54 protein-coding genes and 1 riboswitch (2 of these 55 only partly in view) are annotated in these 56486 nt (G+C 74.7%); of the genes, 23 read left to right on the plus strand and 31 right to left on the minus strand.

Going from position 1 to position 56486, the window contains the following annotated elements; genetic code table 11:
- The 4 genes from HLA93_RS11895 to HLA93_RS11910 all read right to left on the minus strand — a co-directional run.
- Window positions 1-214 carry the 5' end (the start) of a DsbA family oxidoreductase gene (locus HLA93_RS11895; RefSeq protein ID WP_308128082.1) on the minus strand. Its footprint begins 524 nt before the window's first position, so 214 of the gene's 738 nt are visible here — the first part of the coding sequence; the start codon lies at window positions 212-214; its stop codon lies off the left edge, out of view.
- Entirely contained in the window at window positions 211-1227 is a 1017-nt protein-coding gene (locus tag HLA93_RS11900) for a cation diffusion facilitator family transporter (protein WP_222194584.1), read from the minus strand. Before HLA93_RS11900 ends, HLA93_RS11895 begins: the two co-directional genes overlap by 4 nt.
- Before the next feature lie 76 nt (window positions 1228-1303).
- A complete protein-coding gene (locus tag HLA93_RS11905; protein WP_222194585.1) occupies window positions 1304-1597 on the minus strand; it encodes a DUF1905 domain-containing protein in 294 nt (97 codons plus the stop codon).
- Between the two features lie 40 nt (window positions 1598-1637).
- Window positions 1638-2003 (minus strand): MerR family transcriptional regulator, encoded by a 366-nt coding sequence (locus HLA93_RS11910; protein ID WP_222194586.1) that lies wholly within the window; start codon window positions 2001-2003, stop codon window positions 1638-1640.
- A gap of 94 nt (window positions 2004-2097) precedes the next feature.
- Between HLA93_RS11910 and HLA93_RS11915 the strand changes: the two genes are divergently transcribed.
- Window positions 2098-2802, plus strand: coding sequence for an SDR family oxidoreductase (locus HLA93_RS11915; RefSeq protein WP_222194587.1), 705 nt, complete (start codon window positions 2098-2100; stop codon window positions 2800-2802).
- A gap of 61 nt (window positions 2803-2863) precedes the next feature.
- Here the strand turns inward: HLA93_RS11915 and HLA93_RS11920 are convergent, their stop codons facing one another.
- Window positions 2864-3241 carry an FKBP-type peptidyl-prolyl cis-trans isomerase gene (locus HLA93_RS11920; protein ID WP_299953032.1) on the minus strand — a complete coding sequence of 126 codons (378 nt, stop codon included), beginning with the start codon at window positions 3239-3241 and terminating at the stop codon, window positions 2864-2866.
- A 188-nt stretch (window positions 3242-3429) separates the two neighbouring features.
- Here HLA93_RS11920 and HLA93_RS11925 point away from each other — a divergent pair, with 188 nt between their 5' ends.
- Window positions 3430-6195, plus strand: coding sequence for an ATP-binding protein (locus HLA93_RS11925; RefSeq protein WP_308128083.1), 2766 nt, complete (start codon window positions 3430-3432; stop codon window positions 6193-6195).
- Between the two features lie 12 nt (window positions 6196-6207).
- Here HLA93_RS11925 and HLA93_RS11930 read toward each other — a convergent pair whose 3' ends face one another.
- Entirely contained in the window at window positions 6208-7266 is a 1059-nt protein-coding gene (locus HLA93_RS11930; protein ID WP_222194588.1) for a heparan-alpha-glucosaminide N-acetyltransferase domain-containing protein, read from the minus strand.
- 193 nt (window positions 7267-7459) lie between these two features.
- Between HLA93_RS11930 and HLA93_RS11935 the strand changes: the two genes are divergently transcribed.
- The gene (locus HLA93_RS11935) at window positions 7460-8383 is read left to right on the plus strand and encodes a polysaccharide deacetylase family protein (RefSeq protein WP_222194589.1); all 924 of its coding nucleotides are present in this window, start codon (window positions 7460-7462) and stop codon (window positions 8381-8383) included.
- A gap of 6 nt (window positions 8384-8389) precedes the next feature.
- Here the strand turns inward: HLA93_RS11935 and HLA93_RS11940 are convergent, their stop codons facing one another.
- The 4 genes from HLA93_RS11940 to HLA93_RS11955 all read right to left on the minus strand — a co-directional run bounded on the left by HLA93_RS11940 (window position 8390) and on the right by HLA93_RS11955 (window position 12781).
- Entirely contained in the window at window positions 8390-9652 is a 1263-nt protein-coding gene (locus HLA93_RS11940) for an acyl-CoA dehydrogenase family protein (protein WP_222194590.1), read from the minus strand.
- A 95-nt stretch (window positions 9653-9747) separates the two neighbouring features.
- Window positions 9748-10980, minus strand: coding sequence for an amidase (locus HLA93_RS11945; RefSeq protein WP_308128084.1), 1233 nt, complete (start codon window positions 10978-10980; stop codon window positions 9748-9750).
- A 95-nt stretch (window positions 10981-11075) separates the two neighbouring features.
- Entirely contained in the window at window positions 11076-11870 is a 795-nt protein-coding gene (locus HLA93_RS11950) for a CPBP family intramembrane glutamic endopeptidase (RefSeq protein WP_222194592.1), read from the minus strand.
- Complete coding sequence (locus HLA93_RS11955; protein ID WP_222194593.1) at window positions 11867-12781, minus strand: NAD(P)H-binding protein; 915 nt, start codon at window positions 12779-12781, stop codon at window positions 11867-11869. Before HLA93_RS11955 ends, HLA93_RS11950 begins: the two co-directional genes overlap by 4 nt.
- A 99-nt stretch (window positions 12782-12880) precedes the next feature.
- Between HLA93_RS11955 and HLA93_RS11960 the strand changes: the two genes are divergently transcribed.
- Window positions 12881-13279 carry a DUF2237 family protein gene (locus HLA93_RS11960; protein ID WP_222194594.1) on the plus strand — a complete coding sequence of 133 codons (399 nt, stop codon included), beginning with the start codon at window positions 12881-12883 and terminating at the stop codon, window positions 13277-13279.
- A 28-nt stretch (window positions 13280-13307) separates the two neighbouring features.
- Window positions 13308-13760, plus strand: coding sequence for a nuclear transport factor 2 family protein (locus HLA93_RS11965; RefSeq protein ID WP_222194595.1), 453 nt, complete (start codon window positions 13308-13310; stop codon window positions 13758-13760).
- 2 nt (window positions 13761-13762) lie between these two features.
- Here HLA93_RS11965 and HLA93_RS11970 read toward each other — a convergent pair whose 3' ends face one another.
- The 4 genes from HLA93_RS11970 to HLA93_RS11985 all read right to left on the minus strand — a co-directional run bounded on the left by HLA93_RS11970 (window position 13763) and on the right by HLA93_RS11985 (window position 16819).
- On the minus strand, window positions 13763-14716 hold the full coding sequence (locus tag HLA93_RS11970) for an EamA family transporter (RefSeq protein ID WP_222194596.1): 954 nt from the start codon (window positions 14714-14716) through the stop codon (window positions 13763-13765).
- A 123-nt stretch (window positions 14717-14839) separates the two neighbouring features.
- Entirely contained in the window at window positions 14840-15235 is a 396-nt protein-coding gene (locus HLA93_RS11975) for a VOC family protein (RefSeq protein ID WP_246626550.1), read from the minus strand.
- Window positions 15236-15313: 78 nt separating this feature from the next.
- Window positions 15314-16102 carry an alpha/beta fold hydrolase gene (locus HLA93_RS11980; protein ID WP_222194598.1) on the minus strand — a complete coding sequence of 263 codons (789 nt, stop codon included), beginning with the start codon at window positions 16100-16102 and terminating at the stop codon, window positions 15314-15316.
- Between the two features lie 42 nt (window positions 16103-16144).
- Window positions 16145-16819, minus strand: coding sequence for a hypothetical protein (locus HLA93_RS11985; protein WP_222194599.1), 675 nt, complete (start codon window positions 16817-16819; stop codon window positions 16145-16147).
- A gap of 186 nt (window positions 16820-17005) precedes the next feature.
- On the opposite strand from HLA93_RS11985, the gene HLA93_RS11990 reads away from it, so the two are divergent.
- Together HLA93_RS11990 and HLA93_RS11995 are read left to right on the plus strand one after the other, a co-directional pair.
- Complete coding sequence (locus HLA93_RS11990; protein ID WP_222194600.1) at window positions 17006-17434, plus strand: hypothetical protein; 429 nt, start codon at window positions 17006-17008, stop codon at window positions 17432-17434.
- Entirely contained in the window at window positions 17431-18693 is a 1263-nt protein-coding gene (locus tag HLA93_RS11995; protein ID WP_222194601.1) for a glutathionylspermidine synthase family protein, read from the plus strand. The genes HLA93_RS11990 and HLA93_RS11995 overlap by 4 nt, the downstream gene beginning before the upstream one ends.
- A 66-nt stretch (window positions 18694-18759) precedes the next feature.
- On the opposite strand, the gene HLA93_RS12000 is transcribed toward HLA93_RS11995, so the two are convergent.
- The 3 genes from HLA93_RS12000 to HLA93_RS22035 are packed head-to-tail and all read right to left on the minus strand — an operon-like array spanning window position 18760 to window position 23500.
- Window positions 18760-19773 carry a DUF2332 domain-containing protein gene (locus HLA93_RS12000; protein WP_308128085.1) on the minus strand — a complete coding sequence of 338 codons (1014 nt, stop codon included), beginning with the start codon at window positions 19771-19773 and terminating at the stop codon, window positions 18760-18762.
- Window positions 19774-19786: 13 nt separating this feature from the next.
- Window positions 19787-22441, minus strand: a complete 2655-nt coding sequence (nhaA, locus tag HLA93_RS12005; protein ID WP_222194602.1) for a Na+/H+ antiporter NhaA — start codon at window positions 22439-22441, stop codon at window positions 19787-19789.
- Window positions 22442-22450: 9 nt separating this feature from the next.
- Window positions 22451-23500, minus strand: coding sequence for a GlxA family transcriptional regulator (locus HLA93_RS22035; RefSeq protein WP_222194603.1), 1050 nt, complete (start codon window positions 23498-23500; stop codon window positions 22451-22453).
- A 112-nt stretch (window positions 23501-23612) separates the two neighbouring features.
- On the opposite strand from HLA93_RS22035, the gene HLA93_RS12015 reads away from it, so the two are divergent.
- Window positions 23613-24305 (plus strand): maleylpyruvate isomerase family mycothiol-dependent enzyme, encoded by a 693-nt coding sequence (locus HLA93_RS12015; protein WP_222194604.1) that lies wholly within the window; start codon window positions 23613-23615, stop codon window positions 24303-24305.
- Window positions 24306-24312: 7 nt separating this feature from the next.
- Here HLA93_RS12015 and HLA93_RS12020 read toward each other — a convergent pair whose 3' ends face one another.
- The gene (locus tag HLA93_RS12020; protein WP_222194605.1) at window positions 24313-27687 is read right to left on the minus strand and encodes a pyruvate carboxylase; all 3375 of its coding nucleotides are present in this window, start codon (window positions 27685-27687) and stop codon (window positions 24313-24315) included.
- A gap of 147 nt (window positions 27688-27834) precedes the next feature.
- On the opposite strand from HLA93_RS12020, the gene HLA93_RS12025 reads away from it, so the two are divergent.
- From HLA93_RS12025 to ilvA, 4 genes are all read left to right on the plus strand, one after another.
- Window positions 27835-28755 carry an SDR family NAD(P)-dependent oxidoreductase gene (locus tag HLA93_RS12025; RefSeq protein ID WP_222194606.1) on the plus strand — a complete coding sequence of 307 codons (921 nt, stop codon included), beginning with the start codon at window positions 27835-27837 and terminating at the stop codon, window positions 28753-28755.
- A 195-nt stretch (window positions 28756-28950) separates the two neighbouring features.
- A complete protein-coding gene (locus HLA93_RS21555) occupies window positions 28951-29079 on the plus strand; it encodes a hypothetical protein (RefSeq protein WP_281425279.1) in 129 nt (42 codons plus the stop codon).
- The gene (locus HLA93_RS12030; RefSeq protein ID WP_222194607.1) at window positions 29079-29282 is read left to right on the plus strand and encodes a hypothetical protein; all 204 of its coding nucleotides are present in this window, start codon (window positions 29079-29081) and stop codon (window positions 29280-29282) included. Before HLA93_RS21555 ends, HLA93_RS12030 begins: the two co-directional genes overlap by 1 nt.
- A gap of 57 nt (window positions 29283-29339) precedes the next feature.
- Window positions 29340-30599 (plus strand): threonine ammonia-lyase IlvA, encoded by a 1260-nt coding sequence (ilvA, locus tag HLA93_RS12035; protein ID WP_222194608.1) that lies wholly within the window; start codon window positions 29340-29342, stop codon window positions 30597-30599.
- 40 nt (window positions 30600-30639) lie between these two features.
- Here ilvA and HLA93_RS12040 read toward each other — a convergent pair whose 3' ends face one another.
- Window positions 30640-31698: a zinc-dependent dehydrogenase gene (locus tag HLA93_RS12040; RefSeq protein WP_222194609.1), complete on the minus strand. Its 1059-nt coding sequence runs from the start codon at window positions 31696-31698 to the stop codon at window positions 30640-30642.
- A gap of 377 nt (window positions 31699-32075) precedes the next feature.
- Between HLA93_RS12040 and HLA93_RS12045 the strand changes: the two genes are divergently transcribed.
- The gene (locus HLA93_RS12045; protein WP_222194610.1) at window positions 32076-34139 is read left to right on the plus strand and encodes a PTS mannitol transporter subunit IICBA; all 2064 of its coding nucleotides are present in this window, start codon (window positions 32076-32078) and stop codon (window positions 34137-34139) included.
- A gap of 75 nt (window positions 34140-34214) precedes the next feature.
- Here the strand turns inward: HLA93_RS12045 and HLA93_RS12050 are convergent, their stop codons facing one another.
- A complete protein-coding gene (locus tag HLA93_RS12050; protein ID WP_222194611.1) occupies window positions 34215-34484 on the minus strand; it encodes a DUF2277 domain-containing protein in 270 nt (89 codons plus the stop codon).
- A 64-nt stretch (window positions 34485-34548) separates the two neighbouring features.
- Window positions 34549-35718, minus strand: a complete 1170-nt coding sequence (locus HLA93_RS12055; RefSeq protein ID WP_222194612.1) for an acyl-CoA dehydrogenase family protein — start codon at window positions 35716-35718, stop codon at window positions 34549-34551.
- 129 nt (window positions 35719-35847) lie between these two features.
- Here HLA93_RS12055 and HLA93_RS12060 point away from each other — a divergent pair, with 129 nt between their 5' ends.
- Window positions 35848-36441 (plus strand): TetR/AcrR family transcriptional regulator, encoded by a 594-nt coding sequence (locus tag HLA93_RS12060; protein WP_222194613.1) that lies wholly within the window; start codon window positions 35848-35850, stop codon window positions 36439-36441.
- A gap of 7 nt (window positions 36442-36448) precedes the next feature.
- Here the strand turns inward: HLA93_RS12060 and HLA93_RS12065 are convergent, their stop codons facing one another.
- Window positions 36449-37468 (minus strand): endonuclease/exonuclease/phosphatase family protein, encoded by a 1020-nt coding sequence (locus tag HLA93_RS12065; RefSeq protein WP_222194614.1) that lies wholly within the window; start codon window positions 37466-37468, stop codon window positions 36449-36451.
- A gap of 154 nt (window positions 37469-37622) precedes the next feature.
- On the opposite strand from HLA93_RS12065, the gene HLA93_RS12070 reads away from it, so the two are divergent.
- Genes HLA93_RS12070 through HLA93_RS12080 form a run of 3 tightly spaced genes read left to right on the plus strand, consistent with a single transcriptional unit; the run spans window position 37623 to window position 40602 of the window.
- Window positions 37623-38690 carry a FecCD family ABC transporter permease gene (locus HLA93_RS12070; RefSeq protein WP_222194615.1) on the plus strand — a complete coding sequence of 356 codons (1068 nt, stop codon included), beginning with the start codon at window positions 37623-37625 and terminating at the stop codon, window positions 38688-38690.
- Window positions 38687-39781 carry a FecCD family ABC transporter permease gene (locus HLA93_RS12075; protein WP_222194616.1) on the plus strand — a complete coding sequence of 365 codons (1095 nt, stop codon included), beginning with the start codon at window positions 38687-38689 and terminating at the stop codon, window positions 39779-39781. Before HLA93_RS12070 ends, HLA93_RS12075 begins: the two co-directional genes overlap by 4 nt.
- Window positions 39778-40602: an ABC transporter ATP-binding protein gene (locus HLA93_RS12080; protein WP_222194617.1), complete on the plus strand. Its 825-nt coding sequence runs from the start codon at window positions 39778-39780 to the stop codon at window positions 40600-40602. The genes HLA93_RS12075 and HLA93_RS12080 overlap by 4 nt, the downstream gene beginning before the upstream one ends.
- Here HLA93_RS12080 and HLA93_RS12085 read toward each other — a convergent pair.
- The gene (locus HLA93_RS12085; RefSeq protein WP_222194618.1) at window positions 40599-42239 is read right to left on the minus strand and encodes a methyl-accepting chemotaxis protein; all 1641 of its coding nucleotides are present in this window, start codon (window positions 42237-42239) and stop codon (window positions 40599-40601) included. The two genes, HLA93_RS12080 and HLA93_RS12085, sit on opposite strands and share 4 nt — an antisense overlap.
- A gap of 189 nt (window positions 42240-42428) precedes the next feature.
- A complete protein-coding gene (locus tag HLA93_RS12090; RefSeq protein ID WP_308128086.1) occupies window positions 42429-44282 on the minus strand; it encodes a BCCT family transporter in 1854 nt (617 codons plus the stop codon).
- Window positions 44283-44493: 211 nt separating this feature from the next.
- On the opposite strand from HLA93_RS12090, the gene HLA93_RS12095 reads away from it, so the two are divergent.
- Both HLA93_RS12095 and HLA93_RS12100 read left to right on the plus strand, forming a co-directional pair.
- Window positions 44494-45423, plus strand: a complete 930-nt coding sequence (locus HLA93_RS12095; RefSeq protein ID WP_222194619.1) for a mechanosensitive ion channel family protein — start codon at window positions 44494-44496, stop codon at window positions 45421-45423.
- Complete coding sequence (locus HLA93_RS12100) at window positions 45420-45980, plus strand: hypothetical protein (protein ID WP_222194620.1); 561 nt, start codon at window positions 45420-45422, stop codon at window positions 45978-45980. The genes HLA93_RS12095 and HLA93_RS12100 overlap by 4 nt, the downstream gene beginning before the upstream one ends.
- Before the next feature lie 5 nt (window positions 45981-45985).
- Here HLA93_RS12100 and HLA93_RS12105 read toward each other — a convergent pair whose 3' ends face one another.
- Window positions 45986-47017 carry a zinc-binding dehydrogenase gene (locus HLA93_RS12105; protein ID WP_222194621.1) on the minus strand — a complete coding sequence of 344 codons (1032 nt, stop codon included), beginning with the start codon at window positions 47015-47017 and terminating at the stop codon, window positions 45986-45988.
- A 62-nt stretch (window positions 47018-47079) separates the two neighbouring features.
- On the opposite strand from HLA93_RS12105, the gene HLA93_RS12110 reads away from it, so the two are divergent.
- The gene (locus tag HLA93_RS12110) at window positions 47080-48141 is read left to right on the plus strand and encodes a threonine aldolase family protein (protein ID WP_222194622.1); all 1062 of its coding nucleotides are present in this window, start codon (window positions 47080-47082) and stop codon (window positions 48139-48141) included.
- A gap of 34 nt (window positions 48142-48175) precedes the next feature.
- Here HLA93_RS12110 and HLA93_RS12115 read toward each other — a convergent pair whose 3' ends face one another.
- The gene (locus HLA93_RS12115; protein WP_222194623.1) at window positions 48176-48493 is read right to left on the minus strand and encodes a hypothetical protein; all 318 of its coding nucleotides are present in this window, start codon (window positions 48491-48493) and stop codon (window positions 48176-48178) included.
- Between the two features lie 13 nt (window positions 48494-48506).
- Complete coding sequence (locus HLA93_RS12120) at window positions 48507-48758, minus strand: DUF167 domain-containing protein (RefSeq protein ID WP_222194624.1); 252 nt, start codon at window positions 48756-48758, stop codon at window positions 48507-48509.
- A gap of 53 nt (window positions 48759-48811) precedes the next feature.
- Window positions 48812-48928, plus strand: a riboswitch (SAM riboswitch).
- Window positions 48929-48971: 43 nt separating this feature from the next.
- On the opposite strand from HLA93_RS12120, the gene HLA93_RS12125 reads away from it, so the two are divergent.
- The 3 genes from HLA93_RS12125 (at window position 48972) to HLA93_RS12135 (ending at window position 52649) form a co-directional block, all read left to right on the plus strand.
- Window positions 48972-50264 carry a bifunctional o-acetylhomoserine/o-acetylserine sulfhydrylase gene (locus tag HLA93_RS12125; protein ID WP_222194625.1) on the plus strand — a complete coding sequence of 431 codons (1293 nt, stop codon included), beginning with the start codon at window positions 48972-48974 and terminating at the stop codon, window positions 50262-50264.
- 1 nt (window position 50265) lies between these two features.
- Entirely contained in the window at window positions 50266-51375 is a 1110-nt protein-coding gene (gene metX / locus HLA93_RS12130; protein WP_222194626.1) for a homoserine O-acetyltransferase MetX, read from the plus strand.
- A 167-nt stretch (window positions 51376-51542) separates the two neighbouring features.
- Window positions 51543-52649, plus strand: a complete 1107-nt coding sequence (locus HLA93_RS12135; RefSeq protein ID WP_222194627.1) for a fatty acid desaturase family protein — start codon at window positions 51543-51545, stop codon at window positions 52647-52649.
- 123 nt (window positions 52650-52772) lie between these two features.
- Here HLA93_RS12135 and HLA93_RS12140 read toward each other — a convergent pair whose 3' ends face one another.
- The 4 genes in view from HLA93_RS12140 to HLA93_RS12155 are tightly spaced (at most 25 nt apart) and all read right to left on the minus strand, a layout consistent with a single transcriptional unit that may run on beyond the window.
- Entirely contained in the window at window positions 52773-53318 is a 546-nt protein-coding gene (locus tag HLA93_RS12140; protein WP_222194628.1) for a hypothetical protein, read from the minus strand.
- 25 nt (window positions 53319-53343) lie between these two features.
- Entirely contained in the window at window positions 53344-54546 is a 1203-nt protein-coding gene (locus HLA93_RS12145; RefSeq protein ID WP_222194629.1) for an ABC transporter permease, read from the minus strand.
- The gene (locus HLA93_RS12150; protein WP_222194630.1) at window positions 54543-55304 is read right to left on the minus strand and encodes an ABC transporter ATP-binding protein; all 762 of its coding nucleotides are present in this window, start codon (window positions 55302-55304) and stop codon (window positions 54543-54545) included. Before HLA93_RS12150 ends, HLA93_RS12145 begins: the two co-directional genes overlap by 4 nt.
- Window positions 55304-56486 carry the 3' portion of an efflux RND transporter periplasmic adaptor subunit gene (locus tag HLA93_RS12155; protein WP_222194631.1) on the minus strand. 41 nt of this gene lie beyond the right edge of the window, so the window shows 1183 of its 1224 coding nt (coding positions 42-1224); its start codon lies off the right edge, out of view; it ends in the stop codon at window positions 55304-55306. The genes HLA93_RS12150 and HLA93_RS12155 overlap by 1 nt, the downstream gene beginning before the upstream one ends.

Genomic DNA, 56486 nt, shown 5'->3' on the forward strand with positions numbered 1-56486 from the left:
GAAGGGTCGGCTCGGTGTGCCCCTCGGGGACGGTGGGGTCCAGCTGGAAGGACCGCCAGACCACCTCGACCTGGTCGGCGTGCGGGAAGCGGGAGAGCGCCGTCTCCAGCTTGCGCTTGCCGATGTAGCACCACGGGCACACGACGTCGGACCACACCTCGACCTGCATGACCGGCGACAACCCGCGGGCCTCGCGGGCCATTCCGGGGGTCACCCGGCCGGAGGAGACGCCGCCTGCGCCCGGCCGTTCCCGGGCGTGGGGTCGAGGAACACGTACCGGACGCCGCCGTGCCGGGCCACCAGCCGCCGCTCCGCCTCGTCGGAGGCCCGCTCGATGTCCGCGACGGTCGCGGTGTCGGCGAAGTCGACCTTCGCCGAGACAATCAGCTGCCCCGGCCCGATCACCGAGGTCAGCAGGAACGGGACGGCGTCGACCTGGTCGAGGCCGGCGATCTCCGCGCGCAACTGCTCCCGGACCGCGTCGGGCACCGACTGGCCGATCAGCAGCGAGACGTTGGCGCGGGCCAGCGACCAGGCGACCGCGATCAGCACGACGCCGATCAGGATCGCCGAGAGGCCGTCCCACAGCGGGTCGCCGGTCACCTGCTCCAGGAACAGGCCCAGCCCGGCGAGCACGAGGCCGACCAGGGCGGCGCTGTCCTCGAAGGTGACCGCCTTGAGCGTGGTGTCCGTGGTGCCCCGCAGGTAGCGACGGGGGCTGATCCCACGCGATCGGGCCTCGCGGCGCACCTGCCGCACCGCCTTGAGCAGCGAGCCGGCCTCCAGCACGAAGGAGACGGCGAGCACGACGTAGGAGATGGTCGGTGAGCCCTGCTCCTCGCCCTCCCGGATCGTCTCGACGCCCTGGTACACCGAGAAGCCGGCGCCGACGGCGAAGGTGCACAGCGAGGCGAGGAAGGCCCAGAAGTAGGTCTCCCGCCCGTACCCGAAGGGGTGCCGGGCGTCCGCGGCCTTGTTGCCGCGCTTGAGCGCGACGAACAGCAGCACCTCGGTCACCGTGTCGGCCAGCGAGTGCGCGGCCTCGGACAGCATCGCCGAGGAGTGGCTGACCAGGCCACCGGCCAGCTTGGCGGCGGCGATCGCCAGGTTCACCGCCCCGGCCAGGACGACGGTGCCGGTCGACTCGCCACCGGAGCCCCCGCCGGACCCGCCGCCCTCGGCCTCCTGGACGAGGGCGTGCTCGGTGCCGGGGGTCGGTTGCGTCATGCACCGGCCGTTTCCCCGGGCCGCTGATCGGCAACCGCGCCGGGCGGGTGTCCTGGGTGACAGCCCGCCGGCCCGCTCAGCTGAGGCGCTGCTCCAGGTGCACCAGCACCGGCGTCCCGGCCTCGCTCTTGCCGATCCCCACGCACAGCGCCTTCTTCAGCGGCAGCCAGTGCGGGCCCTGCCCCGAGGGCATCAGGGTCGCGGCGAACGGGTGGCCGTCCAGCGTGCCGGCGACCTTGACCGCCCGCCGGGTGCCGAGCACCTCGGCCGAGCCGGGCAGCTCCAGGTAGGTGGGGAACGCGCCGTCCTTCTCGATGACACAGCTGAAGACGGCGTCGAGCGGCTGGGCAGGGGTCTCGGTGGTGGTCATGCCGGGAGGACTCCCGGCGCGGCGGGAACTCATCGCCGGGTCAGGAGGCGGCGACCGCCGGCACGTGCTCCTGGCCGATCCGGATGATCTCGTCCAGCCGCGCGCGGGCCTGGGTCAGCTCCGCGATCTGCCGGTCGATGCCGTCCCGCTGGTCGACCAACCGGGCGAGCATGGCCGGGGTGGCGACGCCGGTGTGCACGCACGGCAACACCTCCAGGACGTCCTTGCTGTTCAGCCCGGCGGCGTACAGCTGCTGGATGAACTGCACCCGGCCCACGGCGCTCTCGGCGTACCGGCGCTGCCCGCTGGCGCTGCGCTCGGCCTCCAGCAGGCCCTGCTCCTCGTAGTAGCGCAGCGCCCGCACGCTCACGCCGGCGCGGGCGGCGACCTCACCGATGCGCAGCACCGGGCCTCCTCGTGTTCGGGCTCACAGTTGCCTCTGACGTCAACGTGAGGTCCTAGCGTCCCGGACAGCCCATCCCGAGCGCAAGGAGAACACCATGGACATCACCGGATCGGTCGCCCTCGTCACCGGCGCCAACCGCGGCCTCGGCCGCCACTTCGCCCAGCAGCTGCTCGAACGCGGCGCGTCCAGGGTCTACGCCACCTCCCGCCGTCCCGAGCTGGTCGACGTCCCGGGCGTCGAGGTGCTGCGGGTCGACGTGACCGACCCGGAGTCGGTCGCGGCGGCAGCCGCGGCCGCCGGGGACGTGACCCTGCTGGTCAACAACGCCGGGATCACCACCGGCGCGAACCTGGTCACCGGCGACCTGGCCGAGATCCGGCGGGAGATGGACACGCACTTCTACGGCACGCTGGACGTCGTCCGGGCGTTCGCGCCCGTGCTCGCCCGCAACGGCGGCGGCGGGATCGTCAACGTGCTCTCGGCGCTGTCCTGGTTCTCCACCGACGGCGCGAACGCCTACGCCGCGGCCAAGGCGGCGGCGTGGAGCCTGACCAACGGCGTCCGGATCGAGCTCACCGGACAGGGCACGCAGGTGACCGGCGTCGTGCTGGGGGCGGCCGACACCGACATGATGGCCGGCTACACCGGCCCGATGAGCGACCCGGCCGACGTCGTCCGGGCGGCGCTCGACGGCGTCCAGGCCGGCGACTGGGAGGTGCTGGTCGACGACTGGAGCCGGGGCGTCAAGGCCTCGCTGGCCGCCGACCCGCGCGAGTTCTACAGCCCGTCCGCGGTCTGACGGAGGACCCCCGGCCCCCCACCACCCGCAAGCTCGGGGTGGGGGGCGACGGGGTCCTCGTTCAGCGGACGCCGACGAGGTCGACGACGAAGACCAGGGTGGCCCCGGGCTTGATGACGCCCCCGGCCCCGCGCTCGCCGTAGGCCTTGTGCGGCGGGATGGTCAGCCGGCGACGGCCACCGACCTTCATGCCGACGATGCCCTCGTCCCAGCCCTGGATGACCATCCCGACGCCGATCCGGAACTCCAGCGGGTCGCCGCGGTCCCAGGAGGCGTCGAACTGCTCGCCGCCGTCGTGGGTGACGCCGACGTAGTGGGCGCTGACGAGGCTGCCGGCGGTGGCCTCGGGGCCGTCACCGACCACCAGGTCCTCGATGACGAGGTCGTCGGGGGCCGGGCCGGTCGGCGGCTCGACGTCGGGGCGGGTCAGCTCTGCCACGGGGGTCTCCTCGGGTCGGCGCCGGGGTTGTCCCGGCGGGTCCCGGCCCATCCAACCCGCCGACCGGCCACCGGCGACAGTCGGCCTGCCGAGGCGGGGCGACTGCAGCGGAGGTACGTTGCACGCCGCGGGTGGGTCGCCGGCGGCCGGCTCCCGGACGCCGTCCCGGCGGTCCTGGGCTCGCGAGCGTGCTGGTGTCCCGGCTGGAGGTGTGCGTGCGCCCTGATCCGTCGCCGGGCGCTGGGAGCGTTCCCACCGCCGCCGACCTCTTCGCCGGGGGCGGCGAGGCCGGCGAGCTGATGGCCGCCCACGACTGGTCGCGCACCCCCGTCGGGCCGGTGGCCGCCTGGCCGGCCGGGCTGCGGTTCGCCGTCCGGACCCTGCTGGCCTCCCGGTTCCCGATGGTGCTGACCTGGGGACCGGAGTACGTCCAGTTCTACAACGACGCCTACGCGCCCTTCATCGGCGACAAGCACCCGGCCATCGGGGAGGACATCCGCATCACCCTGGCCGAGGGCTGGGCCGCGTTGGCCGCGCCGGTCGAGCACGCCATGGCCACCCGGGAGGCCTCCTGGCTGCCCCGGCTGCCCCTGCTGCTGGAGCGCGCCGGCTACCGCGAGGAGACCTACTTCACCGTCTCGCACGCCCCGGCCTTCGGGGACGACGGTGCCGTCGCCGGGATGCACGGGGTCTGTACCGAGGTCACCGGCGAGGTGCTCGCCGAGCGCCGGCAGCAGCTGCTGCACGACCTGTCCACCGCCGGTGGCTCCCTCTCCGACGAGGGGGCCCTGCTGGCCGGCCTCGGCGAGGCGCTGGCCGGCGACCCGCTGGACGTGCCGTTCGCCGCCGTCTACCTGCACGACGACGGCGTCCTGCGCCGCGCCGTGACCGTGGGCTGCCCGCCGGAGCTGCTCCCCGCGTCCGTCCCCGACGCCGCGGCCCTCCCCGGACCGGTCGCCGACCTGGGCCTGGTCGGCGGGCTCTGGCAGGACCCGGTGCGCGACGCGGTGGCGCTCCCGCTGGCCGCGGCCAACGGGAGCGCGCCGATCGGCGTGCTGGTGGCAGGGGTGAGCCCGAACCGGGCGCTGGACGCCGAGTACCGCACCTTCCTGGAGCTGGTGGCCGGGCAGTTCGTCAACGCGCTGGGCAACGCCCGGGCCTTCGAGGCCGAGCGGCAGCGGGCGGAGTCGCTGGCCGAGCTCGACCGCGCCAAGACCGCGTTCTTCTCCGACGTCAGCCACGAGCTGCGCACCCCGCTGACCCTGCTGCTCGGGCCGATCGGCGACGTGCTGGCCGACACCGGCCAGCCGTTGCCGGAGGCCACCCGCGAGCAGCTCACCCTGGCGATGCGGAACGGCCAGCGCCTGCAGCGGCTGGTCAACGACCTGCTCGACTTCGCCAGCATCGAGGCCGGGCGGGCCGCCGCCGTCCGCGTCGAGACCGACGCCGCCGGCTTCACCGCCGAGCTCGCCGGGGTGCTGCGCGCCGCGGCGGAACGGGCCGGCCTCCGCCTGACGGTCGACTGCCCACCGCTGTCGCGACCGGTCCACGTCGACCCGCGGATGTGGGAGAAGATCGTCCTCAACCTGCTGTCGAACGCGGTGAAGTACACCTTCGTCGGCGGCATCGAGGTCACGCTCCGCGACGAGGACGACGAGGTCGTGCTCACCGTCGCCGACACCGGGATCGGCATCCCGGCCACCGAGCTGCCGCTGGTGTTCGACCGCTTCCACCGCGTGCAGGGCTCGCTGGCCCGCAACCGCGAGGGCACCGGCATCGGGCTGGCCCTGGTGCGCGAGCTCGTGGCCCTGCACGGCGGCACGGCCACCGTGGCCAGCGAGCCGGGCGCGGGGAGCACGTTCACCGTGCGCATCCCGTACGGCACGGCGGACGCCGCGGCCGACGCCGCCCACCCGGTCGCACCGTCGGAGGCCGCGCACGGCACCGCCCAGGCATGGGAGCAGGACGTCGCCGCGCCCGAGCTGCCCGCCGCACCGGCCGACCCGGGCACCACCGTGCTGGTCGTCGACGACAACGCCGACATGCGCACCTACCTCACCCGGCTGCTGTCGCCGGTCTGGCGGGTGGAGACGTGTGCCAACGGCGAGGAGGCGCTCGCCCGGATCGCCGAGCGCCTGCCCGACGTCGTGCTGACCGACGTGATGATGCCGCGGGTCGACGGCTTCGAGCTGCTCCGGCTGCTGCGCGAGGACCCGGCCACGCGGGCGGTCCCGGTCATCATGCTGACCGCGCGGGCCGGTCAGGAGGCCGCGGTCGAGGGCTTCGCCTCCGGGGTCGACGACTACCTGGCCAAGCCGTTCCAGGCCGCCGAGCTGATCGCCCGGGTGCGGGTCGCGATCGACCGCGCCGCGGGCATCCGCGCCGCGGCCGCCGCTCCCCCGCCGGTCCAGGTGCCGGCCGAGCCCGACGTCCGCAGCCTGGTGCCGGCGAGCCGGCCCCCGGCCGGCCCCGCGCCCTCCCCGGTCCGGTCGGCCCCGGTCCCTGTCCCGGTGGTCCCTGTCCCGGTGGCCCCTGTCCCGGTGGCCCCTGTCCCGGTGGCGCCGGCGGCCTCGGCACCGGGACCGCTCACCGAGCGCTGGCGGCTCCCGTCGTCCCCCGGGGCGATCCCGGTGCTGCGCCGGGCGCTCCGCCGGCTGCTCGCCGACGCCGGGCTGGGCGAGGACCAGGCCTATGACCTGCTGCTGGCCGCCTGCGAGGCCGCGACCAACGCGATCGAGCACGCCCAGCACCCGACCCAGCCGTTCGTCGACGTGACCGCCGAGGCGTCCGCCGCCGAGGTGGTGATCGTCGTCCGGGACCACGGGCAGTGGCGGGAACGGGTGCCGAGCATGGACCGCGGCCGCGGCTCCACGCTGATGAGCGCGGTCGCCGACATCTCCGTCGTCCCCGGCCCGGAGGGCACCACGGTCGCGATCCGCGCGCCGCGGGTCTGAGCCGCGCGCAGCTCAGACCCGGACCACCACGCCGCGCCGGAGCAGCGCCGCGCACACCGCACCGATGACCGCGACCGACGCGATCGGGTAGAGCCAGGCCGATGCGGCGGCCCCCGCCACGGAGCTGACCCAGCCGTCGACGGCGGGCTGCACCGTGTCGCCGAGCGCGGCCCGGAAGACCAGCTCGGAGAAGACGAACGCCACGATCGCGTTGGCGCCCAGCACCTCGGCCGGCCGCAGCGGGCGCCGCACGCCCCGCTGGTCGGCCAGCCAGTGCAGCGCCGCCAGCGCCAGGAGGGCGATCCCGGCGGTGACCAGCACGAAGGACGGCGACCACAGCCGCTTGTTCACCGGCACGAGCGGGGCGAGCGCGAGCCCGGCGGCCAGCACCGCGGCCCCACCCCCGGCCAGCCGTACCAGCGCAGGCCGCCCCGGAGCCCGCTGCAGCGCCCGCCCGGCCAGCACACCCAGGTAGACGGTGACCGCGCTGCCCAGGTAGGAGTGCGGCGCCTCGGCGGAGAACGGCAGCCCGAGCGCGCCGTCGACCAGGTGCCCCCAGGAACGGTCCGGGGCCGCCCCGGCGACCCGGGTGGCCACGGTCAGCCCGGCCAGCAGCGCGGCGGCTGCGACCGGCTGGACCGCCCGGGGCAACCGGAGCAGCAGCCAGCACAGCAGGTAGGCACCGGCGATGTGCCCCAGCACCCCGGCGCCGACGACGCCCGGCCCGTACTTGGCGGTCACCACCAGCCAGCCGAGCAGCGCCAGCTTCAGCACCCGGGTCAGGACGTCGCGGGGACGGGCGGCCCGCCGGGAGAAGGGCATCGAGACGCCGACCACCAGGAGGAAGACCGGGAAGACGACGTCGGCCACGTGCAGCCCGTCCCAGCCGGTGTGCTGCAGCTGCGGGGTGATCGAGTCGTTGCCGCGGTTGTCGACCACGAGCATCCCGACCACGGCCAGCCCGCGCAGCGCGTCCACCCCACGCAGCCGCGGAGCAGTCGCCGGCGCCGGGGCGGCCGGGGGGCGCGCCACCTCGGCCGCACGCGGTGGTGCCACCAGGTGACTGGTCACGCAGCCACGCTAAGGCGGCCCGCGCCGCCCCGCCTGCCGAGCGCGGTTCCTCCCCCGGTCGGACGACACGCCCCGGCACGCACCGCCGGGGCGCCGCCGGCTGGGTTAGCGTCCGCCGACCGAGCGGGGCGACCCGCCCGGCTGCGCCTGCTCCCGTCCGGGACCCTGGCCGGCCCGAGACGAGGAGCGACGGATGGCGGGGAGCAGCAGACGGCGCTTCCTGCTGGGCGCCGGCGCGACCGGGCTGGCGATCGGCCTCGGCTCGGCCGCCACCGCCGGCGCGGTGCCCGGCACGAGCGCGAAGGACCTCGTCCCCGCACCCCGAGTGCCGGCCGACGGGACCTCGGGGCAGGGGGTCGGCGCCGCCTTCCCGGAGGTGTGGGAGGAGCCCGGTCGCTTCGGCGCCCCGCGGGTGGTCTGGTCGCTGCCGGTGGACGAGCCGCTGGCCGCGCTCACCTTCGACGACGGCCCCACCCCCGAGTACACGCCCCGGGTGCTGGCGGCCCTGGCCGCCGCCGGGGTCACCGCCACCTTCAACGTCATGGGCGCCAACGCGGTCGCCCACCCCGGCCTGCTGCGCGAGATCGTCGCGGCCGGGCACGAGGTGGGCAACCACTCGTGGAGCCACCGGGACCAGACCGGGCTCACCGTCGCCGAGACCCGCACCGAGATCGTCCGCTGCGCCGACGAGGTCGGCGCGGTCACCGGCCGGCCGCTGACCGGCTTCCGCCCGCCGCGCGGGAAGCTGACCGGCTACGGCCTGCGGGTGTGCGCCGAGCTCGGCTACGACGTGTGGATCTGGTCGTGCACCCGGGGCCCCGACGGCACCGGGACCCCCGGCGTCGTCAGCACGCACCTGGCCCGCACCGTGCGGCCCGGGGACGTGGTGTGCCTGCACGACGGGCTGGGCCGGGGCACCTTCCAGCCCGGGACGGCCTTCGCCGCCGGCCTGGCCGCGCGCCGCGAGGTGGAGGTCCGGGCGCTGCCCGACGCGCTGCGCCGGATCGCCGACCGGGGCATCACCCTGACCAGCGCCGGGCAGCTGCTGGCCGCGGCCGACCGGGAGGCCGCCGTCCGCACGCTGACGGCGGCCGGCCTCCCCGTCGGGACCGCCTGAGACCGGTCAGCCCAGCGGGCTGCGCGGCAGCATCGCGTTGCTGATGATCCGCTTCTGGATCTCGCTGGTGCCCTCGAAGATGGTGGTCAGCCGGGCGTCCCGCCAGTGCCGCTCCACCTGGCGCTCGGTGGTGTAGCCGTTGCCGCCGTGCAGCTGCATCGCCTGGTTGGTCACCCGCACCGCCATCTCGGTGGCCTGCAGCTTCACCATCGCCGCCTCCCGCTCGCAGGGCAGGCCCTCGTCCAGCAGGTGCGCGACCTGCCGGTAGAACGCCCGCGACTGCTCCACCTCGGCGGCCATCTCGGCGAGGGTGAAGCGCAGCGCCTGGAAGTCCCCGATCGGATGGCCGAACTGCGCGCGTTCCTGCAGGTACAGCGTGCAGTCCTCGACGGCGGCGCGGGCCAGCCCGACGGCCCGGGCCGCGGTGTGCACCCGGGCGGTGTTCAGGAAGGCCTGCGCCTCCCGGAAGCCGGCGCCGGAGTCCGCGCCGTCCGAACCGCCCTCACCGGGGGCGACGATCAGGTCCCCGGCCGGGATGCGCACCCCGTCGAAGGTGAGGTCCCAGGTCAGGAAGCCGTGGTAGCCGACCTTGTCGATGGCGTGACCCGACAGCCCGGGCGGGAACTCCCCGCGCTCCTTGACCAGCAGCAGGTTCCGCAGCCCCCGAGACCGGGACTCCCCCGGCGCCGGGTCGGCCACCCGCACCAGCACCTGGATGAAGTCGGCGGCCTTCGCGTTGCCGCACCAGCGCTTGCGGCCGGTGACCACCCACTCGTCGCCGTCGAGCACCGCGCGGGTCTGCACGTTCGCCAGGTCCGAGCCGGCCTCCGGCTCCGACAGGGCCACCGCACCGATCCACGAGCCGCCGGCGCTGCGGCGCAGCAGCTCACGGCGCCGGTCCGGGTCGGCCACCGCCGTCCCCATGCCCTGCGAGCGGGCCAGGATGCTGGCCACGCTCATCCACGCCCGGGCCAGCTCCTCGCTGACCATGCAGTACTCGAAGACGCCCAGCCCCAGCCCGCCGTCGTCCGCGGGGACGGTGATGCCGAAGAACCCCAGCTCGCCCAGCCGCTCCAGCAGGTGCTGCGGGATCTCGCCCTTCTGCGGGTCGAGCTCGTTCGCCACCGGCAGCACCTCGTCCATCGCGAACCGGCGGGCCTGCTCCTGCAGCTGCGCCCGGGCCGGCGTGTGCCAGGGCGGGAGCAGCGCCGGCGGCCGGGGCGGCCAAGGCTGGTCGGGGGTCGCGGTGCGGTGGGCGGTCGACGTCATCGTCGCAGGCCTCCTGGAACGTCAGCGGTCCGGTCCGCTCACTGTCCAGGGAGGAGGCAGCGGACGCACCCCTGAGTGATCAAGGCAACACCGCCTCAGTCGACGGAGCACGGCGGCCGCTGCGCGTGCCAGGAGGTGCGCTGCTGGAACCAGGCGCCGGCGTCCAGCAGCCGGTCCTCCCCGCCCGCCGGTGCGGTCAGCTGCGCGCCGACCGGCATCCCGGAGACCGGGTGCCGGCCCACCGGCAGCGCCAGCGTGGGGCCGGCGTGCAGCGACCAGGGCGCGGTGAGCAGGGCCAGCCGGCGGGTGAGGGCCAGGACGTCCTCGTCCGTCGCCGCCAGCGGGACGTCGACCGCCAGCGTCGGGGTGAGCAGCACGTCGACGCCGGCGAACACCTCGTCCATGCCCCGTTGGAACTCCGCCCGGGCCTCCAGCGCCTCCGCCCGGTCGCCCTCGGTGACCCGCGTGCCGACCCGCACCCGGGCGAGCGTGTCGGGGTGGAACAGGTCTGGCGCGGCCAGCCGCGTCTGGTGCAGGTCGGCCATGCCGGCGTAGACGATCGTGTAGAGCACGTCCTGGGCCGAGCAGATGCCCGGCACCTCCACCGGCACCAGCTCCGTGCCGCCTTCGGCGAACACCTGCGCCGCCGCCGCGACGACCTGCTCGACACCGGCGTCCAGCTCCCCGTACCAGTGCGCCGGCAGCCCGATCCGCGTCGGCGGCGCGGGGACGGGCTCGCGCACCGGGCGGCCGGCGAGCACCGCGAACGTGCGGGCCACCAGCTGCACGTCCCGGGCGATCGGGCCGACGGCGTCGACCAGCTCGCAGACCGGGAAGGTGCCGGCCTGCGGGACGACGGACCCGCCCGGGCGCAGCCCCGTCACCCCGCACGCCGCCGCCGGGACCCGCACCGACCCCCCGGTGTCGGTGCCCACGGCCACGTCGACCAGCCCGGCGGCGACCGCGGCCGCGCTGCCGCCGCTGGACCCGCCGGGGATGCGGGCGAGGTCCCAGGGGTTCCGGCACGGGCCGGCCGCGGAGTTCTGCGAGGTCATCCCCACGGCGAACTCGCTGAGGTTGGTCTTGGCCACCACCTGCGCGCCCGCGGCGACCAGCCGGGTGACCACCTCGGCGTCGTCCTCGGGCACCCGGTCGGCGAAGTGGGCCGACCCGCAGGTGGTGCGCACCCCGGCGGTGTCGATGTTGTCCTTCAACCCCACGCGCAGGCCGGCCAGCGGCCCCTCGGCGGCGTGCGGCAGCGGCGGGTCGAGCACCGTGACCACGGCGTTGGTCGCGGCCAGCACCTCCTGCCGGCGGTGGACGCTCACCGGCACGCCCGGGCTCGGGGACGGGAGGTCTGCGCGATCACGGGCGGAGCCTGCCATCCGCGCGGCCTCCCGTCAGCCCAGCCGCGCGCGGGACGTCAGGCGGGCTGGGCCGGGCTCGGGTCGTCGACCGAGGGCTCGTCGGCGAACAGCGGCGGCAGGTACCGCAGCATCAGCACCGACCAGGTCACGTGCGAGATCACCGGGGCCTGGATGCCGCCGCTGGCCCGGCGCTGCAGCGCGAACAGCAGACCCATCGGCACCGATGCGAGCACCAGCGCCGGGTTGCGGGTGGCGACGGTGGCCAGCGAGTAGACGGCCGAGGACTTCAGCACCGGGTGCTCGGCCCCCACCGCCGCGTACAGCGCGCCCCGGAAGAACACCTCCTCGGCGACCCCGTTCGCCAGCGTCGTCGCCGTCACCATGCCCGGGTTGCCCTGCTGGGCGTACCGCAGCACCCGGGTGACCGCGGCGTCCAGCGGCGGGACGTGCTTGGCCACCCGCGCGGCACCGTAGAACAGACCGAACGCCCCGGCCCCGGCGATCACCGGGGTGAGCAGCGGGCGGCGCATCGTGGCCCTCGGCGTCTGCACCCACCCCAGGTGCAGCGGCCCGGAGGCCACGCCACCGGCGACCCACGTGGCGGCGACGCCGAGGGTGAGCGCGTAGAACGACGGCGAGTTCGGCCGGCGGGACAGCGACACCCCCAGCAGCCCGGCCCCCAGCACCGAGACCGCACCGGTCACCCGGCGGCGGCGGTGGAACGCGGCGTCGGACTCCCGGTGGTCGCGGGGCACCTTGTCCACCAGCCAGGACGGCGCCCGCGCCAGCAGCCGGGTCAGCCCCTCGTCGGAGACCAGGGCCTGCCCCAGCCGACGGCGGGAGCGGGTCACCGGCTCCGCTCCGCGCGGGCGGCCCGACGTGCCCGGGCGCGCTCGCCCAGGGCGGTGAGCACCGCCTGGTCGTAGTCCATCGGCTCGAACGGGACGACGGAGCGGATCGCGTCGTCGCGGACCACGACCTCGTTGGCCATCGAGTCGATCAGCGACCGGCCCGTCTGCAGGTCGACGTCGGTGACCAGGGACAGCCACCGCGACGACAGCTGGGGACTGAGCAGCGGCACCGGCACGATCAGCAGCCGGCGCCCCTGGAGCTCCGCGACCCGGGTGAGCATCTCCAGGTACTCGAGCACCTCCGGGCCGCCGACGTCGAAGACGCGGCCCTCGGCCTCCGGCGCCTCCAGCACCCCCACCAGGTACCGGACGACGTCCGCGACCGCGATCGGCTGGGTGCGGGTGTGCACCCAACGCGGCGTGATCATGGCCGGCAGGTGGGCGACCAGCTGCCGGGTCATCTCCCAGGACACCCCGCCGTGGCCGACCACGATGCCGGCCCGCAGCACGGTGACCGGCACGCTGCCCTCGGCCAGCAGGCGCTCGACCTGACGGCGGCTGCGCAGGTGCGCGGACAGGTCGTCGGAGTCCTCGCCGAGCCCGCCCAGGTAGACGATCCGCCCCACCCCGGCGTCGGCCGCGGCCCGGGAGAAGGAGCGGGCGGCCGCGGCGTCCTTGTCCTGGAAGTCGGCGGAGTCCAGCGAGTGCACCAGGTAGTAGGCCGCCGCGCAGTCGGCCAGCGCGCTGCGCAGCGAGGACTCGTCGCCGACGTCGCCGGGCACCGGCGAGCCGGCCCCCGAGTAGGTGTCCGGGTGGCGGGTCATCGCCCGGACCTCGTGACCGGCCTCCTCCAGCGCGACGCACAACCTGCTGCCGACGAACCCCGACGCCCCGGTGACCAGTACTCGCACAGCGCCCACCCTCGTCGTCCCGCCCCGGGCGCGCGACTCGGCCGCGCACCACCGGAGCACCGGTGAGCGCCGCACCGGGTGGAGCGGCAGGATCGGGGGATGACCGGACCCAGCCCGGAGCGGAACGTGCTCGGCGGGCCACTGGAGCCGTGCGGCACCGACCCGATGACCGGCTTCACCCGCGACGGCTCGTGCACCAGCGGGCCGGAGGACCGGGGCAGCCACACCGTCTGCACCGTCGTCTCCGCCGAGTTCCTGCAGATGCAGCGGGAGCTGGGCAACGACCTGACCACCCCCCGCCCCGAGTACGGCTTCCCGGGGCTGCGTCCGGGCGACCGCTGGTGCGTCGTCGCCGTCCGCTGGTTGCAGGCCTACCAGGCCGGCGTGCCGGCCGGGGTCGTGCTCGCGGCGACCAACGAGCGCGCGCTCCAGGTGGTACCGCTGGAGGCGCTGCGCTCCCAGGCGGTCGACGTCCCCGACGACCTCTCCTCGCTCTGACCGCCCTGAGCTGCGCCAGGATGGGCCGGTGACCGACCGCCCGCCGCTGCCGCCCTTCACCGCCGAGACCGCCGCCGCAAAGGTGCAGGCCGCCGAGGACGCCTGGAACAGCCGCGACCCGCAGCGCGTCTCGCTGGCCTACACCGAGGACTCGGTCTGGCGGAACCGGGACACGTTCCTCACCGGCCGTGCGGAGATCGTCGAGTTCCTCACCGCCAAGTGGGAGCGCGAGCTGGACTACGTGCTGCGCAAGTCGCTGTGGGCGTTCACCGGCGACCGGATCGCCGTCCGCTTCCAGTACGAGTGGCACGACGCGGCCGGGCAGTGGTGGCGCAGCCACGGCAACGAGAACTGGGAGTTCGACGCGCACGGGCTCATGCGCCGGCGCGAGGCGAGCATCAACGACGTCCCGATCGCCGCGGCGGACCGGCGGATCACCGGCCCGCGCACCCCCGGCGAGCCGGACCTGCCGCTGCGCTGAGCTCAGCTGGGCACGGTCTCCGGCACCGGCGCCGGAGCCGCCGCCCGGGCGGTCTGGGCCAGCACGATCCCGGCCAGGACGACGGCGCCGCCGGCGACCTGCCACGGCGTGAGCGCCTGCTCGACCCACAGCCAGGCCACGATCGCGGCCAGCACCGGCTCGGCCGTCGCCACGATCCCGGCGGTGGTGGGCGGCAGGTGCCGCAGCGCGGCCAGGGACAGCCAGAAGGGCAGCGCGGCGCCGAGCACGGCGATCCAGCCCACGAGCACCCAGAGCGGCAGCTGGGCGCTGCCCAGCGAGACCGGCACCCGCTCGGCGAGGACGCCGGCGTCGAACCGCCACCACGGCGCGGCGACGGCCCAGAAGACCGCGGCCGCCGCGAAGCTCCAGGCGGTCACGGCCATCGGGTCGAGGTCGGCGGCGCTGCGCTCACCCACCAGGTAGTAGGTGGCCAGGCAGATCGCCGCGGTGAGGGCCACCGCGACGCCGAGCGGGTCGAGCGACCCGCCGCCGGCCCACACCTCCGCGACCAGCACCAGGCCCGACAGTGACAGGGCCAGCGCCCACCACAACCGGTTGCGGACCTGCTCGCGGCGGACCAGCCACACGTAGAGCGCGATGAACACCGGTGCGGTCATCTCGAACACCAGGGCGATGCCGACCGGCAGCCGGCCGTCGATCGCGGTGTAGAAGAGGAACTGGGTCGCCGCGATGCCCACCACGCCCAGCAGCGCGACCAGCGGGACGTCGCCCCGCCGCAGCCGCAGCCGCCGCGGGGCCACGACGGCCAGCGCGAGCAACAGGGCGATCGCCGCGCCGGTGCAGCGCAGCGCGGTCAGCCGGGTGGGCGCGATGCCCGCCTGCAGCGCCAGCGTGGAGACCGTGCCGTTGATCGCGAAGACCCCGGCCGCCGCGAGGGTGAGCAGGTGGCCCACGGCGGGGCGGGGGGTGGACACCCCGTGAAGGTAGCGGGCGACCGTCGTTTTGCCACCTACTTCTTGGCGGGCGGTCGCCGAGTGCGAGCTGTGCGCCTCTCGCACCCGGGCGAGGCGTGCGCAGCCCGACACTCGACGCGCGGGTCAGGCCTGGAGCGCTGCGGGGTCCATCCACGCCGCCTCCCAGACGTTGCCGTCCGGGTCGGTGAAGCTGGTGCCGTACATGAAGCCGTGGTCCTGGGCCGGCAGCCAGGGCTTTCCGCCCGCGGCCAGCGCGCGGGCCAGCAGGTCGTCGCACTCGGCCCGGTCGGTCGCGGAGACCGCGTTCAGCACCGAGGTCGCCTGGGCCGGGTCGCCGACCTCCCCCGCCACGAAGCCGGCGAACTTCTCCCGGGTCAGCAGCATGACCATGACGTTCTCCTCGATCACCATCCCAGCCCCGGTGTCGTCGCTGTACCGGGCGTCCTGGGTGAACCCCAGCGCCGAGTAGAAGGCGGTGGCCCGCGCCAGGTCGGTGACCGGCAGGTTGACGAAGATCATGCGCACGGGGAGCTCCTCGATGGCGTGGGGCCGCCGTCCGGCCCCGTCAGCAGCTCAGACGCCCCCGGCGCACCGAACTCATCGGCGGGCGGTCGCGGCGAGCACCAGGGCCACGGTCTCCTCGGGGACGTCCCACATCGGGAGGTGCCCCGACCCGTCGAACCAGTGCAGCCCGGCGTCGGGGAAGGCCCGGACCGCCCGCGCCGCCTGGCGGGCCAGGGTCACCCGGTCGCGTCGTCCCCAGCCGATGGTCAACCGGCCCGGCAGCGACCCGGCCGGCGCCCCCTGCTGGCGGGGCCCCCGGGCCAGATCGCTGAGCACCGCGTCGAAGGACGGCGACCGGGCGTACCCGGTGAGCTCCCGGGTCACCACGTCGCTGTCCAGCGCCCAGGGGCGGGCGGAGAACTGGGCCAGCAGGGCCGTCCGGCCGGCGGTGGTGCGCAGCAGCGCGGGCAGCGCAGGACGGACGCCCCGGACGAGGGCGATGGAGGCGCGCAGGCTGGCGTGGAAGACCGCCGCCTCGCGCGGAGACCAGAAGCCACCGGGATCGAGGGCCACGTTGTCCGCCCCGACCCCTCGCCGGGACAGCTCCAGCACCATCCGGGCTCCCAGCGAGCTGCCGACCAGCGGGGCGTCGGCCAGCCCCTCCGCCCGCAGCCAGCTCTCCAGGGCGTCGGTGAGCGAGCCGGAGGTCGGGTGCGGCAGCGGCGGGGTGTCGCCGGCGAACCCCGGCAGGTCCACCGCCACCACCTCGCGCTCGGTCGCCAGACCCGGCAGCACCGGGTCCCAGGAGCGCCACGAGCCACCGAGCCCGTGCACCAGGACGAGCGGGCTGCCGGAGCCGGAACGGTGCGCTGCGAGGTCCACGCCCCCGGCTACCCACGGCACCGGCAGCCACCCACCCTCGGTTCAGACGGTGGTGTCGCTGGTGCTGCCGCCGTCGCCCGTGCTGCCGTCGCTGCTGCCGCCGTCGGGGACGGTGCCGTCGGGGGCGGTGCCGCCGAAGCCGCCCATCCCGCCCGGTGGCGCTCCCCGGCCACCCGTGCCGCCCGGCAGGCTGCCGTCCGGGAGCGTGCCGTAGCCGGAGCTGCCCTCCGGCACGGTGCCGCCGGGCACGGTCTGGCCGGTCGACGCGCCGGTGTCCGCCGTGGCCGTCCCGGCGGTGGCCTGGCCGACCACGACGCCGACGACGACGCCGACGGCCAGCAGCCCGGCGCCGGCCAGCCCGCTGAGCACGGCGGCCCGACCCGGCCGCCGTCGGGCCGACCCGCCCACGGACCGCCCGGCGGCGGGGGGCTCGGCGGCGGGGGGCTCGGCGGGGCGCTCGGTGGCTGGGGGCTCGGCGGCCAGGGGTTCGGCGGCTGGGTGCACAGCGGCGGATCCGGCCGGCCGGGCGGGCGTCTCCGCTGTCGGGACGCCGGCCTCCGGCACCTCGACCGCCGGCGACCGGACGGCGGGCGACTGCGCGGTCGGGGCGTCCGCCGGATGCGCCGCAGCGAGCGGGGCGGGGAACGGCCGGGTCTCCTGGCGCGCCGGCACGCCCGGCTGCGGCTCGGCGTTGCCGGGGCGGGTGGGCTCGCTCATCGGTGCTCCTGGGGGCTCGGGGGGTCTTCATCCGAGACCCTCGCCGTCCCGACTGTGGGCGTCGGCGGCAGGCACTGGGCGGGGCCTGTGAAGATGTCGGTGCGGGGGTGGGTGTGCACCGGCCACCCGGGTCCGACAGCATGTGCGGGTCCGCACCCGCGGGACACCCAGGTGAGGAGCGAGACGGTGACCACGTCGAGGAGCAACCGGGTGAAGGCCGCGATCGGCACGGTCAGCCTCACCGGCGCCGCCATGGGCTTCCTGTCGGCCTGCGGCGTCGGGGGCGACGACGACCAGGAGGCCCGGACGGTCTACTGCGTCGACGAGCAGGACCAGGTCGTCGACGACGAGCAGTGCGAGGAGGCCGAGCGCAACGGCGGCTTCGTCGGCGGGGTGCCCTTCTTCTTCCTGCTCGGCGGCTTCGGCGGCAACCGCTACTCGGTCGGCCAGACGATCCCCAGCCAGTACACCGGCCCGGCCACCCGGGTGAACCCCTCGGACACCAGCGCCCGCTCGCGCAACGGCCTGCCCGGCAGCGGCCGGGTGAGCTCCGGTACCCGGATCTCCGGTGGCATCGGATCCGGCCGGGTCGGCGGCGGCAGCGTCGGCTCGTGAGACGCCTGTACGGCAAGGCCCGGCTCGGCTGGGAGGCCGAGATCGAGAGCCAGGGCCTGGTCTACAACAAGACGACGGTGCCAGGCGGGGACACCCGCTCCTACTGGCGCGAGGACGTCTTCTACGACTTCACCAGCGCCGAGGTCGACCGGCTGGCCGAGACCACCGACCAGCTGTTCGCCGCCTGCGTGGAGGCCGGCGAGCTGGCACTGTCCGACGAGCGGCTGCTGGACCGGATGCGCATCCCGCGCGACGCCCGGGACGTCATCCGCGCCACCTGGGAGCACGAGCCGCCGAGCGTGTACGGCCGGTTCGACCTGTGGTGGGACGGCACGGCGCACCCACGGTTGCTGGAGTTCAACGCCGACACGCCCACCTCACTGGTCGAGGCCGCGGTCGTGCAGTGGGCCTGGCACCTGGAGACCGGCCAGGGCAAGGACCAGTGGAACCAGCTCGACGACCGGCTGGTGGAGGCCTGGCGGCGCAACCTGTCCCGCTGGGAGGCCCAGCACCGCCGCCGTCCGAAGGTGCACCTGGCCTGGACCAACGGCGACCGCAGCGGCGAGGACTGGATGACCGTGGCCTACCTGGCCGACACGGTGCAGCGCGCCGGCTACGAGACGGTGGTGCTGACCACCGAGGAGATCGGGCTGGACACCGGCGACGCCCGGTTCTACGACCCGAAGGGCGACCGGATCGACGTCGTCTTCAAGCTCTACCCCTGGGAGTGGTTGCTGCAGGACGAGTACGGCCCGTCGGTGATCGCCGACATCCGCGACCCCGACGGGACGACGTGGGTCGAGCCGATCTGGAAGATGCTCTGGTCGAACAAGGGCCTGCTGCCGGTGCTCTGGCAGCGCTACGAGCACGACCCGGTCATCTCCCGGCACCTGCTGCCCTCGTTCTTCGCCGACGACCCGCGGGCCGAGGAGCTGCGCGCCACCGGCTTCGCCCGCAAGCCGCTGTTCGGCCGTGAGGGCAACAACGTGGAGCTGGTCGCCCCGGGCGGGGACGTGCTGGCGTCGCTGGGCGGGCAGTACGGCGCCGAGGGCTGGGTGGTGCAGCAGCTGTGCGCGCTGCCGGACTTCGCCGGCCCGGACGGCCCGCACCACCCGGTGCTCGGCGCCTGGGTGGTGGACGGCGAGGCGGCGGGCCTGGGCATCCGGGAGTCCGACGGCCTGATCACCGACGACCTGTCCTTCTTCGTCCCGCACACCATCGACTTCGTCAGGCCGCCGAACACCACCTGGTCGGCCTGAGCCGCGGAGTTGATCGTCGGCGAGTGATCGGCTGCACCGGCGTGCCGGGCAGCCACCTGATGATGATCAGCTCTCCGAGCCGGCGAGCTCGGCCGCGGCAGGGAGCCAGTCCAGGCGGCCGCCGTGCGGGGCGGTGTACGCCAGCGGCTCGCCGTCCAGGGCCAGCAGGAACCTGGGCTCCTCCGGCGCCGGCTGCTCGGGCAGCCGGTCCCGGACGGCGGGCAGCACGGGCACGCCCTCCTGGGAGACCCACCGCACCGGCAGCCCGCTCACCAGCTCGGTGAACGCCTCCTTCGCCGCTGCCGGCAGGTAGGCGAGCACCGCGGTGTGGAAGACGACGACGGTCGCCTCCGCCGGCATCCGCGCCACCAGCCCCGGCAGCTCCGCCACCAGCTCGCCCTGGACGATCTCGGCGGGTTCCCGGGCCGCGATCCCGGCCGCGGCGGTGAGCCGGTCGCGCCGCTCCTCCATCCCGGGCCAGATGAGCGCACCGAGCCAGGCCACGTCGTCCGGGTCGGCCGGGTCCAGCGGGTTGAGGTCGATCCCGGCCCGGCGCACCACCTGCGGCACCCCGGCCGGCACCGGCCCCCGCCCGGTGACCGCGCACCGCAGCTGGACGGCGCTGTCGGCCGGCCCCACGCGGACACCGTCGCCGTAGTCGTAGCCGTACCTGTCCGGGTACAGGCACAGCCCGGCCGAGGCGCCGACCTCGATCAGCGCCAGCGGCCCCGGGATCGTCGCCAGTCCCGGGAGCAGGGCCGTGCACCGGGCGGCCTCGTTGGTCTGGGTGGCCCGGGCGAGCATCGTGGCGCGCAGCCGGTCGGCGTCGCCGAGCACCCGGTCGTGCAGCTGGGCGCCGTCCGCCGGCGGGCCGCCGTGCAGGTACTGCAGCACACCGAGCAGCAGGTTGGCCTGCCGCTTGGGCTTCGGCAGCGTGCGGAGGAAGGCCAGCACGTCGTCGTCCTCGGCGACCGCCGCGGCGAGCTCGGCGTACCGCGGGGAGACCGGCGCGGCCTCCACCTGGGCGAACCACCGGTAGTGGTCGGCCAGATCGGTCAGCTCCTCGTCCAGTGCGCGCACGTCGGCTCCCGGCTCAGGTCGCGGTCAGGTCGCGGGTGGCCGTGCCGGCGGCCTGGAGCAGGTCGTCCCGGGTCGGGTCGACGAGCACCCGGCCGTCGGGCCGGATCACCACCGGGGTCGTGGTGCCCTCCACCCCGGCCTCGGCGAGCAGGGTGCGGGCGGCGGCGTCCTCGGCCGGGTCGAGCCACTGGTGGGCGATGCCGTCCTCGGTCAGCCGGGCCTGCAGCGCCACGCTGGCCGGCCACCGGCGGTCGCCGACCACGCGCAGGCCGCTGGCCTGGCCGATCAGCATCGCCCGCCGGAGCAGGAAGGACCGGGTCACCAGGTCGTTCAGCTCGCGGTTGCGCGCCAGCAGCGACCGCAGCCGCTCCAGCGTCACCACCAGCACCTCCCCGGGCTCGACGGCCACCAGCGACCGCACCGGGCGCTGCCCGGCCAGCTGGTTGAGCCCCCCGAGGAACCGCCCCGGGCCGTGGACGGCGACCACCCGCGGCGCCGCACCGTCGACGCCGTCGAGCGGCCCCTCGACGATCGCCACCGCGCCGGAGAGGACCACGAAGAAGTCGTACTCGGCCGCACCCGAGCGCAGCAGCACCTGCCCGCGCTCGGTGCGGACCCGCCGACCGGCCCGCTGGAACGCGCTGAGGTGCTCGTCGCTGAGCCGGGGCGTCGAGCCGTCGTCCGGGGACTCCTCGAACCGGCCACCGGGCACCTTCGTCAGGCCCGGCAGCCGGGCCGGCGGGGAGAGGGTGCGCAGGTTGCGGGGCCCGGCGACCGGGCCGGGGCCGGGCAGCGGCCGGCGCTGCGGACCCCGCGGGTCGCTGGCGAGCAGGGCGGCGGCCAGCGCGTCGGTGGCGGTCGGCCCCTCGTGCCGGACGCCGTTGACGAAGAACGTCGGCGTGCCCCGGACGCCGCTGGCCTCGGCGGAGGCGACGTCCTCGCGCACCCGGCCGGCGTGGGTGCCGTCGCCGAGCTCCTGGGCGAAACGGCCGAGGTCCAGGCCGAGCGCGGCGGCGTGGTCGAGCAGCTCGCCGGCGTCCAGCTGGTCCTGGTGGGCGAACAGCCGGTCGTGCATGGCCCAGAAGGCCCCCTGGGCCCCGGCGGCCTCGGTGGCCTCGGCGGCGAGCTCGCCGTGCGGGTGCACCTCGGGCAGCGGCAGGTGCCGGAAGACGTAGCGCAGGTCGTCGCCGAACCGGCGTCGCAGGTCCTCGACCACCCCGGTCGCCCGCCCGCAGAACGGGCACTCCAGGCCGCCGTACTCGACGAGCTCCAGCGGCGCGCCGGCCGGGCCGCGGACGTGGTCGCGCTCGGGGTCGACCGGCGGGTCCAGCACGGTCGCACCGGCCGGCTGCTGCACCGGGTCGCGCCGGGACAGCCAGCGGAACAGGCCCATGCCCAACGCGGCGGCGACCACCGCGGCGGCCAGGATCCCGACCATCGCCTCGTCCCGCAGCTCGGTGTCGGGGAAGGCGAGGTCGGCGACGAAGAGGGAGACGGTGAAGCCCAGGCCGGACAGCGCCGCGCCGCCCCAGACGCTGCTGAGCGGCACGCCGGGTGGCAGCGACCCCAGTCGCAGCTTGACCGCCAGGGCGGCCGCCCCACCGACGCCGATCAGCTTGCCGGCCACCAGGGCGGCCAGCACGCCCAGCGTGACCGGCGAGGTGAGCGACCGCTCCAGCAGCTCGGAGCTGAACTGCACCCCGGCGTTGGCCAGCGCGAAGATCGGCACCACGACGTAGCCGCTCCACGGCACCAGCAGGGCGCCGATCCGCTCGTTGGGTGAGATGGCCCGCTCGACCGACAGCTTCGCCTGCCGGGCCAGCGACACCTGCGGCGACTGCCGGAACGCCCGGGTCAGCAGGCCGGCGGACTCCACCGCCTCCCGCCGCGGCGGGTAGGCGCTGACCAGCATCCCCAGGACGACGCCGCCGATGGTCGCGTGCACGCCCGAGGCGTGCATCGACAGCCACATCGCCACCCCGACGGCGAAGTAGGCCGGCCCGCGCCACACCTGCAGCCGGGCGAGCACCTGGAAGGCCAGGACGCACAGCGCGGCGATGCCCAAGGCGGTGAGGTCGATCTCCTCGGAGTAGAAGACCGCGATGACGGTGAGCGCCCCGATGTCGTCGACCACCGACAGCGACAGCAGGAAGACCCGCAGCTGCGTCGAGGCCCGCGGCCCGGCCAGCGCGAGCGCGCCGAGCAGGAAGGCGGTGTCGGTGGCGATCGGGATGCCCCAGCCGTGCGCGCCCGGCCCTCCGGCGTTGAAGGCCAGGTAGACCAGGGCGGGGACGACCAGCCCGGCCAGCGCCGCGATCGCCGGGATGGACAGCCGGCTGCGCTGGGTCAGCTCGCCCATCTGCAGCTCGCGGCGCACCTCCATCCCGATGAGGAAGAAGAAGAAGCACATCAGGCCGTCGTTGACCCAGTGCCGCAGGTCCATCGCCACGCCGGTCGAGCCGACCTCGAAGGAGAGCTCGGTGTGCCAGAACCGGTCGTAGCTGTCGCCCCAGGGCGAGTTCGCCCAGAACAGCGCCAGCAGGGTGGCCGCGACGAGCAGGCCGGCGCTGGCCGCCTCCGTCTGCAGCATCCGCCGGGCCTGGGCCGACAGCTGGGCGATCAGGTGACTGGACCCCGCTCGCGTGGTGGTCCGTGCTGGGGCGCTCACCGGATCTTCCTACCCTGCGGATGTGACGGGGCGGAATCCGTCGGACGACTCCGCTGCTCTCCGCGGGACCGCGATCGTCGGCCGGGCGACGTCCGGCCGCGGCGGACTGCCCCGGAACGCGCGCCGGTAGCCCGTCGGGGTGGTCCCGACCAGCCGGGCGAACTGCTGCCGCAAGGCGGCCGCCGAGCCGAAGCCGCACCGGCGCGCGACCTGGTCGACCCCCTCGTCCCCCTCCTCCAGCAGCAGCCGGGCCAGGGCGACCCGCTGCTCGACGAGCCACTGGTGGGGCGTCGCACCGGTCTCGGCCAGGAACCGCCGGGCGAACGACCGGGTCGACATGGTCGCCTGCCGCGACCAGCGCTCGACGTCGATCTGCTCGTGCAGGTGTTCTCCCGCCCAGGCCATCGCCGCCTGCAGCGTCCGGTCCCGGACCGGACGGACCGGCGCCTGCACGTACTGCGCCTGCCCGCCGTCGCGGTGCGGTGGCACCACCATCCGGCGCGCCACGGTCATCGCAGCAGCGGTCCCGTGCGCCGCGCGGACCAGGTGCAGGCAGAGGTCCGCCGCGGCCGCCGTCCCGGCGCTGGTGGCGATCGGACCGTCCTCGACGTACAGCACGTCCGGGAGGACGCGCACGCGCGGGAACTCGGCGGCCAGCCGGGCCGCGTACATGTGGTGCGTGGTGGCCCGGCGCCCGTCGAGCAGACCGGCGCGGGCCAGGGTGAAGGCGGCGCTGCACAGGCTCACCACGCGGGCGCCGCGCGCCACCGCGGCCCAGAGCTGAGCGGTGAGCTCCTCGCCGCCCGGCCCGAGGTCCGGCTTCGACGGCGTGACGAGCACCAGGTCCGCTGTGGTCAGCCGGTCCAGCCGGTGGTCGGCGATCAGCGAGAAGCCCTGCGTGCTGCGGAGCGGGCCCGGGCCGGCCGAGCAGACCGCGAAGTCGACGGCCGGGACCCCGTCGTCGGAGCGGTCGACGCCGAACACCTCACAGGCAACGGCGAACTCGAAGGCGCTCACGCCCTCGCCGACCACCACGGCCACGTCCCGGAGCTGCTGCACGGCGGCATGGTGACACCCGGGACCGCCCGGGCGGCACCCGGTGGCAGGAAACGGACGAACCCGGGCACGACTGCCACTCCCGCCGGCCCGGCCGGCGCGGGAGCCTGCCGTCGTGACGTCGTCCACCGCTACCGGGCAGCTCGCTGCGCTCGCCGCCGAGCAGGCTGGGTTCGCCGCGCTGGCTGCCACTGCCGACCTCGAGCGGCCGGTGCCCGCGTGCACACCGTGGACCGCCGGGGACCTCGTGCGGCACCTGGTCGCGGTGCACCGCTGGGCAGCGGCTACGGCCCGGACGACAGCGGACGGCGCCGTACCCGACGACGCGCCGTTCGAGGTGGCCGCGACCGCCGCCCACTACCCGGATGCGGCAGCCGACCTCCGCGCCGCGCTCGCCGAGCCGAGCCACCCCTGCCCGACGCTGTGCGGGCCCGGGACCGCCGCGTGGTGGGTCCGGCGGCAGCTGCACGAGACGTTCGTGCACCGGCTGGACCTGGCCGCAGCGCTCGGCGCCACACCAGACGTCGAACCGGCGGTGGCCGCCGACTGCGTCGCCGAGGTGGTCGACACGATGCACCCGCGGCAGGTCCGGCTGGGGCGCGTGCCCGCCCCGGCAGTCGGGGTCCGGCTGACCACCCCGTCGGGCTCCTGGGTGGTGGGACCGGAGCCGGTCGCCGAGGTGTCCGGCCCGGACCTCGCCGTCGCCCAGCTGCTCTGGCGGCGGACCACGCCCGCGGACCCCCGCCTGACGGTCACCGGCGACCGGGCTGCGGCGGCGGCCCTGCTGGCCCAGCCGCTCACCCCCTGACCCCCGCTCAGCCGAGCACGACGAGCAGGTCCCCGCCCTCGACCTGCTGGACGGCGCCGATCGCCACCCGGGTCACCGTGCCGGCGCGGGGGGCGGTGATCGCGGCCTCCATCTTCATCGCCTCGATGGTGGCCAGCTGGGCGCCGGCCTCGACCTGGTCGCCCTCGCCCACGGTCAGGGTCACCACGCCGGCGAACGGCGCCGCCACCTGGCCCGGGTCGGTGCGGTCGGCCTTCTCGGTCGGCGGGACGTCGGATGTGACGGACCGGTCCCGCACGCTGACCGGCCGCAGCTGGCCGTTCAGCGTGCACATCACCGTGCGCATGCCGCGCTCGTCGGCGTCGGAGACCGCCTCGATGCCGATCAGCAGCCGCACGCCGGGCTCCAGGTCGACGGAGTGCTCGACCCCGGACCGCAGCCCGTACAGGAACTCCTTGCTGGGCAGCACCGAGGTGTCGCCGTAGGTCTCCCGGTGCGCCAGGAACTCCGCCGCCGGGCCCGGGAACAGCAGCCGGTTCAGCGTCGGGCGGGGTTCCTGCGCCAGCCCGGCCCGGTCCTCGTCGGTGAGCTCCACCGGCGGCTCGGCCGGACGGCGCCCGGCCAGCGCGCGAGAGCGGAACGGCTCCGGCCAGCCGCCGGGCGGGTCGCCGAGCTCGCCGCGCAGGAACCCGACCACCGAGTCGGGCAGGTCGAAGCGGCCCGGGTCGGCGGCGAACTCCTCGACGTCCACCCCCGCCCCCACCAGCTGCAGCGCCAGGTCCCCGACCACCTTCGACGAGGGCGTGACCTTGACCAGCCGGCCGAGCAGCCGGTCGGCCGCGGCGTACATCGCCTCGACCTCCTCGAACCGCTGGCCCAGCCCCAGGGCGATCGCCTGCTGCCGCAGGTTGGACAGCTGCCCGCCGGGGATCTCGTGGGTGTAGACCCGGCCGGTCGGCGCCGGCAGACCCGACTCGAACGGTGCGTAGACCCGGCGCACCGCCTCCCAGTAGGGCTCCAGGTCGTTGACCGCGCGCAGGTCCAGGCCGGTTGCCCGCTCGGTGTGGTCGGTGGCCGCCACGATGCTGCTCAGCGCGGGCTGCGACGTCGTCCCGGCAAGCGCCGCGCTGGCGCCGTCCACGGCGTCGACGCCGGCCTGCCAGGCCGCCATCAGCGTGGCCAGCTGCCCGCCGGGGGTGTCGTGGGTGTGCAGGTGCACCGGCAGGTCGAACCGCTCGCGCAGCGCGGTGACCAGGGTGGCCGCCGCCGGCGGGCGGAGCAGCCCGGCCATGTCCTTGATCGCCAGCACGTGCGCCCCGGCCTCGACGATCTGCTCGGCCAGGCGGAGGTGGTAGTCGAGGTCGTACAGCTGCTCGGCCGGGTCGGAGAGGTCGGCGGTGTAGCAGAGCGCGACCTCGGCGACCGCCGTCCCGGTCTCCCGGACGGCGTCGATCGCCGGGCGCATCTGGCTGACGTCGTTCAGCGCGTCGAACACCCGGAAGACGTCGATGCCGGTGCGTGCCGCCTCGGCGACGAACGCCGTCGTCACCTGCTCCGGGTAGGGGGTGTAGCCGACGGTGTTGCGGCCGCGCAGCAGCATCTGCAGGCAGATGTTGGGCACCGCCTCGCGCAGCGCGGCCAGCCGCTCCCACGGGTCCTCGTGCAGGAACCGCAGCGCGACGTCGTAGGTGGCCCCGCCCCAGGCCTCGATGCTCAGCAGCTGCGGGGTCGACCGGGCCACGTGCCCGGCCACGGCCAGCAGGTCCTTGGTGCGCACCCGGGTGGCCAGCAGCGACTGGTGCGCGTCCCGGAAGGTGGTGTCGGTGACGGCGAGTGCCTTCTGTGCGCGCAGGTCGGCGGCGAACCGCTCGGGCCCCAGCTCCCGGAGCCGGTCGCGGGAGCCGTCGAGGGGGTGCAGCCCCATGTCCACCCGGGGCAGCTTCTCCACCGGGTCGACCAGGTGCGGGCGCTCACCGTTCGGCTGGTTGACCGTCACGTCGGCCAGGTAGCTGAGGATCTTGGTGCCGCGGTCGGCGGAGCTGCGCGCGGTCAGCAGCTCCGGCCGCTGCTCGATGAACGAGGTGGTCACCCGGCCGGCCCGGAACTCCGGGTCGTCCAGCACCGCCTGCAGGAACGGGATGTTGGTGGAGACGCCGCGGATCCGGAACTCGGCCACCGCGCGGCGGGCGCGGGCGACCGCGATGTCCCAGGTGCGGCCCCGACAGGTGAGCTTGACCAGCATCGAGTCGAAGTGGGCGCCCACCTCGGCGCCGAGGGTCGCGGCGCCGTCCAGCCGTACCCCGGCGCCGCCGGGCGAGCGGTAGGCGGTGATCCGGCCGGTGTCCGGGCGGAAGCCGTTGGCCGGGTCCTCGGTGGTGATCCGGGTCTGCAGCGCCGCCCCGCGCAGCACGATCGACTCCTGCGACAGGCCCAGGTCGGCGAGGGTCTCCCCCGCGGCGATCCGCAGCTGGCTGCCCACCAGGTCGACGTCGGTGACCTCCTCGGTGACCGTGTGCTCGACCTGGATCCGCGGGTTCATCTCGATGAACACGTGCCGGCCCTCACGGTCGACCAGGAACTCCACCGTGCCCGCGCAGCTGTAGCCGATCTGGCGGGCGAAGGCGACGGCGTCGGCGCAGATCCGCTCGCGCAGGCCCGGGTCCAGGTCCGGCGCCGGAGCGATCTCGATGACCTTCTGGTGCCGCCGCTGCACCGAGCAGTCGCGTTCGTAGAGGTGGATCACGTTCCCCTGCCCGTCGGCCAGGATCTGCACCTCGATGTGCCGCGGGTCCACCACCGCCTGCTCGCAGAAGACCGTGGCGTCGCCGAACGCCGACTCCGCCTCCCGCATCGCCGCCTCGATGGCGCTGCGCAGCTGGGACCGGTCGTCCACCCGGCGCATGCCGCGGCCGCCACCGCCGGCGACGGCCTTGACGAACACCGGGCCCTCGATCGCCTCCGCGGCGGTCAGCAACGTCTCGACGTCGTCGCTGGGCTCGGTGCCCTGCAGCACCGGCAGGCCGGCGGCGCGGGCGGCGGCGATCGCCCGGGACTTGTCACCGGTCAGGGTCAGCACCTCCGCCGACGGGCCCACGAAGGTGATCCCCGCCTGCGCGCAGGCCTCGGCGAGGTCGGGGTTCTCCGACAGGAAGCCGTAGCCGGGGTACACGGCGTCGGCGCCGGCCCGCTGCGCGGCGCGGATGATCTCGCCGACGTCCAGGTAGGCCCGTACCGGGTGCCCGGGCTCGCCGATCTCGTAGCTCTCGTCGGCCTTGAGCCGGTGGACCGAGTTCCGGTCCTCGTGCGGGAAGACGGCGACCGTGCCGGCCCCCAGCTCGTAGGCGGCGCGGAACGCCCGGACGGCGATCTCCCCGCGGTTGGCGACCAGGACCTTCTCGAACACGGGCGCGTCCTCTCGGCTCGCGGGGAGCCGGCGCTGGCCCTCCCTGGTTCCGCCCGACCGTAGTGGCGCACCCGGCTCCGGTGGCCGCGCGGCGTTTCCGTCGCGCACGGAGCGCTTGCCCGGCGGTGCACCGGGTAGCCCCGGGTCGTGACCGCTGAGACCACGGCTGACGACCTCACCTCCGCCCGCGCGCTGAGGGAGGTCGTGCTCGTCACCGGCGCCTCGAGCGGCATCGGCCGGGCCAGCGCGATCGAGTTCGCCCGCCGCGGCGCCTCCCTCGTGCTGGTGTCCCGCAGCGCCACGACGCTCGCCGACGCCGCCGCCGACTGCCGGGCCGCCGGGGCCACCGCCGTGGAGTGCGTGCCGGCCGACGTCCTGGACGCCGAGGCGGTCCAGGCCGCCGTCGACCGCGCCACCGGCACCTTCGGCCGGCTGGACGTCGTCGTCCACGCCGCGACCGTCATGGCCTACGGCCGGGTCGAGGACCTGGACGCCGCCGTCTTCCAGCGCGTGGTCGACACCGCCGTCCAGGGCACGTTCCACGTCTTCCAGGCCGCGCTGCCGGTGCTCCGAGACCAGCGGCGCGGGCACGTCGTCGTCGTCAGCTCGCTGCTGGCTTCGATCACCGCACCGACGATGGGCGCCTACGTGGCCGCCAAGTGGGGTCAGCTGGGGCTGATCCGCACCCTGCAGCAGGAGCTGCGCGAGCTCCCCGACGTGCACGTCTCCGCGGTCGCCCCCGGCGGCGTCAGCACCCCGATCTACGACCAGGCGGCCACCGTGCTGGGCAACACCGGGCACCCGCCGCCGCCGGTGTACACCCCCGAGCGGGTCGCCCGCGCGGTGGTCGACCGGGTGGCTGCCCCGCGCCGGCTCAAGCAGTCCGGCTTCCTCAACCCGGTGATCATCGCCGGGTTCCGGCTGTTCCCGCCGGTGTTCGACACGCTGGTCGGGCCGCTGCTCAAGGTGTTCGGCATGTCCCGGGACGACGCCCCGCCGACCACCGGCAACGTGTTCGCGCCGGTGCCGGAGAAGGAGTCGACGCGGGGCGCCTACTGGGGAATCTGAGGCGACCGACGGCCGGCCAGCGCCCGGTCGGCCGACCCCGACGGCCCGCACGGCGGGTCAGCGTGGGGACCATCCGGCTCCGTCGGCGTCCCCCTGAGGGCTGAGGGTGGCGCGGGAGACCTACGACCTCCGTCGGAGGCGACTCGGGACCTCTGGACGATGTGCGCACCCCCCGGCGCGGAGCAGGCTCTCCTCATGCCCCGGACACGGCCGCTGCGCCCCACCACCCAGCCGAGGAGCACGTCCGTGCGCCGCCGCCGCGGGGCCCGACGCCTCCGGCTCCAGCTCCTGATGACCCGGCTCGCGTTCCCGCAGGCCACCTGATGTCCTGGTACGACCCCGAGGCGGCGAGCTTCCTGGCGGCCCGGCAGCTGGCCGAGGAGGCCCGGCAGCGGCGCCGCGAGGGCGATCGCCGCCGTCCCCGCCCGGCCCGGGCCGCCGGTCGACCGGGGCCGGGCGCGCGCCGTCCGACGCCCCTCCCCCCTGCCCGCAGCGCACCGGACCGCTACCCGGTCATCGTCACCTGACCCGGGCGGCCGGTGGCGCTGCCCCGCCGTCGGCGGGGTGTCGGGGAGGATGGCGCGGTGACCGACCTCCGCACCACCTTCTCCGCCGAGGTCTCCGCCGCCGCCACCCGCCTCACCGGCGTCGCCGAGCGCACCCCGCTGCAGCGCAACGCCCGGCTGTCCGGGCTGACCGGCGCCGAGGTGTGGGTGAAGCGGGAGGACCTGCAGGTCGGCCGGTCGTACAAGGTGCGCGGCGCCTACAACACGATCAGCCAGCTGGACGCCGCCGGCCGGGCCGCCGGCGCGGTGACCGCCAGCGCCGGCAACCACGGCCAGGGGGTCGCCTACGCCTGCCGGGTGCTCGGCGTCCGGGGCCGGGTGTTCGTGCCCGGGACGACGCCGCGGCAGAAGCGGCAGCGGATCGCCGCGCTGGGCGGGGACATGGTGGAGCTCGTCGTCCACGGCGACACCTACGACGACGCGGCAGCCGCGGCGGCCGCCCACGCGCTGGAGACCGGGGCGACCCTGGTGCCGGCCTTCGACGCGCTCTCCACCGTGGCCGGCCAGGCGACCGTGGCCCTCGAGCTGCTCGACCAGCTGGGCACCGCCCCCGACGTCGTCGTCCTGCCCGTCGGTGGCGGCGGGCTGCTGGCCGGCTGCGGCACGTGGCTGCGCGCGCACGCCCCCGGCGTCCGGCTGGTCGGGGTGGAGCCGGCCGGGGCCGCCAACATGGCCGCGGCGCTGGCCGCCGGCCGGCCGGTGGAGCTGCCCGAGATCGACACCTTCGTCGACGGTGCCTCGGTACGCCGGGCCGGCGACGTCACCTTCCCGCTGGTACGCGACTCGGGTGCTGAGCTGGTGACCGTGCCCGAGGGGCAGGTCTGCACCGAGATGCTCGACCTCTACCAGGTCGACGGGGTGATCGCCGAGCCCGCCGGCGCACTGGCCAGTGCCGCGCTCACCGGCGGCTCTGTCGTCGTCGAGCCCGGGCAGACGGTGGTCACCGTGCTGTCCGGGGGGAACAACGACGTCAGCCGGTACGCCGAGGTGGTCGAGCGGTCACTGGTGCACCGCGGGCTCAAGCACTACTTCCTGGTCGAGTTCCCGCAGGAGCCCGGCGCACTGCGCCGGTTCCTCGACGAGGTGCTCGGCCCGGACGACGACATCGTGCTGTTCGAGTACGTCAAGCGGGACAACCGGGAGACGGGGGCGGCGCTGACCGGCATCGAGCTGGGCAGCGTCGCCGGCCTGGCCCCGCTGCTGGCCCGGATCGAGGCGGGCCCGCTCAAGATCCAGCACCTCGCCCCCGGCACGACCGCCTACCGCTTCCTGGTGTGACGCAGGCCCCCGTCCCCACGGACGGGGGCCGCTCCAGCGCTCAGGGTTCGACGGTCACCTTGATCGCCTCGCCCTTCTGCACGATGGAGAAGGCGTCGAGGACGCGGTCCAGCGGCAGGTGCTCGGTGATCAGGTCCTTGACCGGGACCTGGCCGCTGGAGATGTACTCCAGCGCCCGCTTGTTGTGCTCGGGGGCGGAGCCGTTCGCGCCGTGGATGTGCAGCTGGCGGTAGTGCACGACGTTGGAGTCGCAGGTGATCGTCGGGTTGGTCTTGGGCAGCCCGCCGAAGAAGGAGATGCGGCCGTTGCGGGCGGCCATCGCGATCGCCTGCTCCTGGGTGATGTTCGCCGCGGTCGCGGTGATGATCACGTCGGCGCCCCGGCCCCCGGTGAGCTCCATGACCCGGGCGACGACGTCGGTCTCGGCGCCGTTGATGACCTCGTCGGGCTGGACGGCGTTGGCCGACATCTCCAGCCGCTCGGCGTTGACGTCGACCAGGATCACCTTCCCGACCTCGTGCACGCCGCGGGCGATGCGGATGTGCATGCAGCCGATCGGCCCCGCGCCGAAGACGACGAGGGTGTCGCCCGCCTCGATGCCCAGCAGCTCCTGGGCGTTGATGGCACACGCGAAGGGCTCGGCGGCCGACGCCTCGTCGTAGCCGACGTTGTCCGGGATCCGGTTGAGGCCGTCGACCGCGAGCACCTGCTGCGGGATGATCATGTACTCGGCGAAGCCGCCGTCGTACTGGTAGCCGATCGAGGTCTGGTTCTGGCACACGGCCATCCAGCCCTTGCGGCACTCGTGGCAGTGCCCGCACGGCACTGCGGCGATGACCTGCACCCGGTCGCCGGGGGCCCAGGTGCTGCCGTGGGTCGCGTTGACGTCGGCGCCCACCTCCACGACCTCACCGGCGACCTCGTGCCCGATGGTGCGCGGCGGGGTGAGGTTCTGGTGGCCGTTGTGGAAGATCTTGACGTCGGTGCCGCAGGTCGAGGTGTTCCTGACCTTGATCTTGATCTCGTCCGGGCCGCACTCGGGCTCGGGGACGTCTTCGAGTCGCACGTCTTCCGGTGCGTAGAACCGCAGGGCCTTCATGTCGTCCTCCGGGTGCTGTGTCGACGGGGTGCCGCCGAGGTGTGGTCGACGGGTCGTGCCGACCGGGGTGGCCCGTCGACCGATGGTGCGTCGACGGGGTGGTCTGGTGCGGGCGGGAGCGTGTGCGTCGGCGCTGACGTCACCCGGCGCGGGCCGCTCCTCGTGTCGCTGGTCACTGTAGGACCTGTCGTTCCGCCCGCTTGCGTGGTTCTCAGTGTGAACGTGTGGCTTTGACCCCCTTGACCACGACTGTCCGGGTATATATACAGACACTCTCACAGCCTCGTGACTCCGATCACAGGCACGTGAGCACACCTCTCGGCGCTTCGGGACGACTCCGTGCCGAACGACTCCACCCCAGCTCAGGAAGGTCCGCCATGGCCACGACGACCCACCCGGCCGCCCGATCGGGAGGGATGCGGCTGCACGTGCAACGGTTCGGCACCTTCCTGTCGAACATGGTGCTGCCGAACATCGGCGCCTTCATCGCCTGGGGGCTGATCACCGCCCTCTTCATCGAGACCGGCTGGATCACCACCATCGGTGACGCGCTCGGCTACAGCGGGGGCTACGGCTTCGTCGAGGACCTCGGCGCCTGGGGCTCCGGCGCCGAGGGCACCGGGATCGTCGGCCCGATGATCACCTACCTGCTGCCGCTGCTCATCGGCTACACCGGCGGCCGGATGATGTACGACGACAACCTCCGCGGCGGGGTCGTCGGCGCCATCGCCACGATGGGCGCGATCACCGGAGCCGACGTGCCGATGTTCCTCGGCGCCATGGTCATGGGCCCGCTCGGCGGCTGGACCATGAAGAAGCTCGACGGGCTGTGGGCGCACAAGATCCGCCCCGGCTTCGAGATGCTGGTCAACAACTTCTCCGCCGGCATCTGGGGCGGCATCCTGGCCGTCCTCGGCTTCGTGCTGGCCGGCCCGTTCGTGCAGGCCTTCAGCAACCTGGCGTCCAACGTCGTCGACACCCTGGTCGAGAGCAACCTGCTGCCGCTGACCTCGATCTTCATCGAGCCGGCCAAGATCCTCTTCCTGAACAACGCCATCAACCAGGGCATCCTCACCCCGCTGGGCACCACCGAGGCCGCCGAGGCCGGCCAGTCGATCCTCTTCCTGCTCGAGGCCAACCCCGGCCCGGGCCTGGGCCTGCTGCTCGCCTTCGCCCTGTTCGGTCGCGGTGCTGCCAAGGCCTCGGCGCCCGGCGCGATCCTCATCCAGTTCATCGGCGGCATCCACGAGATCTACTTCCCCTACGTGCTGGCCAAGCCGAAGCTGATCGCCGCGGTCATCCTCGGCGGCATGGCCGGCGTGGCCACCAACCTGCTCTTCGGCTCGGGTCTGCGCTCGCCGGCCTCCCCCGGCTCGATCATCGCCGTCTGGGCCGCCTCACCGCCCAGCAGCCTGCTCGGCGTCACCGCCTCGGTGCTGGTCGCCGCAGGTGTCACGTTCCTGGTCGCCGCCTTCCTGCTCAAGCTGGACAAGGACGACGACGGTGACCTGACCGCGGCGACCGCGGCGATGGAGGCGAACAAGGGCAAGAAGTCCTCGGTCGCCTCGACCCTCACCGGCTCGGCGGCGCGCGCCGGCGACGGCCCGATCCACTCGATCGTGTTCGCCTGCGACGCCGGCATGGGCTCCTCGGCCATGGGCGCCTCGGTGCTGCGCAAGAAGGTGCAGGGCGCCGGGTTCACCGACGTCACCGTGGTCAACAAGGCCATCTCCAGCCTGACCGACACCTACGACCTCGTGGTCACCCACGAGGACCTGACGGAGCGGGCCGAGCAGAAGACCCGGTCGGCGGTGCACGTCTCGGTCTCGGACTTCATGTCCAGCCCGCGCTACGACGAGATCGTCGAGATGCTCAAGCGCACCAACGCCGGCCCCGGGGCCGCGGACGCCACCGCCGCAGCCGCGCCGGACGGCGCCGCCGTGCCCGGTCGCGAGGCCACCGCGCCCGCCGCGGCCGGTGGCGTGGCACGACTGGGCGACGAGGGCCCGGACGTGCTGGCCGTCGAGAGCATCGTCCTGGACGGCGCCGCCGCCACCCGGGACGGCGCGATCACGGAGGCCGGTGAGCTGCTGGTCGCGGCCGGAGCGGTCGACGCCTCCTACGTCCAGGCGATGCACGAGCGGGAGATGTCGGTCTCGACCTACATGGGCAACCGGCTGGCGCTCCCGCACGGGACGAACGAGGCCAAGCCGGCCATCCACCGGACGGCGATCTCCTTCGTGCGCTACTCGCGGGGCATCGACTGGAACGGCAAGGAGGTCTCGTTCGTGATCGGCGTCGCCGGTGCCGGGGACGACCACCTGAAGCTGCTCGGCCGGATCGCGGAGGTCTTCGTCGACCCGGAGCAGGTCGCCCGCCTCGAGGCGGCCCAGACCCCGGCCGACGTCCGCGCCGTCCTCGGGTCGATGCAGCCCGCCTGACGACGGACCCCGCCCTCCTCGGGCGGGGCGGCACGACACCGGCCCGGTCCCCTCGTGGGGGCCGGGCCGGTGTCGTCAGCGGCCGTAGCGGACGGCGGCGCGGGCGCGGGCCTGCGCGGCGAGCACCTCGCGGTCCTTGGGTGGGGCGGTGGTGACCAGCTCGGCGAGCAGGTGCTCGGTGGCGTGCGCGATCTCCTCGACCGCCCGGTCGAACGCCGCCTGGTTGGCCTGCGAGGGCCTGGCCGACCCGCTCACCTTTCGCACGTACTGCAGCGCCGCCGCCCGCACCTCCTCGGAGGTGGTGGCGGGCTCCAGGTTGTGCAGGACGTGGATGTTCCGACACATGCCCCGCACCCTAGGGGCAGAAATGGCCATTTCTGCCCCGCTCGGACCCCGCTCTGCCGGACCCCTACGGGGCGACGGTGGTGGTGGGGGTGCCGCCGCGGGCCAGGGCGCGGGCGATCACCAGGCGCTGGATCTGGTTGGTGCCCTCGAAGATCTGCATGACCTTCGCCTCCCGCATGTACCGCTCGACCGGGAAGTCGCGGGTGTAGCCGTACCCGCCCAGCACCTGGACGGCGTCGGTGGTCACCTTCATCGCGTTGTCGGTGGCCACCAGCTTGGCGATGGAGGCCTGCTGGCCGTAGGGCTGGCCGGCGTCGCGCAGCCGGGCCGCGGAGAGGTACAGCGCCCGGGAGGTCTCGACGGCGGCGGCCATGTCGGCCAGCAGGAAGCCCAGCCCCTGGTGCTCGATGATCGGCTTGCCGAAGGTCTCCCGCTCCTGGGCATAGGCGACCGCGTCGTCCAAGGCGCCCTGGGCCAGGCCGGTGGCGACGGCGGCGATGCCCAGCCGGCCGGCGTCCAGCCCGGCGAGGGCGATCGACAGGCCCTCGCCCTCCTCGCCCAGCCGGCGGTCGGCGTCGACCCGGACGCCGTCGAACCGCATGGTGGCGGTGGTCGAGCCGGTGAGCCCCATCTTCCGCTCGGCGGTGTCCGCGGAGAGCCCGGCGCTGTCGGCGGGCACCAGGAAGCAGGAGATGCCGCGGGCGCCGTCGTCGGAGGTGCGGGCCATCACCTTGTAGAAGTCGGCGTGCCCGCCGTGGGTGGTCCAGGCCTTCTCCCCGGTGAGCACGTAGGAGTCGCCGTCCCGGACGGCGCGGGTGCGCATCGCCGCGGGGTCGGAGCCGGCGTGCGGTTCGGACAGGCAGTAGGCGCCCAGCTGCTCCCCGCCGAGCATCTCGGGCAGCCGGCGCTGCTGTTCCGGCGTCCCCCGGGTGGCCAGTCCGAAGCAGGACAGCCCGTGCACGCTCACCCCGACGCCGACGCTGGCCCAGGCTGCGGCGATCTCCTCGAGCACCTGCAGGTAGACCTCGTAGGGCTGCCCGCCACCGCCCAGCTCCTCGGCGTAGGGCAGGCCCAGCAGCCCGGCCCGGCCGAGGGTCCGGAACACGTCGCGGGGGAACTCCTCGGCGGCCTCGGCGGCGGCGGCGCGTGGCGCGAGCTCCTCGGTGGCCAGCTGCCGGGTGAGGTCGAGCAGGTCGGCGGCCTCCTGGGTGGGGACCAGACGACGAACGGGCACGGCGCACCTCCGGGAGGTCCGGGACGCCGTCGTCCCGGACTGGTTGCAGTACTGCCGAACGGTACGCAGTACTGGTGGGGGTACTCAACCGCGCGCCGTTGTTACCCTCCGGTACTCCGGAGGAGGGCCATGACGTCGCTGGACACCCGCAGCACCCGCAGCACGACGCGGCGCGCGGCGCTGCTCGACGAGCTGGTCGCGGTCTTCCTGGCCGAGGGCTTCGCCGCCTTCACCCTCGACGAGCTGGCCCGCCGGCTGCACTGCTCCAAGACCACGCTCTACGGCATCGCGGCGAGCAAGGAGCAGCTGGTGGTGGCCGCGGTGAAGCGCTTCTTCCAGCGTGCGACGACCGCGGTCGAGCAGCAGGCCACCGGCCCGGGCGACCACCGCGAGCGGATCGGCTCCTACCTGCTGACCGTCGCCGAACAGCTCCAGCCCGCCTCGCCGGCCTTCTTCGCCGACCTCGCCGCCTTCGCCCCGGCCCGGGAGATCTACCAGCGCAACACCCGCGCGGCCGCCGACCGGGTGCAGCAGCTGGTCAGCGAGGGGGTCGCCGCCGGCACCATCCGGCCGGTGCACCCCTCCTTCGTCGGCGTCGCCGTGGCCGCGGTGATGAGCGCCATCCACCGGGGCGACGTCACGGCCGCGACCGGCCTGGACGACGCCGCCGCCTACCGGGAGCTCGCCGACCTGGTCGTCGCCGGGATCGCCCCGCCCCGCTGACCGGCGGTCAGGGCCCCGACGTCCAGGCGAGGTCCGCGACCACCGGGGAGTGGGTGCTCGCCCCCCGGTCCCGTTCCACGCTGCGCAGCGGGCGCAGGCCGCTGACCAGCACGACGTCCACCCGGGCCACCCCGGGACCGGGGCCGCGGGTCAGCGCCGGCCAGGTGCCCACCGCCCGGTGCACGTCGGTCAGGCCGGCACCGGTCAGCTGGTGCAGCGGCCGGTTGAGCGGTGCGGAGTTGAGGTCCCCGCCGAACACCACCGGCCGGCCCCGGTCGACCAGGCCGGCGACGACCTCGGCGTAGCGCCGGGCCTCGGCCAGCCGGGTCCGCGCCGCCTCGCCCGTGCCACCGGCGGGGTTGGCCTCTCCCCCGGCGGGCGTGCAGCCGACGCACGGCGACGCCAGGTGCACCGAGAGCACGTCCAGTTCCCGGCCCTCGACGTCCAGGGTGACCAGGTCGGTCGCGCGGGCGCCGGTCGGCAGTCCGGTCACCCGGTCGACGCCGACGACCGGGTACCGGGAGAGGACGGCGTCCCCGTCACCCAGCCGTCCGCCGGTCAGCGGACCGAGGTGCACGTACGGGTAGCCGGCCAGGGCCCGGAGCTCGGCGCGCCGGGCGACCGTGACCTCCTGGAGCAGCAGCACGTCGGGCTCCTCCTGCTCGATCAGCGCGCGCAGGCCGTCCAGCGGCTTCCCGTGCGTGACGTTGTAGCTGGCGACCCGCAGGTCGACCGCGCCCGCGTGGTCGGTGAACCGGTTGACCAGGTACGGCCCTTGCAGCACCAGGACGGCGACCGTGGGCACCAGCAGCGCCGCCACGGCCCGCCAGGCGCGGCGGGTGGCGGCCATGACCAGGAGCACCGGCGCCGGCGCCAGCCACCACGCGGAGAACAGCGCAGCCGTGTAGGTCACCGCCGTCCGGTCGCCGAGCACGGCGACGGCCACGAGCAGCGCGGTGCCGAGCACCCCGTAGCCCGCGACCAGCTGCCGCCACGGCCACCGCGGCCGGGTGTCTGGTCGCAGCACGGGACCATCGTGCGGGCTCGGAGCGGCGGGCCGGCGGGATCCGCCGACGGGAACGGAGTCGGGTTCGTCACGCCCACCATCCGTCGACGTGGGTAAGGTGAGCCTCACCAATCTCGGCCGGGACCCGGCTGACCGCCGTCCCCAGGAGTCGCACGTGGCACAGCGCACGGCCACCGCGCCTCCCGAGGAGGCGACCGCCAGGGCCCCCCGGCGGGGGCTGCTCCGGGGCGCGGTCGGCCGCTCGCTGGGCCTCTGGCTGCTGCTCCTGCTGGTCCTGGCGGTCTGCGCGCTGAGCATCACCGTGGGCACCCGGCCGATCGGCCTGGGCACCGTCTGGCAGGCGCTCACCGACGCCGCCACCCCGGGCGACGAGACGGTGATCATCCGGGAGCTGCGGGTGCCCCGCACCCTGCTCGGGGTGCTGGCCGGGCTGGCCCTGGGCGTGTCCGGCGCGCTCATGCAGGGGCACACCCGCAACCCGCTCGGCGACCCGGGCCTGCTCGGGGTCACCGCCGGTGCCGCGTTCGCCGTGGTGCTGTCCATCTCGGTGCTGGGCCTGTCCACGCCCAGCGGCTACGTCTGGTTCGCCTTCGCCGGGGCCCTGCTGGGCAGCGTCGCCGTCTTCGCGATCGGCTCCGGCCGGGGAGGCGCCACACCGGTCAGCCTGGCGCTGGCCGGCACCGCGCTCAGCGCCCTGCTGTTCGCGCTGGTCTCCTCGATCACCATCAGCAGCGCCGACACCCTCGACGCCTACCGCTTCTGGATCGTCGGTGCCCTGGCCGGCCGGGACGCCTCGGTCGCCACCCAGGTGGCCCCCTTCATCGTCGTCGGCCTGCTGCTCGCCCTGCTCAACGCCCCGGCGCTGAACCTGCTCAACCTCGGCGAGGACGTCGCTCGCGGTCTGGGCCAGCGGATCTGGGTGGCCCGCAGCGTGGGGCTCGGTGCCATCACCCTGCTCACCGGGGCCGCCACCGCCGCCTGCGGGCCGATCGCCTTCGTCGGGCTGGTCGTGCCGCACGTCGCCCGGGCGGTCACCGGCCCCGACCACCGCTGGCTGGTGCCGTACTCCGGCCTGCTGGGGATCGTCTTCCTGCTGCTGGCCGACGTGCTGGGCCGGGTGATCGCCCGCCCCGGCGAGCTGCAGGTGGGGATCGTCCTGGCCGTCGCCGGCACCCCGTTCTTCATCGCCCTCATCCGCCGCCGGCGGCTGGTGACGCTGTGACGCTCACCGCCCCGACCCGGGCCCCCGAGCACCGCGCCCGCCCCCGCCGCGTCCTGCGCGTCCGGCACGTCTCGGGCACCTACCGGCTCCGGCAGCTGGTCGTGCCGCTGGCGACCGTGGTCGTGCTGCTGCTGGCCGCCGCGATCAGCATGGGGCGCGGTGACTACCCGATCAGCATCCCGCAGGTGCTCGGGGCGCTGGTCGGCCTCGGCGACGACACCCAGCGGTTCATCGTCACCGAGCTGCGCGCCCCGCGGATCGCCGCCGCCGTGCTCGTCGGCGTGGCCCTGGGCATGTCCGGTGCGCTGATCCAGACCTTCGCCCGCAACCCGCTGGCCAGCCCGGACATCCTGGGCGTCAACGGCGGCGCGGCGATCGGCGCGGTCAGCGTGATCGTGTTCGCCGGCACCGGGACCACCGCCGCCGGGGTGCTCGGCGGCATCGGGCTGCCGCTGGCCGCCCTGCTCGGCGGGTTCGTGATGGCCTTCGCGGTGTTCGGGCTGGCCTGGCGCAAGGGCGTCGACGGCTACCGCCTGGTGCTCATCGGGGTCGGCCTGTCCGCGATGGCCAACGCGGTCGTGCAGTACCTGCTCACCCGCAGCACCATCTGGGACGCCGCCGCGGCGAACGTCTGGATCACCGGCTCGCTGAACGGCCGGGGCTGGGACGACGTGCTGCCCCTCGCGCTCGCCCTGGCCGTGCTGGTGCCCGCCGCGCTCGCGCTGGGGCGGGTGCTGAACGTGCTGCAGTTCGGCGACGAGACCGCCCGTGGGCTCGGGGTGCGGGTGCCGCTCGCCCAGGGCACCGTGGTCGTGGTGGCCGTCGCGCTGGCCGCCTTCGCCGTCTCCGCCGCCGGGCCGATCCAGTTCGTGGCGCTCGTCGTCCCGCAGATCGCCGTCCGGCTCACCGGGGGCTCCCGGCCCCCGCTGATCGCCTCCGGGCTGCTCGGCGCGCTGCTGCTGGTGGCCAGCGACCTCACGGCGCGCACCGTGCTCACCGAGGCCTTCCCCGTCGGGGTGGTCACCGCGGTGGTGGGCGCGCCGTACCTGCTCTGGCTCCTCGTCCGCGGAAGGCGGCGATCGACCCTGTGACCGCTCTCGACACCCCCACCACCACGACCACGGACCGCGTCCGGCTGGCCGCCGACCGGGTCCGGCTGGCGTACGGGGAGAAGGTCGTCGTCGACGACCTGGACCTGCAGCTCACCGAGGGGTCGTTCACCGCGATCGTCGGCCCGAACGGCTGCGGGAAGTCCACCCTGCTCAAGGCGCTCGGCCGGCTGCTGCGCCCGACCGCCGGCAGCGTGCTGCTGGACGGCCGGGCGATCACCTCGACGCCGACCCGCGAGGTCGCCAAGGTGCTCGGGCTGCTCCCGCAGACCCCGCTGGCCCCGGAGGGGCTGACCGTGGCCGACCTGGTCGCCCGGGGCCGGCACCCGCACCAGAGCTGGCTGCGGCAGTGGTCCTCCGACGACGAGGCCGTGGTCGCCGAGGCGCTGCGCTGGACCGACATGGCGGAGCTGGCCGACGCCCCGGTCGACGCCCTCTCCGGCGGGCAGCGGCAGCGCGCCTGGATCTCCATGGCCCTGGCCCAGGGCACCGATCTGCTGCTGCTCGACGAGCCGACCACCTACCTCGACCTGGCCCACCAGGTGGACGTGCTGGAGCTGGTCGGCCGGCTGCACGCCGAGCGGGGGCGCACCGTCGTCGTCGTCCTGCACGACCTGAACCTGGCCGCCCGCTACGCCCAGCGTCTGGTGGCCATGAAGGACGGCGTCCTGGTCGCCTCCGGCACCCCCGCCGAGGTGATCACCGAGCAGCTGCTCGCCGACGTCTTCGAGCTGGAGGCCCGCGTCGTCCCCGACCCGGTCACCGGCACCCCGATGGTCGTACCGGTCCGCCGCCTCCGCTAGAAGGTGAAGTGGGTGGTGGTGGCGCGGAGGTCGCTGGCCAGCCGGGACAGCTCGTCGACGGCGATGCGGGTCTGACTGAGCGCCTGGTTCGTCTGTTCGGCGGCCTGCGAGACGCCCGTGACGTTGCTGGCGATCTCGGTGGTGCCGTGCGCGCCCTCCTGGATGGAGCGCGACATCTCGTTGGTGGTGGCCGTCTGCTCCTCCACCGCGCTGGCGATGGTCAGCTGGTAGTCGTTGATCGAGCCGATGATCCCGGTGATCCGGCTGATCGCCTCCACGGCGCCGGTGGTGTCGCCCTGGATCGCCTCGACCCGGCGGGCGATGTCCTCGGTGGCCTTGGCGGTCTCCTCGGAGAGCTCCTTGACCTCGTTGGCCACGACCGCGAAGCCCTTGCCGGCCTCCCCGGCGCGGGCGGCCTCGATGGTGGCGTTGAGCGCCAGCAGGTTGGTCTGGGCGGCGATCGAGGTGATGACCTTGACGACCTCACCGATCTCGCGGGAGGAGTCGCCGAGCGCGACCACGGCGGCGTTGGTGGTGGTGGCCTCGGCGACGGCGGTGGCGGCGACCTGGGCCGCCTCGTTGGCGCTGCGGGAGATCTCCAGGATGGCCGCGTTCATCTCCTCGGCCCCCGCGGAGACGGTGCTCACGCTGCGGGACACCTCCTCGGCGGCGCCGGAGACGACGTTGATCTGCACGCTGGTCTCCTCCGCCGACGCGGAGATCTGGGCGGCCGACGCCGACAGCTCCTCGGCGGACGCCGCGACCGTGGAGCTGGACGCGACGACGGTGGCCATGACCGACCGCAGCCGGGTCATCGCGTCGTCGATCGCCGCGCCCATCCGGCCCAGCTCGTCGCGGGTGGTGAGCCCGCTGGTGGCGGTGAGGTCACCGGCGGCCAGCGCCTCGGCGACCAGCTCGACCCGGTGCACCTTGCGGGCGAGGCTGCGGGCGACGGCGAAGCCCACCCCGACGGCCAGCAGCACGCCGACCACCAGGACGACGATCGCGAAGGTCCGCTGCCGGGCGCTCTCGGCCTCGGCCGCAGCCGCGCCGGCCGCCGCGTCGGCGCTCTCCAGCTCCTCCATCTGCAGCAGGCCCGCGAGCATGGTGTCGAACAGCGGGGCGACCTGGGCGTCGTGCACCTGCCGCCAGCCGGCCTGGTCGTGCGCCTGGGCCAGGTCGCCCAGGACGGCGTCCTCGACCTGCTCGGCGCGATCGAAGGTGGCCGCGATCTCCTCGAGCATCTCCTCGGCCCCGGCCGGGTGCTCCAGGGCGAGGAAGGACTCCAGGTCGGCGTCGAAGTCGGTCCGGGCCTGCTGCACCCGGTCCCGGGCGTCGGTGGTCTCCGCCGGGGTGTCGGCCAGGACGGCGTCACGCTGGGCGACCGCGAGGGCCTGCACGTCGGTGATCAGCGCGGAGATGCCGTCGATGCCGAGCACGTCCTGCCGGTACATCCGCTGGCTGGTCTCGGCCTCGCTGGCGAGTGCGTGCAGCCCGGTGACGCCGACGACCACCGCGACGGCCGAGGCGGCGCCGACGGCGGTGAGCACCTTGGTCGCCACCCCCCGGTCGCCCCACCAGGCCCGGGGACGCCCGGCGGCTCCGCGCGCAGCGCTGGTGGACGGGGTGGACGACATGCGGGTGGCTCCTTGCTCGGCCGGGCCCTGATGATCAGGGTCACCTCCTGCTTCGTCCGCGGAGCGCAACTACTTGAGCCGTGGACGAGATCGGGTCCCGATCACCCCACCCGTCACACGGCCGTCGACCTGGACCGGACGACAGTGGCCCCCTCGCCGGTCGGCGAGGGGGCCACTGGGTCAAACGGGTCAGGCCCGCGGTTCCTCGGGTCGCTGCGAGGAGACCACGGTCCGCGGGGTCCCGTCGCCGTCCGGGTGGTGCTCCACGACCAGCGCGAAGTCGTCGCCGTGCCGGGTGATGCCCTCGACCACGGCCTGCTCGACGGCCTCGTTGGCGTAGGCGCGGCGCAGCACCATCGGGTCCGAGCGCAGGTCCTTGGTGAGCGCGATCGCCAGGCCGATCATCACCACCGCGAACGGCAGCGCGGCGATGATCGTCAGGTTCCGCAGGCCCTGCAGCGCCTCGTCCCCACCGACCAGCAGCATCACCGCCGCCACGCCACCGGTGAGCAGCCCCCAGAAGACGACCATCTTCGAGGTCGGCTCGCGGGTGCCGCGCTCGGACAGCGACGCCATCACGATCGAGGCGGAGTCCGCGCCGGTGACGAAGAAGATGCCCACCAGCAGCATCACCAGCACGCTGGTGACCGTGGCCCAGGGCAGCCCCTGGAGCAGCCCGAACAGCTGGCCCTCGGCCGTCGACTGGCCGGCGAGGTCCTCACCGGACCGCTGGGCGCCGATGCCGGCACCGCCGAAGATCGCGAACCAGAACAGCGTCACGACGCTGGGCACCAGCAGCACGCCGGCGATGAACTCCCGGATGGTGCGGCCGCGGCTGATCCGGGCGAGGAAGACGCCGACGAACGGGGTCCAGGAGATCCACCAGGCCCAGTAGAAGACCGTCCAGCCCGACAGCCACTCGGCCATCGGGTCGCCGCCGGAGGCGTTGGTCCGGGCGGCCATCTCGGGCAGGTCGGCGATGTAGGAGCCCAGCGCGGTGGGCACCAGGTTGAGCATCAGCACGGTCGGGCCGACGACGAAGACGAACAACGCCAGCACGAACGCCAGGGCGACGTTGATGTTGGACAGCCACTGGATGCCCCGGGCGATGCCGGAGAACGCCGACGCCACGAAGGCGGCGGTCAGCACCGCGATGATGCCGACGGTGGCCGCGTTGCCCACCGAGCCGAGCCAGCCGAGGATCTCCAGCCCGCTGCCGATCTGCAGCGCGCCCAGCCCCAGGGAGGCGGCGGTGCCGAAGAGCGTGGCGAAGATGGCCAGGACGTCGATCACCTTGCCGGCCGGGCCCTCGGCGACCCCGCGGCCGAACAGCGAGGTGAACGCGGAGGAGAGCAGCTGGCCGCGGCCGCGGCGGTAGGTGCCGTAGGCGACGGCCAGCCCGACCAGGGCGTAGAGCGCCCACGGGTGCAGCGTCCAGTGGAAGAGCGTGGTGGCCATCGCGGTGGTGACGGCCTCGTTGGTCTCGCCCGGGACGGTGCCCGGCGGCGGGGAGACGAAGTGCGACAGCGGCTCGGAGACGCCGAAGAACATCAGGCCGATGCCCATCCCGGCGCTGAACATCATCGCGATCCAGCTGATCGTCCGGAACTCCGGCCGCTCGCCGTCGCCGCCCAGCGGGATGCGGCCGTAGGCGCTGGCTGCCAGCCAGAGCACGAAGATCACGACGGCCGAGGCGAGCAGCACGAAGAACCAGCCGAGGTTGCCCTCGATCCAGCCGAGCGCGTCGGCGCTGGCCGAGCCGAGGCCGGTCGGGCTCAGGAAGCCCCAGGCCAGGAAGGCCAGCGAGACGACCGCGGCGACGCCGAACACCGTCTTGTCCAGGCGCGGGCGGCGTTCCTGGCCGTGCGCGGGCGGCTGGGCGATCGCCGGGTGCAGGTCGCTGGGCACCTCGGGGTCGAGGACGTCGTCGATCGTCTGGGCGGACGCGTCCGGCTGGTCGGGCACGGGGTCCCCGGTCGGCGCGGAGGCGCTGGTGGCGCCGCGCGGCGGCTGGCCGGGTGGATCAGTGGGTGTGGTGGTCACGTGGTGTGGCGCCTGGTGGGCGCCCCTCCAATCGGGTCGGCGCACAGGTCGGACGGCGGCCCCGTGACTGGAGCGCCGTCTCCGCAGGACACCGTGCGCCCTGCGGCCCGCACAGCGCAAACCCAGCTCATCACGATCGCGTCTCGGCCGGTTGCGTTCCGGAGCCCCCCAGGCACCCACCGGAGGCGCGGACAGGCCACACTGGACGGCGATGAACGTGCTCGCCGCAGGCCCGGTCACCGACACCCTCTACTGGCTGCGCGGCCCCTTCCTGGACGCGCTGCTCATCGTCCTCGGCGCCGTCCTGCTGGCCCGGCTGGTGAGCTGGGCCGGCAACCGGATCACCGACCGCATCGACGCCGCGGCGACCGGTTCCGACGCCCTCGTGCGCTCCGAGGCGGCCAAGCACCGGCACTCGCTGACCCAGGTGCTGACCTGGGCGGCGATCGTGCTGATCTGGTCGGTCGCGGTCATCTTCGTGCTGGACCGGCTGGGGCTCCCGGTGACCGGCCTGGTCGCCCCGGCCACGGTGCTGGGCGTCGGGCTGGGCTTCGGTGCGCAGCGGGTGGTCGGCGACGTGCTGGCCGGGTTCTTCCTGATCACCGAGCGGCAGTACGGCTTCGGCGACGTGGTCGCCATCCAGGTGGTCGGCGGGATGGAGCCGGCGGCCGGGACGGTGGAGGACGTCACGCTGCGGATCACCCGGGTGCGGTCGGTGGACGGCGAGGTGGTGATCGTCCCGAACGGGCAGATCGTCAAGGTCACCAACCTCTCCCGCGACTGGGCCCGGGCGGTGGTCGACGTGCCGGTGCCCTCCACCGCGGACGTCACCCGGGTGCAGGAGGTGCTGCGCGAGGTCGGCAAGCAGGCGTACGACTCGCCCCGGCTGCACAAGCTGCTGCTCGACGAGCCGACCGTGATGGGCGTGGAGAGCCTGTCTCTGGACGAGGTGAACCTGCGGGTCGTGGCCCGCACCCTGCCGGGCAAGCAGTTCGACGTCGGCCGTGACCTCCGCGCCCGGGTGGCGCTGGCACTGTCCCGCGAGGGCGTGTCGCTGCGCGCCACGAACGTCCAGGACGGCGTCAGCGTCCAGGACGAGGCGCTGGCCGAGGACCGGGCCCGCAGTGGAGGTGCGGCATGAGCACACCGTCGGACGACCAGCCCACCACCGTGCTGCCGCAGCAGACCGCCGAGCAGCCTGCGGCCATCGCCGCCCCGGCCACCCGCCGCACCTCGGTCTGGCACCGGAACGTCCCCGCACGGATCGGCCGGGCGCGCACGTCGACCCTGGTGATCGGCGGCCTGTTCCTGGTGCTCTTCCTGCTCGACCTGCTGCTGCCCCGCCCGGACAGCGGGACGTCGACGATCACCACCTCGGACGGCCAGACGATCGAGGTGCCCAACTCGCTGCTGCCCAGCGACGCCCGCACCACGACGACCCCCACGCCGACCAGCACGCCGACGGCGCCGAGCAGCCAGGTGCCGCAGGACGACGGCGAGGAGGAGACCCCGGTGAGCACGCCGACGCGGACCCCCAGCCGCACGCCGACGCAGACCAGCACCCCGGCGCAGACCAGCACCCCGGCGCAGACCACCCGCGCGCCCTCCACGACCCGCCAGACCACCGAGGACGAGACGACGGACTCCGAGCCGGCCGGCAGCACCGAGGACGAGACGACGGCCACCCCGACCGGCTGAGCGGCTCAGAACGAGGTGACGACCGCGATCCCCGGCTCCCGGCCCACCGCGGCCAGTGCTGCGCCGGCGTCGTCCAGCCCCAGCTCGCGGGTGACCAGCAGCTCGGGGCGCAGCCGGCCGGCGGCGATCAGCGAGAGCATCGCCGGGTAGTCGGCGGCGGCCATCCCGTGGCTGCCGAGCAGGGCGAGCTCGCCGGCGATCACCAGCTCCATCGGGACCTCCGGGCGGCCCAGCGCCGGCGGCAGCAGGCCCACCTGCACGTGCCGGCCGCGGCGGCGCAGGCTGCGGATCGAGTTCAGGCAGGTCACCGCCGCACCGAGGGCGTCCAGCGAGACGTGCGCCCCGCCGCCGGTGAGCTCGGTGACGGCGGCCGGCACGTCCACGGCGGACCCGTCGACGACGTGCTCGGCCCCGCAGGCGGCGGCCAGCTCGAGCGCACCGGGGGTGACGTCGACGGCGACCACCCGGGCGCCCGCGGCCACCGCGACCTGGACGGCGGACAGCCCGACCCCGCCGCAGCCGTGCACGGCCACCCACTCCCCCGGCCGCACCTGCCCGACCCCGGTCACGGCCCGGTAGGCGGTGGCGAACCGGCAGCCCAGGCTGGCCGCGGTCGCGAACGACATGGCCTCCGGCAGGGCCACCAGGTTGACGTCGGCGGCGTCCAGCGCGACGAACTCGGCCAGCGAGCCCCAGTGGGTGAAGCCGGGCTGGGTCTGGTTCGCACACACCTGCCCCGCGCCCTCCCGGCACGGCCCGCAGTGCCCGCAGGCGCAGACGAACGGCACGGTGACCCGGTCACCGACCGACCAGTTCCGCACCCGGTCGCCGACTGCGGCCACCGTGCCGGCCAGCTCGTGGCCGGGCACGTGCGGCAGGACGACGTCGGGGTCGTGGCCGGACCAGCCGTGCCAGTCGCTGCGGCAGATCCCGCTGGCGCCGACCCGGACCACCACGCCGTCCCGGTCGGGGGTGGGCTCGGGCACCTCCCGCACCGTCAGCGGACCACCGAACTCCTCGAACGCCAGCGCACGCACCCCGACAGCCTGCCCTGAGGGGCCGAAGTCGCGACTCCGGCCCCTCAGGGGAGACTGACGCCGTGGACGACCTGGACGTGCTGCGCCGGGCCTGCGACCGGGCGCTCACCGGGCACGGGCCGCAGACCGCCGCCGACCTGCTGGCCACGATCCCCCCGGACACCGCGGTCGACCGGTACGGCGACGGCGGTGTGGTGGCCGAGCTGGAGCGCGAGGTCGCCGAGCTGCTCGGCCAGCCCGCGGCGCTCTACCTGCCGAGCGGGATCATGGCCCAGCAGTCCGCGCTGCGGGTGCACGCCGACCGGCGCGGGCGACGGACCGTCGTCTTCCACCCGCAGAGCCACCTCGACGTGCACGAGGGTCGCCCGCTGGAGCGGCTGCAGGGCCTGGTCGGCCGCCCGGCCGGCGCCCGCGACCGGCTGCTGGCGCGCACCGACCTGGACGACGTCGCCGAGCGGCCCGCCGCCCTGGTGGTGGAGCTGCCCCAGCGCGACCTGGGCGGGCAGCTCCCACCGTGGGACGACCTGGTCGCCCAGGTGACCTGGGCGAGGGAGCGGGGCGCGGCCGCCCACCTGGACGGCGCCCGGCTGTGGGAGGCCGCCGCCGGCTACGACCGGCCACCGGCGGAGGTCGCGGCGCTGTTCGACACCAGCTACGTCAGCTTCTACAAGGGCATCGGCGCGCTGGCCGGCTGCTGCCTGGCCGGCCCGGACGACGTCGTCGCCGAGGTGCGGGAGTGGCGGCGCCGGCTGGGCGGCACGCTGTTCGGCATGTGGCCCGGCGCGGCCTCGGCGCTGAGCTGCCTGCGCCGCCGGCTGCCGCTGATGCCGGCCTACCTGACCCGGGCACGGGAGATCGCCGACGCCGTCCGGGACCTGCCCGGCGTCACCGTGCTGCCCGACCCGCCGCAGACGCCGATGCTGCACCTGCTGCTGCGCACCACCCCCGGGGCGTTCGGCGCCGCCGTCCGCACGCTGGCTGCCGACCAGGGGCTGTGGACCTGGGAGCGGGCGATGCCCACTGGCGACCCGGGCGTGCTGCGGGTGGAACTGCCGGTCGGCGACGCGACGCTGGCGCTGCCGGTCACCGACGCCCGCGCCGCGATCGCCGCGCTGGCCGGCTGAGCTCAGAGCCGGCTGGGGTCAGAGCCGGCTGGGGTCAGAGCCGGCGGGCCATCTCCTCCACCGCGTTCTTCGCGGTCAGCAGGTCGGCGCCGGTCTCCTCGCGGTACTGCTTGATCGCCGCGACCTGCTGCCCCTGGTCCAGCAGCAGGACGACCTCCGGGTGGTGCGGGTCGGGCACGACCACGCCGAGGTGCTCGGCGATCGCGTCGACCTTCCGCTCCAGCGCGGCGAGCTGGGCCGCGGTGCGGCCCCGGCGCCGGGCCGCGACCACCTCGGCCCGGGCGAGGACCAGCAGCCCCAGCCCCGCTGCCAGCACGACCAGACCCCACTCCGCCACGCCCACGTGCGGCATGGGAGCACGCGGGTCAGGTGCCCTGCAAGCAGCGCAGCACCGCGTCGGTGCCGCCGTCCACCTCGACCAGCTTGGTGCGGGACGTCGCGCCGGTGACCAGCGTGACCGCGGACCGGCGGACGCCGAACGCGTCGGCGACCGCGGCCAGCGCCGCCTCGGTGGCCCGGCCGTCGACCGCGCGGGCCGTCACCCGGACGACGAGCGCGCCGTCGTGCGCGCCGCCCACCGCCGTCCGGCTCGCCCCCGGCCGGACCCTGATCGCCACCCGCACGCAGGGGAGTGTGCGCGGTCGGCGGGCGTCGTCCTAGGATCGCCCCAGCTCACGAGAGGCAGCGACAAGCACCTGGCTTGCTGCCCGGCAACCTCGACTCCGTCCGAGGTGCTCCCAGGGGAAGAGCTGGCTGGGCGGCGACCGCCGTCCGGCAAGGACGGAGCCCTCCGCGCCGTGGGTGCTCCGGCGATCCCAGGAGGTAGGCGCATGACCGAACCCAGCGGCTGGAGCTTCGAGACCCGGCAGATCCACGCCGGCGCGGCCCCCGACCCGACCACCGGCGCCCGCGCGCTGCCGATCTACGCGACGACGAGCTACCAGTTCCGGGACAGCCAGCACGCCGCGGACCTGTTCGCCCTCGCCGAGATGGGCAACATCTACACCCGGATCATGAACCCGACGCAGGATGCGCTGGAGCAGCGGGTGGCCTCGCTGGAGGGCGGTGTCGCCGCGCTCGCGGTGGCCAGCGGGCAGGCGGCGGAGACGCTGGCGATCCTCAACGTCGCCGAGGCCGGCAGCCACGTGGTGGCCTCCGCCTCGCTCTACGGCGGCACCTACAACCTGCTGCACCACTCGCTGCCCAAGATGGGCATCACCGTCTCCTTCGTCGAGGACCCCGACGACCCGCAGAACTGGCAGTCGCTGGTCCAGGAGAACACCAAGGCCTTCTACGCCGAGACGATCGGCAACCCGAAGGGCGACGTCCTGGACATCTCCGCGGTCTCGGAGGTGGCGCACCGCAACGGCGTCCCGCTGATCGTGGACAACACCGTGGCCACGCCGTTCCTGATCCGGCCGATCGAGCACGGCGCCGACGTCGTCGTCCACTCCGCGACCAAGTACCTGGGCGGGCACGGCACCGCGATCGCCGGGATCATCGTCGACTCGGGCAACTTCGCCTGGACCGGCGGCAAGTTCCCCGGCTTCACCGAGCCCGACCCGAGCTACCACGGCGTGGTCTACGCCGACCTCGGCGCGCCGGCGTACGCGCTCAAGGCCCGGGTCCAGCTGCTGCGCGACCTCGGCCCGGCGATCTCCCCGTTCAACGCCTGGCTGGTGGTGCAGGGCATCGAGACGCTGTCGCTGCGCATGGAGCGGCACGTGGCCAACGCCCAGCGGGTCGCCGAGTGGCTGGAGTCCCGGGACGAGGTGGAGAAGGTGCACTACGCCGGGCTGCCCTCCTCCCCCTGGCACTCCGCCCAGCAGAAGTACGCCCCGCGCGGGGCCGGCGCCGTGCTGGCCTTCGACGTCCGCGGCGGCATCGAGGCCGGCAAGCGGTTCGTGGAGGCGCTGGAGCTGCACAGCCACGTGGCCAACATCGGCGACGTGCGCAGCCTGGTCATCCACCCGGCGTCCACCACCCACTCGCAGCTGACCCCGGAGGAGCAGGCCACCACCGGCGTCACGCCGGGCCTGGTGCGGCTGGCGGTCGGCCTGGAGGGGATCGACGACATCCTCGCCGACCTCGAGGTCGGGTTCCGGGCCGCGAAGGGCGCCTGACGTGTCCCGGGAGCCGGCGGGCGCCGGCTCCCGGACCGGCGGGTGGCGCGAGGGCGACCAGCCGGGACGGCGCCGCTTCCTCGACCTGGACGGACCGGTCCGGCTCGAACGCGGCGGCGAGCTGCCCGCCGTCCGCATCGCCTACGAGACCTGGGGCACCCTCGCCCCGGGCGGCGGCAACGCGGTGCTGGTCGAGCACGCGCTCACCGGCGACAGCCACGTGGTGGGCGACGCCGGGCCGGGCCACCCGACCCCCGGCTGGTGGCCGTCGCTGGTCGGTCCGGGCGCCCCGCTGGACACCGGCGAGCTGTTCGTCGTCTGCGCCAACGTGCTCGGCGGCTGCCAGGGGACGACCGGCCCCTCCTCGACCGCCCCGGACGGCGCGCCCTGGGGCTCGCGGTTCCCCGAGCTGACCATCGGCGACCAGGTGGCGGTGGAGGCCGCCCTCGCCGACGCGCTCGGCATCGGCCGCTGGCAGGCGGTGCTCGGCGGCTCGATGGGCGGCATGCGGGCACTGGAGTGGGCGGTGTCCCGGCCCGACCGGGTCGAACGGCTGTTCTTCCTCGCCTCGGCCGCCGTCGCCGGTGCCGACCAGATCGGCACCCAGACCACCCAGCAGGCCGCGGTCCGCAGCGACCCGGCCTGGGCCGGCGGCGACTACCCGCCCGGCGCCGGGCCGGTGGCCGGGCTGGGCGTCGCCCGGCGGATCGCGCACCTGAGCTACCGCAGCGCCACCGAGCTGGAGGCCCGGTTCGGCGCCCGGGTGCAGGACGACGGCCGGTTCGCCGTCGCCTCCTACCTGGAACACCACGCCACCAAGCTGGCCGCCCGCTTCGACGCCGGCAGCTACGTGCTGCTCACCGAGGCGATGAACACCCTCGACGTCGGACGCGGCCGCGGGGGCGTCGAGGCGGCGCTGGACCGGGTCACCGCCCGCGCGGTGGTGGCCGGCATCGACTCCGACCGGCTCTACCCGCTGGCCCAGCAACAGCAGGTGGCCGACGGGCTCGGCGTCCCGCTGCAGGTCATCAGCTCCCCGTACGGCCACGACGGCTTCCTGCTGGAGACCGACGCGGTGGGGACGCTGGTGCGGGAGCTGCTGGCCGCCTGACGTGTGCCCGGCTGCCCACTGGGTGGGCTCCCGCGTGGCAGAGGTGTGCGACGTCGCCTAACGTCGGCCGCACGCGGTGCTCCATCCAGAGGTAGCGCGGCCCCCCGTCGTCGCCGGGTGCCCCCCGGCCACCCCGGAGCAGCCCGGGACCCAGCCAGAGAGAGCAGATGTCCGCATCCACCCTGGAGGGCTCCACGCCTCCCCCCGCCCGGGCACCGCGCCCCGAGCGAGCCCGTGACCGCCAGGTCAGCGTCTACGCCGAGCTCTCCCAGCAGGTGAAGGACGCCGGGCTGCTGAACCGCCGCCGTCCGTACTACGTCGTCTCGATCGCGCTGACCGTGGCCGCCTTCGCCGGCGTGTGGGTCGCGATCGTGGCGCTGGGTGACTCCTGGTGGCAGCTGGGCCTGGCCGTCGTCTTCTCGCTGATCTGCACGCAGTTCGGCTTCCTGGGCCACGACACCGCGCACCGGCAGGCCTTCGGGTCGCACCGGGCCAACGAGTGGAACGCGCGGGTGCTCTCCTGCGGCTTCGCCGGCATCGGCTACGGCTGGTGGATGCAGAAGCACAACAAGCACCACAACGCGCCCAACCAGATGGGCAAGGACCCCGACATCGAGTCGGCGGTGCTGGCCTTCACCCCGGACGACGCAGAGACCCGGATGAGCGGCCTGCGCGGCTGGTGGACCCGGCACCAGGGCTGGGCGTTCTTCCCGCTGCTGTGCTTCGAGGGCGCGGCCCTGCACGCCAACAGCCTCAGCACGCTGATCCGGGACAAGACGATGCCGCACCGCCGGCTGGAGATCGCGATCATCGCCGTCCGGCTGATCGCCTTCGTCGTCGCGGTCTTCCTGATCATGCCGCCGGTGCTGGCGCTGGCCTTCATCGTCGTCCAGCAGGCCGTGTTCGGTCTGCTGCTGGGCGGGTCGTTCGCGCCCAACCACAAGGGCATGCCGATCGTGCCGAAGAACGCCAAGGTCGACTTCCTGCGCCGCCAGGTGCTCATGTCCCGCAACATCCGCGGCGGCCGGGTCACCGACTTCATGATGGGCGGCCTGAACTACCAGATCGAGCACCACCTCTTCCCGAGCATGCCGCGGCCGAATCTGAGGAAGGTCCAGCCGATGGTGCGCGAGCACTGCGCCAAGCACGGGATCAGCTACACCGAGACGTCGCTGGTCGGCTCGTACCGGATCGTCGTCCAGTACCTGAACCGGGTGGGCATCGCCGAGCGCGACCCGTTCGTCTGCCCGCTGACGGCGTCGATCCGGAACTGAAGAAGGACCCCGCTGCCCCCCACCACTCGCAAGCTCGCGGCGGGGCCCTGCAGCGGGGCCGAACGAACACAGGGCCCGGTCACCTCCGCGTGGAGGTGACCGGGCCCTGGTCGTCGGTGCCGGCTACTCCGTGGGTGGCTGTCCCCCGCGGAAGCCGCCCATGCCGCCCTCGACCACCGCGGTGGCCGCGATCGTGCCGTCCGTCTCGGTGCCCTGCACGCTCACCGTGTCGCCGTCGGCCAGCTCACCCGACGTCGCCCCGGTGGCACTGACGGTCACCGTCGTGTCCTCGGCGATGGTCACCTCGACGGTCGAGCCGTCGTCCGTGGTCAACGTGAAGCCGGTGTCGGTGAGCGCGCTGACGGTGCCCGAGGTGGCGTCCCCGGCGGCGCCGGGGAACCCGCCTCCACCGCCGCCCGCGGCACCGCCCGCGGCGGCGTAGCCGCCGCCGGCGAAGCCGCCGCTGCCCGGGCCGGCCGCCAAAGCGGTATCCGTGCCGCCGAACGCGCCGCGGACCAGCACGCCGGCGAGCACGCCCACGGCGAGCACCGCGAGCACGCCCAGGACCAGGGTCACCTTCCCCACCTGGCGTCCGCCGGAGCTCTCGGCGAGCGTGGCGTCGGGGTCGGGCCCGCGGGCGGGCATCGGCTGGTCGAGCGGGTTGGTCATGAGGAGCCTCTCTGGTCGTGGGGGGTCACTCGTGCCGCAGCGCGAGCACGGGACGGAGACCGGCGGCCCGGTGGGCCGGGAAGCCGCCGAAGAAGACGCCGATGGCGACGGAGACCGCCAGCGCCAGCACCACGGTGGCCGGGTCGATCACCGGGTCGACGCCGCTGATGTCGAAGGAGCAGGCGATCAGCGCGACGCCCACGCCCAGCAGGCCGCCGAGCAGGCTGAGCGCGGTGGCCTCGGCCAGGAACTGCCCGAGCACCGCCCAGCGGGTCGCGCCCAGCGCCTTGCGGATGCCGATCTCGCGGGTCCGCTCGGTGACGGTGACCAGCATGATGTTGGTGACGCCGATGCCGCCGACGAGCAGGCTGATGCCGGCCACCGCCGCCAGCAGGGTGGTGAAGGTGTCCGCGGTCTCCGCCTGGGTCTCCAGCAGCTCGGCCTGGTCGCTGATCGTGTAGGCCGCGTTGCCACTGGTGTCGGTGCCCAGCAGGGAGTCGAGCACGAGCGTGGCGTCGGCCTGGGCGCCGTCCACCGTGTCGGCGCTGGTGGCCTGCAGGACGACGGTCGACAGCGAGCCGTAGCCGGTGAAGGAGTCCTGCACCCGGGTCAGCGGGGCGATCACCGCCGAGTTGGTGCTCGACCCGCCGACGGTGTCCTGGGCCTGCAGCACGCCGATGACGGTGAACGGCGTCGTCCCCACGGTGATCGTCTGCCCGACCGCGTCCTCGCCGCTGAACAGCGTCTCGGCGAGGTCGGCCCCGATCACCGCGACCCGGCGGGAGGCGTCGTGGTCGGACTGGCTGAACGCGGTGCCCTGGGCGACGTCGCTGCCGGTCACCTCGAAGTACTCCACCGTCGTGCCGAGCACGGTGGAGGTCGACGAGGCGTCGCCGGCGGTGACCGTCTGCGAGCTGCTCACCTCCGGCACCACCGCGGCGATGTCGGACGAGGCCTCCGGATCGGCCAGCGCGTCGACCACGTCCATCGTCAGCGCCGCCGAGGTGGTCGACGAACCGCGGTTGGCGGCCGACGAGGTGACGGTGAGCGTGTTGGCACCCAGCGAGCTGATGCTCTCGGTGATCGTGTTCGCCGACCCCTGGCCGACCGCGGTCAGCGTGATCACCGCGGCCACGCCGATCAGCACCCCGAGCAGGGTCAGCACCGAGCGCAGCCAGTTGGCGGTGATGCCGCGCACCGACGAGCGCAGCACCTCGAAGACGCTCATCGCAGGGCCCCCTGCCGGAGCAGCGCCGGCGGCAGGTCGCCGACCCGCACGGTCCGGACGTCGGAGGCGACCACCCCGTCACGCATCCGCACCACCCGCTTGGCCCGGGCGGCCACCTCGTCCTCGTGGGTGATCACCACGATCGTCCGACCGGCGGCCGACAGCTGGTCGAAGACGGTCAGGACGTCGTCGGTGGAGACGCTGTCCAGGTTGCCGGTCGGCTCGTCGGCCAGCACCAGGGACGGCGAGGTGACCAGCGCCCGGGCCACCGCGACCCGCTGCTGCTGGCCGCCGGAGAGCTCGTTGGGCCGGTGGTCGGCGCGGTCGGCGAGCCCGACCATCTCCAGCGCCGCCGCCACCCGCTCCCGGCGGGCGGCACGGGCCACGCCCGCGTAGAGCATCGGCAGCTCGACGTTGGCCGCCGCCGTCATCCGAGGGATCAGGTTGAACGACTGGAAGACGAAGCCGATCTTGCGGTTGCGGACCAGCGACAACTGGCTCTCCCGCAGCCCGGCGACGTCCACGCCGTCCAGCAGGTGGTGCCCACCGGTGGGCACGTCCAGGCAGCCCAGCAGGTTCATCAGCGTCGACTTGCCCGAGCCGGACGGGCCCATGACGGCGACGTAGTCACCGCGTTCCACGGTCAGGGACACCCCCCGCAGCGCGTGCACCGCCGTGTCGCCCTCGCCGTACACCTGCTCGATCGCCCGCAGGTCCAGCACCGGGTGCACCGGGTGGGGGAGCGTGGCCGTCGTCATCAGTTGCCGCCCGGGGCGCCACCGGCGAAACCGCCACCGGCCGGTGCCCCGCCGCCGAAGCCGGCTCGCCCGCCGGTCCCCTCCGTGGTGGTGGTGTCGATGCTGGTGTCCACGCTGATCAGCACCTGGTCGCCCTCGGCCAGGCCGGAGGTGATCTCGGTGCTCGTGTCGCCCTGCACGCCGATCTCCACCGGGGTGACCGTCTGGCTGTCGTCGGCGCCGACCACGGTCACCGTGTACGTGCCGTCGCCGGCGTCGGTGAGCGCCGCGCTGGGCACGCTGAGCACGTCGGTCGCCGAGGCGGTGGTGACGGTCAGCTCCGCGGTCTGCCCCAGCCGCACCCCCTCGGGCAGCGCGTCCAGGGTGATGGTGGCGCCGTAGGTGACCACGCCGTTCGTGGTGGTCGCGCTCGGCGAGACGGCGGTGACCACCGCGGTGCCGGTGACGCCGTCCAACGCCGGGAAGGTGACGGTCACGCCCTGGCCGGCCGCGACCGCGGCGACGTCGGCCTCGGCGAAGGACGCCACGACGACGTAGGCGCTGGTGTCGGCGATCGTGACGAACGCCGAGCTGCTGGTGCTGCCGTCGGCCGAGCCGCCCGATGACGACCCGGCGCTGCCGCCGACGCTGCCGTTGACCGCGGTGACCAGACCGCTGATCGGCGCGGTGAGCACCGTGTCGGCCAGGGCGTCCTGCGCGTCGGACAGCGTGTCCTGCGCCTGCTCCAGCTGGCTCTCCGCCTGGTCGACCGCGCTCTCCGCGGAGTCGACGCTGCTGCCGCCGGCGGAGCCGCCCTCGGTCGTGCTGCTCGCGCTCTCCTCAGCGGCCTCGGCGTCGGCCAGGTCGGCCTCCGCCTCGTCGACCGCGTCGGCGGCGTTCGCGACCGCCGTCTCCGCGTCGTCCACCGCCTCCTGGGCGTCGGTGCTGTCCAGCGTGCCCAGCTGCTGCCCGGCGGTCACCGTCTGCCCGACCGCGACGTCGACGGTGGCGATCGTGCCGCTGGCCCCGAACGAGGCCTCCACCGACCGCACGGCGCTGACCTGGCCGGAGGCGGCCACCGTGGCGCTGACCGTGCCCACCTCGGCCGTGCCGGTGCGGACGGTGGTGCCCGCGGCGGCCGCGTCACCGGAGTCGGTGAGCAGCAGCACCGCGGTGACGATCACGGCGAGCAGCACCACGCCG

It is taken from the genome of Modestobacter italicus, assembly GCF_019799965.1.
In the GTDB taxonomy this organism is placed as follows: domain Bacteria; phylum Actinomycetota; class Actinomycetes; order Mycobacteriales; family Geodermatophilaceae; genus Modestobacter; species Modestobacter italicus_A.

What these genes read in the sequence shown, in the direction of transcription:
- HLA93_RS11935 (WP_222194589.1), top strand. Translation starts at nt 7,460, where the DNA reads ATGGCGGGGAGCAGCAGACGGCGCTTCCTGCTGGGCGCCGGCGCGACC.
- HLA93_RS11975 (WP_246626550.1), bottom strand. Translation starts at nt 15,235, where the DNA reads ATGATCTTCGTCAACCTGCCGGTCACCGACCTGGCGCGGGCCACCGCC.
- HLA93_RS12115 (WP_222194623.1), bottom strand. Translation starts at nt 48,493, where the DNA reads ATGCCGCACGTGGGCGTGGCGGAGTGGGGTCTGGTCGTGCTGGCAGCG.
- HLA93_RS12125 (WP_222194625.1), top strand. Translation starts at nt 48,972, where the DNA reads ATGACCGAACCCAGCGGCTGGAGCTTCGAGACCCGGCAGATCCACGCC.
- HLA93_RS21555 (WP_281425279.1), top strand. Translation starts at nt 28,951, where the DNA reads ATGCCCCGGACACGGCCGCTGCGCCCCACCACCCAGCCGAGGAGCACG.
- HLA93_RS12030 (WP_222194607.1), top strand. Translation starts at nt 29,079, where the DNA reads ATGTCCTGGTACGACCCCGAGGCGGCGAGCTTCCTGGCGGCCCGGCAG.
- HLA93_RS11900 (WP_222194584.1), bottom strand. Translation starts at nt 1,227, where the DNA reads ATGACGCAACCGACCCCCGGCACCGAGCACGCCCTCGTCCAGGAGGCC.
- HLA93_RS11915 (WP_222194587.1), top strand. Translation starts at nt 2,098, where the DNA reads ATGGACATCACCGGATCGGTCGCCCTCGTCACCGGCGCCAACCGCGGC.
- HLA93_RS12040 (WP_222194609.1), bottom strand. Translation starts at nt 31,698, where the DNA reads ATGAAGGCCCTGCGGTTCTACGCACCGGAAGACGTGCGACTCGAAGAC.
- HLA93_RS12100 (WP_222194620.1), top strand. Translation starts at nt 45,420, where the DNA reads ATGAGCACACCGTCGGACGACCAGCCCACCACCGTGCTGCCGCAGCAG.
- HLA93_RS11985 (WP_222194599.1), bottom strand. Translation starts at nt 16,819, where the DNA reads ATGAGCGAGCCCACCCGCCCCGGCAACGCCGAGCCGCAGCCGGGCGTG.
- HLA93_RS12140 (WP_222194628.1), bottom strand. Translation starts at nt 53,318, where the DNA reads ATGACCAACCCGCTCGACCAGCCGATGCCCGCCCGCGGGCCCGACCCC.
- HLA93_RS12050 (WP_222194611.1), bottom strand. Translation starts at nt 34,484, where the DNA reads ATGTGTCGGAACATCCACGTCCTGCACAACCTGGAGCCCGCCACCACC.
- HLA93_RS12150 (WP_222194630.1), bottom strand. Translation starts at nt 55,304, where the DNA reads ATGACGACGGCCACGCTCCCCCACCCGGTGCACCCGGTGCTGGACCTG.
- HLA93_RS11905 (WP_222194585.1), bottom strand. Translation starts at nt 1,597, where the DNA reads ATGACCACCACCGAGACCCCTGCCCAGCCGCTCGACGCCGTCTTCAGC.
- HLA93_RS12060 (WP_222194613.1), top strand. Translation starts at nt 35,848, where the DNA reads ATGACGTCGCTGGACACCCGCAGCACCCGCAGCACGACGCGGCGCGCG.
- HLA93_RS12095 (WP_222194619.1), top strand. Translation starts at nt 44,494, where the DNA reads ATGAACGTGCTCGCCGCAGGCCCGGTCACCGACACCCTCTACTGGCTG.
- HLA93_RS12145 (WP_222194629.1), bottom strand. Translation starts at nt 54,546, where the DNA reads ATGAGCGTCTTCGAGGTGCTGCGCTCGTCGGTGCGCGGCATCACCGCC.
- HLA93_RS12045 (WP_222194610.1), top strand. Translation starts at nt 32,076, where the DNA reads ATGGCCACGACGACCCACCCGGCCGCCCGATCGGGAGGGATGCGGCTG.
- HLA93_RS11940 (WP_222194590.1), bottom strand. Translation starts at nt 9,652, where the DNA reads ATGACGTCGACCGCCCACCGCACCGCGACCCCCGACCAGCCTTGGCCG.
- HLA93_RS12085 (WP_222194618.1), bottom strand. Translation starts at nt 42,239, where the DNA reads ATGTCGTCCACCCCGTCCACCAGCGCTGCGCGCGGAGCCGCCGGGCGT.
- HLA93_RS12135 (WP_222194627.1), top strand. Translation starts at nt 51,543, where the DNA reads ATGTCCGCATCCACCCTGGAGGGCTCCACGCCTCCCCCCGCCCGGGCA.
- HLA93_RS11960 (WP_222194594.1), top strand. Translation starts at nt 12,881, where the DNA reads ATGACCGGACCCAGCCCGGAGCGGAACGTGCTCGGCGGGCCACTGGAG.